The organism is Pseudomonas sp. B1-22 (assembly GCF_050474425.1).
Lineage (GTDB): Bacteria > Pseudomonadota > Gammaproteobacteria > Pseudomonadales > Pseudomonadaceae > Pseudomonas.
In genome coordinates, this window is record NZ_JBCHVH010000006.1 from 222,581 (window position 1) to 279,998 (window position 57,418).

Consider the following 57,418-nt stretch of genomic DNA (forward strand, 5'->3'; position numbering starts at 1 on the left):
ATGATCCCGGTGCTCACCGTGTTCGGCCTGCAGGTCGGCACGCTGCTCGCCGGCGCCGTGCTCACCGAAACCATCTTCTCCTGGCCGGGCATCGGCAAATGGCTGATCGACGCCATCAGCCGCCGCGACTATCCGGTGGTGCAGAACGGCATCCTGCTGGTGGCGACGCTGGTGATCCTGGTGAACTTCATCGTGGACATCCTCTACGGTCTCGCCAATCCACGCATCCGTCACCAACGCTAACCGGAGCCGACGCCATGAATGCCAACGCCAAAGCTCCCGCCAGCGACCCGAGCCTGGTCTACCCCTCCCCGCTGAAAGAATTCTGGCACGCCTTCTCGCGCAACAAGGGCGCGGTCGGCGGCCTGCTGTTCATGCTGCTCATCGTGTTCAGCGCGCTGTTCGCCCCCTGGGTCGCGCCGCATGATCCGAGCGAGCAGTTCCGCGACTTCCTGCTCACCCCGCCGGTGTGGCTGGAAGGCGGCCACGCGCAGTTCCTGCTCGGCACCGACGAGCTGGGCCGCGACCTGCTTTCGCGCCTGATGCATGGCGCTCGGCTGTCGCTGATGATCGGCCTGACCTCGGTGCTGATCTCGATGATCCCCGGCATCATCCTTGGCCTGCTCGCCGGCTTCTCGCCCAACCGCCTGGGCCCGGTAATCATGCGCCTGATGGACATCATGCTGGCCCTGCCCTCGCTGCTGCTGGCGGTGGCCATCGTCGCCGTGCTCGGCCCGGGCCTGCTCAATACCGTGATCGCCATCGCCGTCGTCTCGCTGCCGGCCTATGTGCGCCTGACCCGCGCCGCCGTGATGGGCGAACTGAACCGCGACTACGTCACCGCCTCGCGCCTGGCCGGCGCCGGCACCCTGCGCCTGATGTTCGTCACCGTGCTGCCCAACTGCATGGCGCCGCTGATCGTGCAGGCCACCCTGAGCTTCTCCTCGGCCATCCTCGACGCCGCCGCCCTGGGCTTCCTCGGCCTCGGCGTGCAGCCGCCGACTCCCGAGTGGGGCACCATGCTGGCCTCCGCGCGCGACTACATCGAGCGCGCCTGGTGGGTCGTCTCGCTGCCCGGCCTGACCATCCTGCTCAGCGTGCTGGCGATCAACCTGATGGGCGACGGCCTGCGCGATGCGCTGGATCCGAAGCTGAAGAACGCGGCGTGAGGAAGACACAAATGATGACTTTCGCACGTGCTGTGGGAGCGAGCCTGCTTGCGAACCTGCAATCCCCCGCGTCATCCGTTCGCCATAACAACAAGAACCTGATGGAGACCGCCGTATGAGCCTCCTCGACCTGCGCAATCTCTCGGTCCGCTTCGGCGACCGCAATGCCATCCCGGTAGTGGACGGCCTCGACCTCTCGGTGGACAAGGGTGAAGTCCTGGCCATCGTCGGCGAATCGGGCTCCGGCAAGTCGGTGACCATGATGGCGCTGATGGGCCTGATCGACGCCCCCGGCATCATCACCGCCGACACCATGCAATTCGACGGCACCGACATGCTGCGCCTGAAAGGCCGCGAGCGCCGCCGCATCGTCGGCAAGGACATCGCCATGGTCTTCCAGGACCCGATGACCGCGCTCAACCCCAGCTTCACCGTCGGCTACCAGATCGAGGAAGTCCTCAACCTGCACCTCGGCCTGCGCGGCAAGGCCGCCCGCCAGCGCGCCCTGGAACTGCTCGAACGGGTGGAAATCCCCGGCGCGGCCCAGCGCCTGGACGCCTACCCGCACCAGCTCTCCGGCGGCATGAGCCAGCGCGTGGCCATCGCCATGGCCATCGCCGGCGAACCCAAGCTGCTGATCGCCGACGAACCCACCACCGCGCTGGACGTCACCATCCAGGCTCAGATCATGGAGCTGCTGCTGAACCTGCAGCGCGACCAGGGCATGGCGCTGATCCTGATCACCCACGACCTCGCCGTGGTTGCCGAGACCGCCCAGCGCGTCTGCGTCATGTATGCGGGCCAGGCGGTGGAAATCGGCCAGGTGCCGGCGCTGTTCGACGCCCCCACCCATCCCTATACCGAGGCGCTGCTCAAGGCGATCCCCGAGCACAGCGCCGGCGAGGAGCGCCTGGCCACCCTGCCCGGCATCGTCCCCGGCAAGTACGACCGACCGCAGGGCTGCCTGCTGTCGCCGCGCTGCCCCTACGCGCAGGACAACTGCCGCAGCGTGCGCCCGGCGCTGGAACCCCATGAGCGCGGCGCGGTGCGCTGCTTCTATCCGCTCAACCTGAACACCGAGGTGGCCCGATGAACGCCGTCCTGACCGCCCGCGACCTCACCCGTCACTACGAGATCTCCCAGGGCATGTTCAAGCCACACGCCCTGGTCCGCGCACTCAATGGCGTGTCCTTCGACCTGCAAGCCGGCAAGACCCTCGCGGTGGTCGGCGAATCCGGCTGCGGCAAGTCCACTCTCGCCCGCGCCCTGACCCTGATCGAGGAGCCCACCGCCGGCTCCCTGCAGATCGCCGGCCACGAAGTGAAGGGCGCCGACCACGAGACGCGCAAGCAACTGCGCCGCGACGTGCAGATGGTGTTCCAGAACCCCTACGCCTCGCTCAACCCCCGGCAGAAGATCGGCGACCAGTTGGCCGAACCGCTGGTGATCAACACCAGCCTCTCCCGCGCCGAGCGCCGCGAGCGCGTGCAGGCGATGATGAAGCAGGTCGGCCTGCGCCCCGAGCACTACCAGCGCTACCCGCACATGTTCTCCGGCGGCCAGCGCCAGCGCATCGCCCTGGCCCGCGCCATGATGCTGCGGCCCAAGGTGCTGGTGGCGGACGAACCGACCTCGGCGCTGGACGTGTCGATCCAGGCCCAGGTGCTCAACCTGTTCATGGACCTGCAGCAGGAGTTCGGCACCGCCTACGTCTTCATCTCCCACAACCTCGCCGTGGTCCGTCACGTGGCCGACGACGTGCTGGTGATGTACCTCGGCCGCCCGGCGGAAATGGGCCCGGCGGACAAGCTCTACGAGCGCCCGCTGCACCCCTACACCCAGGCGCTGCTGTCGGCGACCCCGGCCATCCACCCCGATCCGTCCAAGCCGAAGATCAAGATTCAGGGCGAACTCCCCAACCCGCTCAACCCGCCCACTGGCTGCGCCTTCCACAAGCGCTGCCCATACGCGACCGAGCGCTGCAAGGCCGAGGTGCCGGAGCTGCGCCTGCTCGATGAGCGCCAGGTGGCCTGCCACCACGCGGAGCAATTCCTGAACTGAAACGCGGTGGGCCGGTCATAGGCCGGCCCACCCTTTCGGATTCAGCCGCGTCCTACCACGCATAGGGAACAGGCCTACCGCCTGCTCCAGCCTGTCCCGCTAGGGTGGCGTCCCGCCACTGCCCAGCACCGCAGTGGCCGTTATCCACAGGGCCACGCCAGTCATGCTGTTGTTCTTCCTTCTGCTCATCCTCGTTGCCGCGATCATCGCCAACGTCCAGATCCACAAGTGGAAACGCCGGCAACGGCAGGACATCCGCGCAGCCGTGGGCGCACGGAAGAAGGCGACACCGAGGAAGAAGGTCCAGCAGGAAATCGACCTTGACGAGATCGACTGGGACGGCCTCGATGAGGAGGAACCGGGCCTGCCCGCTCCCGCGCCGACGCCTGTTGTGCGCCCCAGTCCCGCGAAGGCCCCCGTCACGCCCGCCGAGACCCAACCGAAAGCGGAGCCAAAGGACACATTCCATCCGCTGGAGCGCGCCCTGCCACAGGGGCAACTGTCCGCCGCGCAGCGCAACGAAGCCATGACCCAACTGCTCAAGGCCAACCTGTACCTGCCCGCCCCGGAGCCCGGCGAGAAACACGTCGTGCTGGACATGGACGATGGCGGTTACGTGCCCGTCGCTACCCACCCGGCGGCCGCCGCCATCGCTTTGGGACATCTTGCCGAGAACCTGCAGCAGCGCAACGGCGCGCAGCTATTGCGCGAATTGCGCGGCACGGAACTGGGTCTGCTGGTGGTGGCGCGCAATCCGCAGAAGCCGTCCGTAGCGAGGCTGTGGAAAATCCAGCCGGAAGACCTTTGAGGGAAACACCCTGTAGGAGCGAGCTTGCTCGAGAACCTCCTGGCAGCGGAGCAGGGCCATTCGCGAGCAAGCTCGCTCCTACGAAAGCCCCAGTTCAAAGGTCACGGATCAGCGCAAGGCGTGCACCGAAGCCCAATAGAATTCCGCCAAAGCCCCACTGCTGCACCCGCTGCATCAGCCGATGCCGCGCCAGCCAGCGCCCCATGCGCTCGCCGCTGAGCGCATAGAAACTGTCGAAGCCAAAGCCGACCACCACCAGCACGCCGCCCAGCACTGCGAACTGCATGGCCAGCGGGCCGTTCTGCGGCTGGATGAATTGCGGTAGCAACACAGAGCAGAAGATCAGCGCCTTGGGGTTCAGCAGATTGGTCAGCACCCCACGGCGGAAGGCTCGCCCATAGCTCGCCGGGGATTTCATGCATTCGGCGCTCTCCACCCCGAGACCGACAGGCGCCCGCAACAGTTGCAGCCCGATCCACGCCAGGTACACACCGCCGACGATACGTACGGCATCGAAGGTCCAGGGCGCCGTGCGGAACAGCAGCGCCAGCCCGGTCGCCGCCAGCGCCACATGGCAGGCCCGCGCCAGCGCCAGCCCGACGGCGGTCGCCAGCGCGGCGCGACTGCCATCGCGGGCACCGGTGTGCAGCAGGAGAATCATGTCCGGCCCGGGCAGCAGGTAGACCATCGCCAGGGCCAGCAGGAACACGCCGATATCCATGAAAGCAGCTCCGCAAAGGTGATCGCGGATAAGGATTCTATGCCCGAAGGCCAAGGCAGGTGCTTGCGTATTCAGCCATGATTGGCAGACTGGTTGGCATGTTCTGCCAATTCAGACCCGCAACAGATATCACTTATGCCAAACATCAAGCTGGACGCCTACGACCACCGCATCCTCGCCGCCCTGCAGCGCGACGGCCGCCTGACCAACGTGCAGCTCGCCGAGGAAATCGGCCTCTCGCCCTCCCCCTGCCTGCGCCGGGTGCGCCTGCTGGAAGAGGCCGGGATGATCCGCGGCTACCACGCCGAGCTGGGTCGCGACGAAGTCGGGCTGGGCCTGACGGTATTCGTCGGAGTGAAGGTCGAACGCCACAGCGACAGCAGCGCGTCCGCCTTCCGCCAGGCGGTGATCGACCTGCCGGAAGTCATCTCGGTGCACCTGGTCAGCGGCGAGTCGGACTTCCTCCTGCAAGTGGTGCTGCCCGACCTGCGCGCCTACGAGCAGTTCCTCACCGGCACTCTGCTCAAGCTGCCGGGCGTCAGCGACATCCGCAGCAACTTCGCCATCCAGACCGTGAAGGAGTCGGCGCCGCTGCCGCTGCGGCACCTGCCTAAGTAGCGAAGAAACCCAGGAACTCGCGCAGGTCCGCCTGTGCCTGTTCCACCGTCGACTCGGCAAAACGCACCTCGCTGTGCGCCGGGCATTGCGCCAGGCGGCCGATGTCCAGCGGGTGCAGAACGCCCAGCAGCGGGTAACCGCCCATGGTCTGCCGGTCAGCCAGCAGGATGATCGGCTGGCCATCCGGCGGCACCTGGATCGCCCCTTCCACAACCCCCAATGACCACTGCCGACGCGGCGCGCTCATTGCCTCGCCGCGCAGGCGCACGCCCATGCGGTCGGACTGCGGGTTGATCCGCCAGGGCTGGTCGAAGAAGGCTTGTCGCTGTTGCTCTGTGAACGCATCCGGGCCGGGCAGCACACGCAGCGTCGGGACTTCGCGGTAATCCGGTTGGTAGGGCCAGGGCACGCTGGCAGCGCGGGCGAAACGTCCGCCTTCTGCGGTGCACTCCAGCATATCGCCCACTGCGAGCGGCTGGCCGTTGCCCGCGAGACCGCCGAGCTGTTCCCGCGTCTGGGTCGAGACGCTGCCCAGCACCGGCTCCGCGTGGAAGCCGCCCGCTGCGGCGAGGTAGGCTCGCTGGCCGGCGCGGGCGAAGCCCAGTTTCAGACGCTGCCCTGCCCGCGCGCGAAAGCGCGACCAGGCCGGCAGCGGTTCGCCATCGAGACTCGAGGGCAGCTCGGCGCCCGTCAGCGCCAGCCAGGTATCGGCCTGTGTTTCCAGCTCCAGGCCGCCCAGGGCGATTTCCAGCAGCGCAGCGCCGGGCGCATTGCCCAGCAGGCGATTGGCCCAGGCCGCCGCGTGTTTATCGACCGGGCCACCGGGCGATACGCCCAGCCCCTGCCAACCATGGCGCCCACCATCCTGCAGCAGGCACAGCGGGCCGCAGGCGATGACCTTCAGGCTCATGATTCGCCACCGGCGGCGCGGAAAGCCGCTTCGTCGATGGGCACGAAGCGCACGCGGTCACCGACCGCCAAGGGGCAAGGCGGTTCCTGATGCGGATCGAACAGACGTTGCGCGGTGCGCCCTATCAGATGCCAACCACCCGGCGAGGCCTGTGGATAAACCGCCGTCTGCCGTTCGGCGATGGCCAGGCTGCCGGCCGGAACACGAGTGCGCGGCGTGGCCCGGCGCGGCAGGGCGAGGCGTTCGTCCAGCTCGCCGAGGTAGGCGAAGCCGGGGGCAAAACCGATGGCGCCGACGCGGTAGTCATGACCGGCGTGCAGGTCGATCACCTCTGCGGGTGCAAGTCCGCAGAGACGAGCAATTTCCGCAAGGTCTTCGCCGGCGTACCAGACTGCAATTTCGTGCAAGCGTCCCGCAGCCACTGCGTCCGAGCCGCCCGGCCAGTCCACCAGCACAGCCTGCACGCGGTGCTGCAGTTCCGGCAGGTCGATGCGCAGCAGGTCGTAGTGAAGCAGCAACGTCGTCCAGCCCGACACGCAGTCGGTCAGCGCCGGGCCGAGCTCGGCCCGCAGGCGCCCGGCGAGGCGGGCGATGCGTAATGGCAGCGTCTCGTCGGGCTGCTCGGCCAGGGTGATCAGCAACGCCGTGGCGCCAAACGCTTCGACGCGAATCATGCCTGGTCCAGCAGCCCACGCAGACGGCGCAGCACCGCCAGGGACTCGGGATTGTCGCCATGCACGCAAAGGCTGTCGGCGCGCAGCCGCAGCGGGTTGCCGTCGATGTCCGGGAAGGGCTCGCCACGAGCGATGGCCAGGGCCTGGTCGAGGATGCGCTCCGGCTCGTGGTGCACGGCATTGGGCAGGCGACGCGGAGCGAGCTGGCCGTCGGGCAGGTAGGCGCGGTCGGCGAAAGCTTCGAACATCAGCGGCACGTCGGCGGCGTCGGCCAGTTGCAGCTCGCGGCTGTTGTCGGCCAGCGCCAGCACCATCAGTGGCAGGCTCTTGCGGTAGGCGGCGCAGGCGTCGAGCACGGCCGATAGCAGCGCGTCGTCGCGCACCAGGTCGTTGTACAGCGCGCCGTGGGGCTTCACATAGTCGACGCGGGTGCCGGCGGCACGGCAGAAGGCGTCCAGCGCGCCGAGCTGGTAGAGCACCAGCGCCTGGACTTCCTCGGGCGAACAGCTCATGTGGCGGCGGCCGAAGCCGGCGAGGTCCGGGTAGGCGGGATGGGCGCCGATGCTGACACCGTGCTCCACCGCCAGGCGCACGGTGCGCTGCATGGTCAGCGGGTCGCCGGCGTGGTAACCGCAGGCGAGGTTGGCCTGGTCGATCAGCGGCATGGCATGGGCGTCGTCCCCCATGCGCCAGGCACCGAAGCTTTCGCCCATGTCGCAATTGAGCAGAATCCGCGCAGTGCGTTCGGTCATCGGGGTCACCATCTTTCGAAAGTTCCTACAGGTTAAGGCAGACGCCGGCCTTTGGCCTTTGGAGAATACTCAGTCAGGGTCGGCAGGAGTACCATCCACACGTTAGACACGCGGAAACCTGCCTGAATGATCAAAGCAGCTATCCTGGCCACCTTCGGCCTGAGCATCGCCTATGTCCACCTGCGTGGACGGGTGCGCCACAAATTCTCGCGCCAGCTGACCGACCACTCCAGCTTCCTGGCGCCGATCAATTGCCTCATGTATCTGTTCTCGAAGGTACCGGCCCGCCCGTACCTGGCGACCGACGACTTCCCCGAAATGCGCCTGCTGACCGAGAACTGGGAAACCATCCGCAGCGAAGCCCTGCACCTGCGCGACGCCGGCAGCATCAAGCGCTCCGAGCAGCTCAACGACGTGGGTTTCAACTCCTTCTTCAAGACTGGCTGGAAGCGCTTCTACCTGAAGTGGTACGACGACAGCCATCCCTCCGCCGACGCGCTGTGCCCCAGGACCACCGAGCTGCTGCGGCGGATTCCCTCGGTGAAGGCGGCGATGTTCGCCGAGCTGCCGCCCGGCTCGCGCCTGGTGCGCCACCGCGACCCCTATGCCGGCTCGCTGCGCTATCACCTGGGGCTGATGACGCCGAACGATCCGGCCTGTTTCATCGAGGTGGACGGCGAGCGCTACCACTGGCGCGACGGCGAAGCCGTGGTGTTCGACGAGACCTATATCCACTACGCCGAGAACACCACGGAGCATGACCGGGTGATCCTCTTCTGCGACATCGAGCGTCCGTTGAAGTACCGCTGGGCCACGGCCTTCAACCGCTGGTTCAGCCGCAACGTGATGGCCGCGGCGGCCTCGCCCAATGACGCGGGCGACAGGACCGGCGCCATCAACCGCGCCTTCGCCTCGCTGTACAAGATCCGCCTGCACGGCAAGGCGCTGAAGAAGCGCAATCGCAAGCTGTATTACCTGGAGAAGTGGGGAGTCCTGGCGGCGCTGCTGGCGGTGATCGTCTGGGTCTGAGCTGCGTTCGTGATATCAAGGCCTCCGCATTGGCGGGGGCCTTTTTGTTTCCAGGCGATTGAAAAGCATCGCGGGCATGGCCCGCTCCTACAGGGGGAGTCAGGCGCAGGGCATTTGATCTTGTAGGAGCGAGCTTGCTCGCTCCTACGAAAAACAGCTGCTACCGAGATGAGCCTTATCGTAGGAGCGGACTCCGTCCGCGATTGGCTACCCTAAACGCCGGATCAATAAACGTCGCGCCGATAGCGCCCGCTCTCCAGCAGCGCCTCGACCTCGGTATCGCCCAGCATCTCGCGCAGCGTGCGGTCGACGCCTTCGGCCATGCCCTGCAGGCTGCCGCAGACGTGGATCACCGCGCCCTCGTCCAGCCACTGGACCAGCACGTCGCCGCTGGCGCGCAGGCGATCCTGCACGTAGACCTTCTCGGCCTGGTCGCGGGAGAAGGCGACGTCCAGGCGTTGCAGCTCGCCCCGCGCCAACGCGCCTTCCAGCTCTTCGCGGCAGTAGAAGTCATGGGCGATATTACGCTCGCCGAACAGCAGCCAGTTGCGCCGGCGACCTTCGGCGATGCTGGCGCGCAGCAGGCCGCGCAGGCCGGCCAGTCCGGTGCCGTTGCCGATCAGGATCAGCGGCCGGTCCTCCTCGCTGAGGTGGAAGCTGCGGTTGCGGCGCAAACGCAGCAGCAGGCTGCCGCCGTCCGGCAGGTACTCGGTCAGCCAGCCGGAGCAGATGCCCAGCGAGCCGTCGGCGTGCTGCTCCTGGCGCACGATCAGTTCCAGCGCACCATCGCTGCGCAGCGAGGCGATGGAGTATTGCCGCACCGAGAGCTTGATCAGCGCGTCGTACAGCGCCTGGCCGTGCAGGCCGACCAGGTGTTCGAGGTTGCCCGGCAGCAGGCAGCCGGCCAGGGCCACCCGCAGCGGCGTGGCGATGCCGTCGGCCTGGATGCGGGACTCGCCGTCCAACCCGAGACGCTTCAGCCAGGCGCTGACCAGGAATTCCGGCTGACGCGGGACGATTTCCACCAGGTCGCCGGCACTCCAGTCGATCTGCGAATCGCTGGGTGCGGCCAGGCGCAGCAGCCAGGTGGATTCGCCCTGGCTGCCCGGATTGAGATGTTCGCGGCCGGCCAGGGTCCAGACCTCGAAGGCCGGCGCAGTGAGGGCAGCCTGCGGTGCGGCGCCGGAGAGTTCGGCCAGGCGCTGCTGCCAGTCGTGCAGGGCGGCGGCATCGCCGTTGTCCACCTCGACGCCATCGAACAGCGTCCGCGCACCCTGCCCTTGCAGCCAGCCTTGCAGGCGGCGGGCGAAGCCGCAGAACTGGTCGTACTGGCGATCGCCCAGGGCGAGCACGGCAAAGCGCAGATCAGTCAGGCCAAGGCGTTGGCCCAGCAGCTGACGCTCGAAACCACGGGCACTGTCCGGAGCCTCGCCGTCGCCGAAGGTGCTGACCACGAACAGCGCGTTGCGGGTCTGCTCCAACTGCGCGCGGTCCAGCTTCGCCAGCGGCTCCACGCGCACCGGCAGGCCGGCGGCCTGGAGTTGCCCGGCGCTCTGCCAGGCGAGGCGCTCGGCGAAGCCGCTCTGGCTGGCGTAGCCCACCAGCCAGGCGTCGGCACCGGCGTCATTGCTCAGCTCCCCTCGTGCCGCCCGAGCCGCGCGCTTCTTGCGGCGGCGGTCTAGGTAGAGCAGCCAGCCCGTGACGAAGAACAGCGGCATCGACAGGCTCGCCAGCATCATCAGGATGCGCCCCGGCAGACCGAAATAACTGCCCACGTGCAAGGCATAGACACTGGTCAGCAGTTGCCTGCCGAACGAACTGTCGTTGTAGCGCTTGTGGGCCAGCAGCTTGCCGCTGGCCGGGTCGATGCTCATCTCGTTGAAGGCGCGCTCGTGGGCGGCATCATCAAGGAGATAGAAGACGGTGGCGGGCTGGCCCTGCACCGGCGGCAGGCGCAGGTTGTAGGTGGCCATCGCAGGGCCGCCGGTCTGCTGGATGGTGGCCCAGACGGCGCTGGCATCGACCACCGGCGGCGGACCTTCCGGCGCCGGGCCGCGCTTGCCGCCGCCACGCTGGCCGCCCTTCTGCTGGCCGGCGGGGGCGTCGTCGAGCAGCTTGAACAGGCCGGCGCGGTACCAGTCGTAGGACCAGTACAGGCCGGTCAGCGTCGCCAGCAGGTAGAACGCCAGGCACCAGGTGCCGGCCACGGCGTGCAGGTCCCAGTTGAATGCCCGGCCCTTCTTGGCCCAGTCGAAGGTCAGCCAGGCACGCCAGTTCAGCGCCTTGCGCGGCCAGCGCAGGTACAGGCCGGACAGGCACAGGTACAGCAGGATCAAGGTGCAGGCGGCAGTGACCTGCTTGCCCGCCTCGCCCGCGGCGAGGAAACGGTGCAGCTGCATGACGAAGTTGAAGAAGCCTTCGCCCCTGGGCGCCGGCAGGAACTCCCCGGAGTACGGGTCGACGTAGCGCGACTCGCCACGGCGCTGGCCCGGCTTGGGCGTGTAGAAGAGCTTGCCGGCCTGGTTGCCATCGATGCTCACCCAGACGAAGGCGACCTTCTTGCCCGGCTCGGCGCTCTCCACCCGGCGGATCAGTTCGTCCATCGGCAGCGTGCCTTCGGCACGCTTTTCCACGGTGAGGCTGGCGGGATTCATGGCGCGCAGGATTTCGTCCTGGAAGGACAGCATCGCCCCGGTCAGGCCCATCAGCGCCAACACCAGGCCGGCGCTGATACCGAACAGCCAATGCAACTGGAACCAGACTTTCTTCAACACCGTGGCCTCACGTCATGCCGCACTCTGCGCGGAACGGAATTTTATTGAGAACGGCTCGCAAATGCAGCCGTCTTTTACAACCTTTACCCAGGGCTTACACACACAAAAACCCCGGCCGAGGAGCGTCGGCCGGGGTGGTTCGCCCGCAGGCGAGCCTTAGAACCTGTTTACGATCTCGCGAGCTAGAGCAGAACAAGGCAAAAACAGGCGAGGACGCGGAGTTTACGAGCTGTAAATGAGCAGTCCTCGCCTGTTTTTAACGCAGTTATGCCGACGCGCAGCTGATCGTAAACAGGTTCTTAGAAGTGGAAGTTCGTGGACAGCAGCACGGTGCGGCCCGCCGCCTGGGTCGCATAGTGCGAGGCGTAGGCCTTGTCGAAGTACTTCTTGTCGAAGACGTTCTGCACGTTGAGCTGGAAGTCGACGTTCTTGCTCAGCTTGTAGGCGGCCATCGCGTCGTAGCGCCAGTAGTCCGGGACGTACATGGTGTTGGCCACGTCGCCGTAGACCTTGTCGACGTAGAAGGTGCCGCCGCCGATGGTGGCGTTGGGCAGGACGTCGTAGGTGGTCCACAGGCTGAAGCTGTTCTTCGGCGTGTTGGGCATTTCGTTGCCATCGTTGGACGGCACGTTGGCGGTGATGTTGCCGTTGCGGCCGGTCTTGCCGGCTTTCACCAGCTCGCTGTCGAGGTAGCTGTAGCCGGCGAAGACCTTCCACTTGTCGGTCAGCTTACCGCTGGCGGTCAGCTCCAGGCCATCGACGCGGGACTGGCCGGCGTTGTCGTAGGTCTGCGGCGCCACCAGGATCCTGGCGTTGTCCTTGTCGGTGCGGAAGATCGCGCCGGTCAGCTCCAGGCGCTCATCCAGGAAGCTCCACTTGGTGCCGATCTCGTAGTTGGTGGTTTCTTCCGGCTCCAGGTTGTTCTTCACCGAGAAGGCGTCCACCGCGTTGGAGGTGTTGCCGTTGTCCAGCATGGCGCCCGGCGGCGTCGCCGAGGTGGCGTAGGACGCGTAGATGCTGCCGTTGGGCGCCGGCTTGTAGACCACGCCGGCCTGCCAGTTCCAGAAGTTGGAGTTGTCTTCGAACTTGGTGGTAGTGGGCGTTGCGGCGTGATTCTTCGCGGTGGTCTGGAAGCTGTCGAAGCGCGCACCGAAGTTGACCTGCCACTGCTCGTTCAGGTCCAGGGTGTCGAAGCCGTAGATGGCCTGGGTGGTGCCCACGGTGTTCATCGGCTTGTAGTTGCGGGTGATGCTGCCGTTCCACGGGTCGTGCGGGTTGGGGTTTTCCAGGCTGGTGCAGTTGTAGCCGCTGGGCGCGCCGACCATCGAGGGGTTGCACTTGTTTTTGTTCAGACCGGTGTCAGTGTCGACCGTGTAACTGTCGCGCTTGCTGTCCTCGCGGGAGAACTCGAGGCCGGTTGTGAAGCTGTTCTTGAAGCCGGCCAGGTAGAACTCGCCGAACAGGTCGGTCTGGTTGGTCGCGGTGGTGGTGGTGCTGATGCGGTTGTTGTTGCGCCGCCACACGGTGCCGTTGTTGACGTTGCCCTGACTGTCGTCGGGCTGCGTCATGATGTAGTCCTGGTGGCTGGTGCCGTAGCGCGTGGTGTTGCGCAGGCTCAGGTTGTCGTTGAAGTCGTGCTCGAAGGTGATGGTGCTGGTGTCCACGCGGCTCTTGGAGAAGTCGCGGTCCTCCAGGCCATAGAAGTTGTCACGATCGACGTTCACCGGCTTGTCCGGGTTGTGCTTGCTGCGGTCGGCGCTCTTGGCGTACGGGATGCCCGAGTCCGGGGTGTCGTCGCTTTCCAGGTGGTAGTGGCTGACCGTGAGGCGGGTCGGGCCATTAAGGCCGAAGGTCACGGACGGCGCAATGCCCCAGCGGCTGGCGTCCACCGCCTGGCGGCCGGCGACGTTCTGGTCGTGGGTCATCAGGTTCAGGCGGAAGGCAGCGTTGCCGTCGAGGAACTCCTGGTTGGTGTCGAGGGTGTAGCGTCGGGTCTGGTCGGAACCATAGGTGAAGCTGCCGTCGGTGAAGTTGCCGGCCTTGGCCTGCTTGCTGATCAGGTTCAGGCTGCCACCGGCCGAGCCACGGCCACCGAAGGCCGAGTTCGGGCCCTTGCTGACTTCGATCTGTTCCAGGTTGAACACTTCACGGGACTGCGCGCCGGTGTCGCGTACGCCGTCGACATAGGTGTCGCTCTGGGCGTCGAAGCCACGGATGAACGGACGGTCGCCGGTCGGGTTGCCGCCCTCGCCCGCGCCGAAGGTGATGCCCGGCACGGTACGCAGGGCATCCTGCAGGGTCAGCGCGCCGGTGTCCTTGATCACCTGCTGCGGCACAACGGTCACCGAGCGCGGGGTATCCAGCAGCGGTGCGGTGTACTTCTTCGACGCGGACTTCTCGACGTTGTAGGTCGTCGGGTCCTGCTGCTGGGTACCGACGACGGTATCGGCGTCGAGGGACAATACGTCCTGGCTCGGCTTCTTCTCCGAGGATTCGGCGGCATGGGCCAGGTGGCTGCCGGACATGGCGGTGATGGCGACACCGACGGCGGATGCCAGCAGGCGCGGCGTGTTGCCGGCGAGATCGGACGATGGGCGCGACATTGCAAATCCCTCCCCAGGGGCTCATGAAGGCCGCGCAATCTATTGCAATTAAGAATTCATATCAATTACTAGGCATTATCATACGCATCTGATTTACAAGATTTACATTTCATGACTGACCTGTGACAGGGCGTAGCGGTTGTAGCTAGCTATTGCAAATCATTATCATTGACAGCTTCTCAGGCACCGACGGAACCGCCCCATGCTGTTGCACATTCCCGGCATCTTCACCCGCGAGGAAGTGACGCGAATCCGCGCCGCCTTGGAACAGGCTGAATGGGGCGACGGCAAGGCCACCGCCGGTTACCAGTCAGCCCGCGCCAAGCACAACCTGCAACTGCCGCAGGACCACCCGCTGGCCCGCGAGATCGGCGAGGCCATGCTGCAGCGCCTGTGGAGCAACCCGCTGTTCCAGTCCGCCGCGCTGCCGCACAAGGTCTTTCCGCCGCTGTTCAACTGCTACACCGGCGGCGGCTCCTTCGACTTCCACATCGACAACGCCGTGCGCGACGTCCAGGGTGGCCGCGAGCGCGTGCGCACCGACGTCTCCTCGACGCTGTTCTTCAGCGATCCGGAGGACTACGACGGCGGCGAACTGGTGATCCACGACACCTACGGCACCCAGCAGGTGAAGCTGCCGGCGGGCGACCTGGTGCTCTACCCCGCCACCAGCCTGCACAAGGTCAATCCGGTGACCCGTGGCGCGCGCATCGCCTCGTTCTTCTGGACCCAGAGCCTGGTGCGCGAGGACAGCCAGCGTGCCCTGCTGTTCCAGATGGACCAGTCGATCCAGGCGCTGACCCGCGACGTGCCCGAGCACCCCGCGCTGGTCGAGCTGACCGGTACCTACCACAACCTGCTGCGCCGCTGGGTGGATGTCTGACGCCCATGAGCTTCGTCCTGCGCCGCACCGAAGAAATCGCCGTTGAAGACCTCGCCGGCCAACTTGCCGATGACCCGCGCCAGGCCGCGCGGCTGATCCTCGCCGCCGCCCGCGACGGCGAACTGGAAGCCCAGGCCCTGCTCGGCCAGATCCTCCTCGACGGCCACGGCATCGAGCGCGACCCGGCGCTGGCCCTGACCTGGTTCGGCATCGCCGCCGGACGCGGCCACGCCATGGCGCGCAACATGCTCGGTCGCTGCCTGGAGCACGGCTGGGGCGGCGTCGCCGATCCCGCCTCTGCCGCCGGCCACTACGCACTCGCCGCCGAAGCGGGACTGGACTGGGCGATGTACAACCTGGCCAACCTGCTCGCCACCGGACGCGGCGTGGCGCGCGACGAGGCCCGCGCCCTGGCACTCTATCGCCGGGCAGCGGAACTGGGGCACGCCAAGTCGATGAACCTGGTCGGCCGCTTCTACGAGGAAGGCCTGGTGGTTCCCCGCGATGCCGAGGCCGCCTATCGCTGGTACCAGCGCTCCGCCGAGGCCGGCGACTTCCGCGGCCAGTTCAGCCACGCCACGGTGCTGGCCGAGGCCGGCGACCTGGACACCGCCCTGCCCTGGCTGCAGCGTGCGCTGCACGGCGGCAACCTGAATTTCCTGCGGGTCGCCCGCGAGCAACTGGCCCGCTCCCCGCTGGAGCCCCTGCGCCAGCTGGCCCTCGCCTACTGCCAGCGCGCCGCCGAACTGGGCGATGAATCTGACAGAATGCGTCTGAATTCGCTGCGTCCAGCATAGGATCATTGCAACTTGACGCATTTTTCACGCCACTCCTGATAACCTTGCCGGCTTTTTAGGCTGCGGGACTGCAGCCTTCTGTCCCGAATCGACGAGGCGTGTGTGTCTACCACTACTTCCCCTTCCGCCCGCAAAGGCGTCGACTGGGCCGGCCTGGGCTGGCTGCTCCTGTTCTTCTGGTACTTCTCCGGCATTACCCAGCTGCTGATCCTGCTCAGCGGCACCACCGGCTTCGCCGGCTTCCGTGATGCCTTCTTCCTCAGCAGCCTATGGCTCGCCCCGGTCCTGCTGCTGCCACGCTTCACCCGGGGGATTTCCGCGGTCATCGGCCTGGTGCTGTGGGGCGCTTCGCTGGTAGGCCTGAGCTACTTCGGCATCTACCGCCAGGAGTTCTCGCAGAGCGTCATCTTCGTCATGTTCGAATCGAATACCGCCGAAGCCGGCGAATACTTCAGCCAGTACTTCAGTATCTGGCTGTGCCTGGCGCTGCTGGTCTACAGCGTGGTCGCGGTGCTGCTGTGGCGGCGCATCCGTCCGGTCACCCTGCCCCTCTACGCCCGCATTCCGGTGGCCGTGCTGCTGGTGGTGATGAACCTGCTCTACCCCTTCTACAAGCAGATGGTGACCCAGGAGCGCAGCTTCGCCGAGGCGCTGGAGAAGGTGCAGCAGCGCATGGAGCCGGCCGTGCCCTGGCAGCTGGTCGTGGGCTATGCCCAGTACCGCCAGCAGCTGGACAACATGCAGAAGCTGCTGGAACAGAACGCCTCCCTGCCGCCACTGCAGAACCTCAAGGACAGCAGCGGCGAAGCGCCGCGCACCCTGGTGCTGGTGCTGGGTGAATCCACCACCCGCGAGCACATGCACCTGTACGGCTACCCGCGCGAAACCACCCCGAACCTCGACGCGCTGGCCGCCGCCGAGGGCCACAACCTGACGGTGTTCCAGAACGTGGTCTCGCCGCGTCCCTACACCATCGAGGTGATGCAGCAGATCCTCACCTTCGGCGATGAGCAGAACCCGGACAAGTTCCTCACCGATCCGTCGCTGATCAACCTGATGAAACAGGCGGGCTACAAGACCTTCTGGATCACCAACCAGCAGACGATGACCAAGCGCAACACCATGCTGACCACCTTCTCGCAGCAGACGGACGCGCAGTTCTACCTGAACAACCAGCGCAACCAGAACGCCAGCCAGTACGACGGCGTGGTGCTCGAACCCTTCGAGAAGGCCCTGCAGGACCCGGCGCAGAAGAAGTTCATCGTCATCCACCTGCTCGGCACGCACATGGACTATCGCTACCGCTATCCGGAGCAGTACGCCCACTTCAAGGACCGCCAGGGCGTGCCGTCGGCGCTGTCCGACGATCAGGTGGAAACCTACAACTTCTATGACAACGCGGTGCTGTACAACGATTTCGTGGTCTCCAGCCTGATCAAGCGCTATGCCGCGACCGACCCGAACGGCTTCCTGCTGTACCTCTCCGACCACGGCGAGGACGTCTACAGCTCGGGCAACCACGACCGCCTGGGCCGCAACGAAGGCGCCCCGACCCGGCCGATGTACACCATTCCCTTCATGGTCTGGACCTCGCCCAGCTGGCAGGCCGCGCACCCGCGCGACCTGCAGGCGGCCGCCAACCGTCCGTACAGCAGCTCGCACCTGATCCACACCCTGTCGGACCTCGCGGGCCTGAGCTACGACCGCTTCGAACCGGTCAAGAGCCTGGTCAGCGAGCAGTTCGTCGTAGCCCCGCGCTGGATCGGCGACCCCTACAAGAAGGACGGCCTGCACGAGTTCGACAAGCTGCCGCCGACCCAGGCCGCGCAGCAGGAGATCGCCAAGGACGCCAAGTCGCCGGATACCGCACAGACTCCGGCGGAGCAGCCCAACAAGGGTTGAGTCGGTCCTGTTCATGAAAACGCCCCGCACTGCGGGGCGTTTTCATTTCACGATGTGCCGGCCTTTCGTAGGAGCGGACTCCGTCCGCGATCCGGCCCTGCAGCGGGTTCATCGCGGACGAAGTCCGCTCCCACAGTCATCGAGCCCGGCGCAATGGTTCCCACGGAAACTGTCGGGTGTGGCCTCTTGTAGGAGCGAGCTTGCTCGCGAACAGATTCAGCCGGCGGCATCGGTGTTGGGCGGTTCGCGAGCAAGCTCGCTCCTACGAAATACAAACGCCAGAAACGAAAAAGCCCCGCATCGCGGGGCCTTTTCAGTCGAGCCTGAACCTTACAGGTAGAACGCCTTCAGCGGCGGGAAGCCGTTGAATTCCACCGCGCTGTAGCTGGTGGTGTAAGCACCGGTGGACAGCCAGTAGAGGCGGTCGCCGGCAGCCAGGTTCAGCGGCAGGCCGTACTTGTAGTGCTCGTACATGATGTCGGCGCTGTCGCAGGTCGGGCCGGCGATTACCACTTCTTCCAGCTCGCCCTGCTTCTCCACATGGATCGGGAACTTGATGGACTCGTCCATGGTTTCGATCAGGCCGGAGAACTTGCCCACGTCGGTGAACACCCAGCGCTCCACGGCGGTACGCGACTTGCGCGCCACCAGCACCACTTCGCTGACCAGGATGCCGGCGTTGGCGATCAGCGAACGGCCCGGCTCCAGGATGATTTCCGGCAGCTCGTCGCCGAAGTCTTCCTTGAGGAAGCGGATGATCTCTTCGGCGTAGGTTTCCAGGCTGTTGGTCTTGGCGATGTAATTGGCCGGGAAGCCACCGCCCATATTGATCATCTTCAGCTCGATGCCGTCTTCTTCCTTCAGGCGCTCGAAGATGACCTTCACCTTGGCGATGGCCGCATCCCACACGCCGATGTCGCGCTGCTGCGAGCCCACGTGGAAGGACACGCCGTAGGGCACCAGGCCCAGGTCGCGGGCCAGCACCAGCAGATCCATGGCCATGTCGGTCTGGCAGCCGAACTTGCGCGACAGCGGCCAGTCGGCGGAGGTGGAACCCTCGGTCAGGATGCGCACGTAGACCTTGGCGCCCGGCGCGGCCTTGGCGATGTTGCGCAGATCGGCCTCGGAGTCGGTGGCGAACAGGCGCACGCCCTTCTCGTAGAAATAGCGGATGTCACGGGCTTTCTTGATGGTGTTGCCGTAGCTGATGCGCTCCGGGCCCACGCCGGTCTTCATCACCTTGTCCAGCTCGTAGATCGAGGCGATATCGAAGTTCGAACCCTTGTCGCGCAGCAACTCGGTGATCTCGGTGGCCGGGTTGGCCTTCACCGCGTAGTAGATCTTGGCGAACGGGAAGCAGTCGGTCAGCTGGTCGTACGCGTTGGCGATGGTCTGCTTGTCGATGACGACGAAGGGGGTTTCCTGCTTGTCGGCAAACGCCTTCATGCGCTGGAAGGTTTCCGGGGCGAAGTAATCCTCGACCTTGATGGACATGGTTGGGACTCCAAATGGCAAAACACGCAATTGAAAAGAGGGACGGCTCTTATCTTTCGAGCCACGAACGCCTGATCAGTTTCCCCACTTTGGTTCGCCTACTTCCCAAGGCATGTCGCCGAGTATCACCTGGTGCCAGGCGACTCCTGCGACCACTCCCTGGCGTCGTTGCTCCGCCTTGCCGTAGTAGATCTACTGTCTACGGCGAAGCGCCTAGCCATGAAGTGGTCGCAGAAGCCGCTGAGCGAATGTCAGGCTGACTCTCGTCGTCAGTACTTGAGCCGGATGGATCGTTTCCAGCATGAGCGTTCGGGCGCGAACTTTAGGACCAGAGGCAGCACAGATCAATCAAAAATTGCCGCCTTTTCATAACCCTTTGTCGCGATCCGGCGTTTCGTTTCGAATACTTAACAAAACGTCATGGAATGCTGCACAGACGCGGGTTTCAAGAGAGTGACAGGGCCATCCGACCGACCTTTTCCGCCGGGATAAAGAGGTCATGGCCGGTGGGTCGATAGCCTCGGATTCGATTACCGGCTCCCCTTCCGAAGGGACCGCCGGGAGCACAGGTCATCCACCGGGTGCCCGGTGGCGCTGATCGACCGGTCATTTCCCGTTATAATCCCGCGCTTTTGGGCCGATCCGGGCCCACCATCGATTCCAGCCAGGCACGCATCCATGACCCTCCAGGCCGCCGAAGTCGCCAAACGCCGCACGTTCGCGATCATTTCCCACCCCGACGCCGGTAAGACCACCATTACCGAAAAGCTCCTGCTGATGGGCAAGGCGATCGCCGTCGCCGGTACCGTGAAGTCGCGTAAATCCGACCGCCACGCCACCTCCGACTGGATGGAGATGGAAAAGCAGCGCGGCATCTCCATCACTACCTCGGTGATGCAGTTCCCCTACCGCGAGCACATGATCAACCTGCTCGACACCCCCGGCCACGAAGACTTCTCCGAAGACACCTACCGCACCCTGACCGCGGTGGACTCGGCGCTGATGGTCCTCGACGGCGGTAAGGGTGTAGAGCCGCGCACCATCGCCCTTATGGAAGTCTGCCGCCTGCGCGACACGCCCATCGTCAGCTTCATCAACAAACTCGACCGCGACATCCGCGACCCGATCGAGCTGCTCGACGAGATCGAAGCGGTGCTGAAGATCAAGGCCGCGCCCATCACCTGGCCGATCGGCTGCTACAAGGACTTCAAGGGCGTCTACCACCTCGCCGAAGACAAGATCATCGTCTACGTGCCGGGCCACGGCCACGAGCGCATCGAGACGAAGATCATCGACAAGCTGGACTCGGACGAAGCCCGCGCGCACCTGGGCGACCTCTACGAGAACTTCCTCGAAGAGCTTGAGCTGGTGCAGGGCGCCTGCCACGAGTTCGACAAGCAGGCATTCCTCGACGGCGAGATGACCCCGGTGTTCTTCGGTACCGCACTGGGCAACTTCGGTGTCGACCAGGTGCTCGACTGCATCGTCGACTGGGCCCCGCAACCGCTGGAGCGCGGCACCCACGAGCGCACCGTGGCGCCGACCGAGGAGAAATTCTCCGGCTTCGTGTTCAAGATCCAGGCGAACATGGACCCGAAACACCGCGACCGTATCGCCTTCATGCGCATCTGCTCGGGCAAGTACGAGAAGGGCATGAAGATGCGCCACGTGCGCCTGGGCAAGGACGTGAAGATCGCCGACGCGCTGACCTTCTTCTCCAGCGAGCGTGAGCAGCTGGAAGAGGCCTACGCCGGCGACATCATCGGCCTGCACAACCACGGCACCATCCAGATCGGCGACACCTTCACCGAAGGCGAGGCGCTGGGCTTCACCGGCATCCCGCACTTCGCCCCGGAACTGTTCCGCCGCGTGCGCCTGAAGGACCCGCTCAAGTCCAAGCAGCTGCGCCAGGGCCTGCAGGAACTGGCCGAGGAAGGCGCCACCCAGGTGTTCTTCCCCGAGCGCAACAACGACATCATCCTCGGCGCCGTCGGCGTGCTGCAGTTCGACGTCGTCGCCAGCCGCCTGAAGGAGGAATACAAGGTCGAGTGCGCCTACGAGGCGATCAACGTCTGGTCGGCACGCTGGATCGAGTGCAAGGACGAGAAGAAGCTTAAGGAGTTCAAGGACAAGGCGTTCGAGAACCTCTCGGTGGACGGCGGCGGCCACCTGACCTACCTGGCCCCGACCCGCGTCAACCTGAGCCTGATGGAAGAGCGCTGGCCGGACATCACCTTCCGCGCCACCCGCGAACACCACTGAGTTCGCTGCTCAGCAAACGCCCGCCTTGCGCGGGCGTTTTCATTTGCGCCAACGTTTTTTGTAGGAGCGAGCTTGCTCGCGAACAGGACCCCGCAGGTTCGCGAGCAAGCTCGCTCCTACAGTCAGGCCTCTCCTCCTCTGCAATCCTTGGCACTGGATGCCGGGGGAGCTGGGCAATGGCATTTCATGGCAAGGATTTGCGCAATGGACGTCACTCAGTTCCAGGGCAGATCTACTTCGTCACTACAGTGACTCAACAGCGCGAACGCCTCTTCAGCCGGTGGAGCCACGCCCTTGTGGTTGCCAAGGAAATCCATTCGTTCATCCAGCACGCATCTGTCGAAATCCATGCCTGGGTACTGATGCCAGATCACCTGCACTGCCTGATCGAGCTGGACGATATAAATCTCGACGGTTGCATGCAGCAACTCAAATCACGCACAGCAATTGCACTGAACAGATCGATTGGCCGCACCGGAAAAGTCTGGCAATCCGGTTATCACGATCACGCTCTCCGCCGCGAAGAAGACCTGAAAACAGCAGCTCGTTACTTAGTCGCCAACCCTCTACGCGCCGGCCTGGTCCGATCCCTTCGAGACTATCCCTTCTGGAACGCAGTCTGGCTGTAACGTATAGCCCTGTAGGAGCGAGCTTGCTCGCGAACCCAAGCCCCGCTGCGGAATCCGTTCGCGAGCAAGCTCGCTCCTACGAAGAGCAATCCGCTATTACGGATCGAGCGCGCCTGCGCTCCAGGTGCTCGACTGCGCGCCGCCGGTCAGCTTGGCCGCGATGGCGCCCTGCGGGATCAGGCGGTCGCGATAACGGGTCGCGAGAATGCCACTCTGCGGCGAGCGCAGGACGTGCTCGCTGCTCGCATCCCCGGGCCGGGCAACGATGCGGCCGAAGCGCTCCCCCGCCTCGATCCATTCGCCCAGTTCGCGCTCGAACACCAGCACGCCAGCGGCCGGAGCGAACACGGTCTCCATGAAACCAATGGGCGTGGCGACACCTTTCCACTCGGGCAGCGGTTCAGCATCCGTCACCACCCCGCGCGCGCCGAGGAAGCGATAGATCCCATCAGCATCCTGGCGCGCCAGCGCATCGCTGACGTCGCCCTGCCCACGCAACTCGACCGTGGCCACCAGGCGCCCGTCGAGGCGCTGCTCGGCAAGCCAGGGGGCGATCACCACCTCCTCGAAGGCACCGTCGCTGTCGCCCTCCCAGATGATCGCAAGCTCCGCGCGCAGCGCCGCGGCGAGGTCCCGGCCGGCAGGCCAGAAGCATTCGTGCAGGTAGACGTACTGCAGCGCCTCGTCGTCGGTGTGCAGGTCGAGCACGATGTCCGCCGGTGCGGCCAGTTCGGCCAGGCGCTTCTGCCAGAGGGTGAGGTTGTCCAGGGTGCCCGTGGCCGCCGCCGAAGCGGGGAAACCCCGGTTGAAATTGCGCGCGCTCGCATCGTGATGACGACCGAGGATACGGCCCTGGCGGAACTGCCCGATGCCGATGGGATTGGCCTGCGGCACCACCGTCACACTGCCGTTCAGCGCGCCCTTGCGCGCCGCTTCGCGCAGGCGCGGCAGCAGCTCGTGGAGCACCAGCATCCCGGCGATTTCATCGGCATGCACACCCGCTTGCAGGTGCACCTTCGGCCCCGGCTTTCCACCATCGACGCGCCAGGCACGCACGCACAGCTCGGCGCCGGAATCCCCGGGTACGCTGAAGGAAACGTCCTCGATCATATGTCCTCTCCTCTGTCCGAATTGCCCATGGAAATCTTCTTCGGCGCCTCCTAGTATCGGAGCCACTCGCCATCCCAGAAGGACGCCCCGTGGATATGCCCCGCCAGAAAGCCCAGCGCGCCACCTCCGAGGAACGCCGCGACCATCTGGTCCGCGCCTGCCTCAAGTGCCTGGTCGCCGATGGCCACGCGGGTATTTCCGTGCGCCGCATCGCCAAGGAAGCCGGTGTAGCCGTGGGCCTGGTGAACCACCACTTCGGCAGCATCGACGCCCTGGTCGCCCAGGCCTACGAGACCCTCGCCGGCGAAGTCACCCGGGCGCTCCACGAACAGGTCGACGCCGCCGGCGATGCCCCTGCGGCGCGCATGGAAGCCTTCCTCACCGGCTCCTTCTCGCCCCAGGTCCTCGACCCCGACCTGCTCAGCCCCTGGGTGGTGTTCTGGAGCCTGATCCGCCACTCGCCGCCGGTGAACGACGCCCACGAGCGCGGCTACCAGAGCTACCTCACCCTCCTGGAAACACTCATCAGCGACCTTGCCGCCGCCGAGGGCTTCAAGGTCGCGCGCCCGCGCCTGGCCGCCATCGGCCTCTCCGCCATGCTCGACGGACTCTGGCTGGAATGGTGTCTGAACCCGGCCACCTTCAGTGCCGCCGACGGACTGGAGCTGAGCCGTTGCTGGGTGGAAGGGCTGCGCCGAGGTGCCTATTCCTGACGATCTGCTGCGCGTCGGCTGGATGTCGTTGGGCGGCGCTCTCAGATGCTCATTTACTGGCGTAAACTCCGCTCCTCGAGCCCCACCCGCCTAATCCAGCTCTAGCTCGCGAGATCGTAATGCGAGCCATAAATCCACAATCAAACAGCCGTACGCGGTCGCCGCTTGCCCAGCCAGGAGCGTTGCGTCCTGCCCTGCGCCCCGCCGCGAATCGGCGTGCTGCGCTCCAGCACGGCGAAACCGGCCTCGATGATGAAGGTCAGGCAGATGTAGATCGCCGCCACCAGCAGCAAGGGTTCATAGACGTTGAAGGTCTGCGCGCGCACCACGTTGGCCGCGCCGAGCAGGTCGACCACGGCGATGGTGGACGCCAGCGCGGTGGACTTGAGCAGCATCACGCTCTCCCCCGCCAGGGTCGGCAGCAGCAGGCGGATCGCCCGTGGCAGCCAGACGCGGTAGAGCACCAGCGTACGGTTCATGCCGAACGCCGAAGCGGCCTCCAGCTCGCCGCGCGGCACGGCCTTCAGGCCGCCACGCACCACCTCGCCGACGTAGGCGCCGACCGACAGGACCAGTGCGATGACGATGTACCAGAAGCCATCGCGCAGATAGGGCCAGAGGAAGCTGCCGCGGATCAGCGGGAACTGCGCGAACAGGCTGCCCAGGCCGTAGTAGAAGATGTAGATCTGCACCAGCAGCGGCGTGCCGCGGATCACGCTGGTGTACGCCAGCGCCAGGCGTGCGACCAGGAAGTTGCGCGACATCCGCGCCAACGCCACGCCCAGTGCGAGCGCAAAGCCCAGGACGGCGGAAATCAGCAGGATGATCAGGGTGGTGCCCAGCCCCTTGAGCAGCAGGGCACCGTAGATGAATAGCCAGTGTTCGTTCATCGCCGCGCCTCGTTCAAACCGCCGGAATCCAGCGGCGGAAGCGCCGCTCCAGGTAACCTGCGAACAGGTTGGAAAGCACGGTGAGCACGTAGTACAGCGCCGCCGCGGTGAGGTAGAAGGTCAGGTAGTGACGGGTGGAACCGGCCGCCTGCTTGGCGGTGTAGAGCAACTCGTTGGTGCCTACCACGCTGATCAGCGCGCTGTCCTTGATCAGGTTGACCCAGAGGTTGGCCATGCCGGCCAGCGCGTTAGGGGCCATGATCGGCAGGGTCACGCGGCGGAACAGGCCGAAGCCATGCATGCCGTAGGCCCGTGCCGCTTCGATCTGCCCGTAAGGGATCGCCTGGATCGCGCCACGGAAGATCTCCGAGGCATAGGCGCCCTGCACCAGGCCGAGCACGACGATGGCCACCATCATCCCGTTGAGTTTCACCTCGCCGAAGCCGGCCCAGGCGAAAAGCTGGTTCAGCCCCATGGAGCCGACGTAGAACAGCAGCAGGATCAGCAGCAGTTCCGGCACCGCCCGGCACAGCGTGGTATAGCCGCGCGCAAGCATCGCCAGCGGGCGGGGTCCGCCGATCTTGGCGCTGGCGGCAGCGAGGCCGATCAGCAAACCGACCAGGAAGGCGCCGACAGAAATCTGCAGGGTGACCAGAAGCCCCTTGAGCAACGCCGGGCCCCAGCCCATGGGGCCGAAGCCGATCAGGTCGAAGATGCTTTGCATGACCTTCTCCAAAATTGGACGCCCGCGCCCAGAACGGGCGCAGGTCTATCCACTGACGCGAGGGGTTATTGCTTGGGCGCGACGCTCATGCCGAAGTACTTGTCCGACAGCGCCTTGTAATCGTCGCTGGCCAGCAGCTTGCCGATGGCATCGTTCATCTTCGCCTTCAGCGCGGTGTCGTCCTTGCGCATGCCGGCGCCAACGCCACGGCCAAAGATCGGGTCGTACTTCACTTCGCCCTTGTTGACGATGCCGGCGGCTTGCGCGTCCGGCGACTTGATGAAGGTCGCCACGGCGATGCCGTCGGCCATCATCAGGTCGATGCGCCCGGCCACCAGGTCGGCGTTCACCGAGTCCTGGGTGTCGTAGTAGCGCACGTCGGCGATCTTCTCGTAGTACTTCTTCAGGTAGTTGGCACTGACGGTGGAGATCTGCACGCCGATGGTCTTGCCCTTCAGGCCGTCAGGGGTGATCTGCAGGTCCACGGCCTGGGGCGCGGCCACAGCCACCGGGGTGTCGTAATAGGGGCGGCTGAAGGCGATCTGCTTCTCGCGCTCCTCGGTGATCGACAGGGAGTTGAAGATCACGTCGATCTTCTTCGCCAGCAGCGCCGGGATGATGCCGTCCCAGGCCACTTCGTCGATCTCGCAGGTGGCTTTCATCTCGGCGCAGACCTTGCGGATCAGGTCCGGCTCGAAGCCGACCCAGCTGCCGTCGGGCTGCTTCTGCGAGAACGGCGGATAGGGTTCGGCGGCCAGGGCGAAACGAATCGTCTCGGCCTGCGCGCTGACCGCGCCGGCCATGAGCATCGTTGCACCCACCACCCAGTTGCACAGACGTTTCTTGTTCATCGTGATCCCTGCCTTGTTTTCGATTGTTATGGGTCACGCTCATCGATGGCGCCGTCAGCGCGGCATCGGTCAGCGATTCTGGTGCGCGTTGACGAACTGCCGGCAGCGCTCGCTGCGCGGCCGCGAGAAGACTTCCTCGGGCGTGCCTTCTTCTTCGATCAGGCCCTTGTGGAGGAACGCCACGTGGCTGGAAACGTCGCGGGCGAAGGCCATTTCGTGGGTGACCAGGATCATGGTCCGCCCCTCCTCGGCCAGCGAGCGAATCACCCGCAGCACTTCGCCGACCAGCTCCGGGTCCAGCGCCGAGGTCGGTTCGTCGAACAGCATGACCTTCGGCCGTACCGCCAGCGCGCGGGCAATGGCCACGCGCTGCTGCTGGCCGCCGGACAGGAACGCCGGGTAGGTGTGACGCTTCTCCGCCAGGCCGACGCGCTCCAGCAGCGCCTCGGCGCGCTCGCGGGCCTCGGCCTTGCTCTCGTGAAGAACGAAGGTCGGCGCCTCGATCAGGTTCTCCAGTACGGTGCGGTGCGGCCACAGGTTGAAGTTCTGGAACACCATGCCCAGCTGCGAGCGGATGCGGGTCAGCTGCTTCTGGTCGGCCACCATCGGCTCGCCGTGGCGGTTGCGGGTCAGGCCGATGGTCTCGCCATTGACGGTGACCGTGCCCTGGTTGGGAATCTCCAGCATGTTGATGCAGCGCAGCAGGGTGCTCTTGCCCGAGCCGCTGGCACCGATCAGCGAGATCACCCCGCCCTCGCGAGCCGACAGCGACACACCCTTGAGCACCTCGAAGTCGCCGAAGCGCTTGTGCAGGTCGCGGACTTCGATGACGGGTTTGGTGGCGGGCTGTGCCTGCTCCTGTAGGAGCGGACTCCGTCCGCGATCAGCCTCGGCACGCGGGACATCGCGGACAGAGTCCGCTCCTACGGCGCGATTGGCGCTCGCCGGAAGGGATTCGACGAAGCGAATGATCCGCGCACAGGCCTCGGCCATGCTCTCGTCGCTCAAACCGAACGACAGCCGCACGAAACCCTCCGCCTGCGGGCCGAAGGCCGCTGCATCCAGCACCGAAACGCCAGTGGCATGGAACAGCTGCCAGGAGAAGTCCAGCGAACTCAGTCCCGTGTCGCGCACGTCCACCATGACGAACATGCCGGCCTCGGGCTTCAGAACTTTCACACGCGGGCAGTCGCTCAACGCGGCGACCACCAGATCGCGGCGACGGCGATAGATCTCGCGCATCGACGACACCACGTCGTCGTGCCGCTCCACCGCCACCCGCGCGGCTTCCTGAACGAAGCCCGGCAGGCCGTAGAACATGTTCAGCGCCAGGTTTTCCAGATGCGCGACCAGCGTCGGATTGGCGACGACCCAGCCGGTGCGCCAGCCGGTCATGGCATGGGATTTCGACAGGCTGCCGATGCTCAGGGTGCGCTCGGCCATGCCTGGCAGGGCGGCGAAACTCTGGTGCTCGCGCTCGAAGGTCAGGCCTTCGTAGACCTCGTCGACCACTACCCACAGGTCATGGGCCTTGGCCAGTTCGGCGATGGCCAGCAGCTCTTCGCGATTGAGGACGACGCCGGTGGGGTTGTTCGGGTTGGCGAAGAAGATCGCCTTGGTGCGCGGGGTAATCGCGGCGGCCAGGTCGGCGGCCACGGGGCGGAAGCCGTTGCTGGCGCGGGTCGGCACAGCTACCAGCGCGGCGCCGGTGGACTTCAGGGTAGCTTCGTAGGTGACGTAGACCGGGTCGAAGACGATCACCTCATCGCCCGGTTCCAGCAGGCACATGGCGGCGGCGAACAGGCCGTTCTGCGCGCCGGCGACGACGATGACGTTCTCGGCCGTCATCGCCTGCCCGCATCGTCGTTCATGCAGCGCAGCGATGGCCTGGCGCAGCTCCGGGCGCCCGGCCACGTCGCTGTAGTGGGTATCGCCCGCGCGCAGCGAGGTGACGGCGGCCTCGGTAATGAAGTCCGGTGTGGCGAAGTCCGGGTCGCCAACGCTCAGGACGATCACATCCCGGCCTTCGCGCTGGGCGGCGATGGCCGCGTAATGAATGTCCCAGGCGGCAACGCCGGGCCCGACCATCCTGTCCACAAGCGACGAATAACGCATGCGAGAACCTCATCCGAATGACGGCATGTCCGACGGGTATTGGAATTTTTGTCCGTCAGAGCGTGGGGCCAACATACGCCAGGAATGAACGAGTGTTCAACAGCGATTCCCGACATTCCCATGTCGTTTTCAGAACGATCCCAACATCCTCCCACCCGGGGTCGGATAGGCTGTGCGCCCCCGTCGACAAGCCCGATTACAGTTTCACCACAAGCACTTAACGGGTTCTTAACGTATCCCCAGCTACCTTTCCTACACTCAAGTAGCGCGGCCCCCGCCCATCAGGACTCATAACATGGACATGAACTTCCTCCCCTTCTCCCGCCCCAGCATCGGTGACGAGGAGATCCGGGCGGTCAATGAGGTGCTGCGCTCGGGATGGATCACCACCGGCCCGCGGAACCAGGAACTGGAACAGCGCTTCGCCCAATCCATCGGCTGCAAGCACGCCGTGGCACTGGCCTCGGCCACCGGCGGCATGCACATTGCGCTGCTCGCGCTGGGCATCGGCCCGGGCGACGAGGTGATCACCCCGTCGCAGACCTGGGTGTCCACCGCCAACATGATCTGCCTGCTGGGCGCCACTCCGGTGTTCGTCGACGTCGACCGCGACACGCTGATGACCGACGCCGCGCGCATCGAGGCGGCGATCACCCCGCGCACCCGCGCCATCATCCCGGTGCACTATGCCGGCGCCGCCGCCGACATGGACCCGATCAACGCGTTGGCAAAACGCCACGGCATCCCGGTGATCGAAGACGCCGCCCACGCCGCCGGTACCCGCTACCGTGGCCGCCCGGTCGGCCAGACCGGCACCGCGATCTTCTCCTTCCATGCGATCAAGAACATGACCTGCGCCGAGGGCGCCATGTTCGTTACCGACGACGACGCCCTCGCCGATCGCGTGCGCATGCTCAAGTTCCACGGCCTGGGCGTGGACGCCTACGACCGCCTGACCCATGGCCGCAAGCCGCAGGCCCAGGTGATCGAGCCCGGCTTCAAGTACAACCTCTCCGACATCAACGCATCCATCGCCCTGGTCCAGCTCGACCGCCTGGAAGCGATCAACGCGCGCCGCGCCGAACTGGCGGCGGCCTACCAGGAACGCCTGGCCGGCCTGCCGGTGGAACCCCTGGCTCTGCCGGACTACCCGCAGCACCACGCCTGGCACCTGTACATCCTGCGCATCGACGCCGAACGCTGCGGCATCGACCGCGACGGTTTCATGCAGGCGCTGCAGCAACGCGGCATCGGCAGCGGCATCCACTTCATCGGCAGCCACCTGCACAGCTACTATCGCCAGCGCTACCCGGACGTAGCCCTGCCCAACACCGAATGGAACTCGGCCCGCCTATGCTCGATCCCGCTATTCCCCGACATGACCACCGGCGACCTCGACCGCGTGGTGGAAGCTATCGAAACCATCACCCGGTAACGCCATCGTGAAAGCCTATCCGATCAACCTCGTGTCCATCGTCATCCCGGTGTACAACGAAGAAGCCAGCCTGCCCGAGCTGCTGCGCCGCACCAGCGCCGCCTGCGAGAAGCTGGACCGCGACTACGAGATCATCCTGATCGACGACGGCAGCCGCGACGGCTCCGCCGACCTGCTCCTGGAAGCCGCCGAAGCTCCCGGCAGCCACGTCGTCGCGGTGATCCTCAACCGCAACTATGGCCAGCACGCGGCGATCATGGCCGGCTTCGAAGAATGCCGGGGCGACGTGATCATCACCCTCGACGCCGACCTGCAGAACCCACCGGAGGAAATCCCGCGCCTGGTCGAACAGGCCGCGCAGGGCTACGACGTGGTCGGCACCGTGCGCCAGAAGCGCCAGGACTCGGCCCTGCGCCGCTGGCCGTCGAAGCTGATCAACCTCGCCGTGCAGCGCTCCACCGGGGTTGCCATGAGCGACTACGGCTGCATGCTGCGCGCCTACCGCGCGAGCATCGTCAAGGCGATGCTCGCCTGCCGCGAGCGCAGCACCTTCATCCCGATCCTGGCCAACAGCTTCGCCCGCCACACCACCGAGATCATGGTCGCCCACGCCGAGCGCGAACACGGCGAGTCGAAGTACGACTTCATGCGCCTGATCAACCTGATGTTCGACCTGGTCACCTGCATGACCACCACCCCGTTGCGCCTGCTGTCGCTGGTGGGTGGCGCGATGGCGGTGGCCGGCTTCGGCTTCGCCCTGCTGCTGCTCTTCCTGCGCGTGATCTTCGGCGCCGCCTGGGCCGGCCACGGCACCTTCGTGCTGTTCGCCGTACTGTTCACGTTCACCGGCGTGCAGCTGGTCGGCATGGGTCTGCTCGGCGAGTACCTGGGCCGCATGTACAACGACGTGCGCGCCCGCCCACGCTTCTTCATCGAGCGCATCGTCCGCCAGCGGACCACGCTCGAAACCCGCACAACCACCCCTTCTTCCTCTTCTCTCGAGTCTCTCCAGCCATGACCCAGCAGACCATCGTCTTCGCCTATCACGACATCGGCTGCACCGGCATCGAAGCGCTGCTCGCCGCCGGCTACCAGATCGACGCTGTCTTCACCCACGCCGACGACCCGAAGGAAAACCGTTTCTACGGCTCCGTCGCCCAGCTCTGCGCGCGTCATGGCATCCCGGTACATGCGCCGGAAGACGTCAACCACCCGCTGTGGATCTCGCGCATCCGCGAACTGCAGCCGCGCTACATCTTCTCCTTCTACTACCGCAACCTGCTGGGCGAAGAGCTGCTGGAGTGCGCCTCCGAAGGCGCCTTCAACCTGCACGGCTCGCTGCTGCCGCGCTACCGTGGCCGCGCCCCGGCCAACTGGGTGCTGGTCAACGGCGAGACCGAGACCGGTGTCACCCTGCACCGCATGGTCAAGCGCGCCGACGCCGGCGCCATCCTCGCCCAGCAGCGCGTGGCCATCGATGCGGACGACACCGCCCTGATCCTCCACGGCAAGCTGCGCCAGGCCTCCCGCGAGCTGCTGGACGACGCCCTGCCCAAGCTGGCCAAGGGTGAGCTGACCGAAGTCGCGCAGGACGAGTCCCGCGCCAGCTACTTCGGCCGCCGCACCGCCGCCGACGGCGCCATCGACTGGCAGCGTCCGGCCCGCGAACTGCACAACCTGGTCCGCGCCGTCACCCAGCCCTACCCCGGCGCCTTCGCGCCCGTGGGCGATCGCAAGCTGATCGTCTGGAGCTCCCGCGTGGCCAGCGGCAACAACGGCCAGGCTCCGGGCTCGGTGCTCTCCGTCGACCCGCTGCGCATTGCCTGCGGCGAAGACTCGCTGGAAATCCTCTCCGGCCAGCAGGGCGACGCCGGCCTGTTCCTCGCCGGCCCGCAACTGGCCCGCGAGATGGGCCTGGTGGAAGGCTCGCGCCTGCACGGCGCCGCGCGCAAGGCCAAGCGCAAGACCCGCGTGCTGATCCTCGGGGTCAACGGTTTCATCGGCAACCACCTGTCCGAGCGCCTGCTGCGCGACGGCAACTACGAAGTCTACGGCCTGGACATCGGCTCCGACGCCATCGAGCGCCTGCGCAGCAACCCGGACTTCCACTTCGTCGAGGGCGACATCAGCATCCACACCGAGTGGATCGAGTACCACATCAAGAAGTGCGACGTGGTCCTGCCGCTGGTGGCCATCGCCACCCCCATCGAGTACACCCGCAACCCGCTGCGCGTGTTCGAGCTGGACTTCGAGGAAAACCTCAAGCTGGTCCGCTACTGCGTGAAGTACAACAAGCGCGTGATCTTCCCCTCGACCTCCGAGGTGTACGGCATGTGCACCGACGCCAACTTCGACGAAGACAAGTCGAACCTGGTGGTCGGCCCGATCAACAAGCAGCGCTGGATCTACTCGGTCTCCAAGCAGCTGCTCGACCGCGTCATCTGGGCCTATGGCCAGAAGGGCCTGAAGTTCAGCCTGTTCCGTCCGTTCAACTGGATGGGCCCGCGCCTGGACCGCCTGGACTCCGCACGCATCGGCAGCTCCCGCGCCATCACCCAGCTGATCCTGCACCTCGTCGAGGGCACCCCGATCCGCCTGGTGGACGGCGGCGCGCAGAAGCGCTGCTTCACCGACGTGGACGACGGCATCGAAGCCCTGGCCCGCATCATCGACAACGAAGGCGGCCGCTGCGACGGGCAGATCGTCAACATCGGCAACCCGGACAACGAAGCGAGCATCCGCCAACTGGGCGAGGAGCTGCTGTGCCAGTTCGAAGCCCACCCGCTGCGCGACCAGTTCCCGCCCTTCGCCGGCTTCCGCGAAGTGGAAAGCCGCAGCTTCTACGGCGACGGCTACCAGGACGTGTCGCACCGCAAGCCGAGCATCGAGAACGCCCGCCGCCTGCTGAACTGGGAGCCCACCGTCGAACTGTCCGAGACCATCGGCAAGACGCTGGACTTCTTCCTGCGCGAAGCCCTCGCCGAGCGCGAAGGCGGCGCAGCGCACGCCGTGCCGCTGAAAAACAAAAGCATCGCGTAATGCAGGCAGGACTGCGTATCGATGTGGATACCTACCGGGGCACCCGTGAAGGCGTGCCCCGGCTCCTGGATCTTCTCGACGAAGCCGGCATCAAGGCGACCTTCTTCTTCAGCGTCGGCCCGGACAACATGGGCCGCCACCTGTGGCGCCTGATCCGCCCGCAGTTCCTGTGGAAAATGCTGCGCTCCAACGCCGCCGGGCTGTACGGCTGGGACATCCTCCTGGCCGGCACCGCCTGGCCGGGCAAACCCATCGGCCGCGACCTCGGCCACCTGATGCGACGCGCCAGCGAAGCCGGCCATGAAATCGGCCTGCATGCCTGGGACCATCACGGCTGGCAGGCCAATGCCGGGCGCTGGAGTCCGGAGCAGCTGGTGGAGCAGATTCGCCAGGGCGTCGACACCCTCGCCGACATCATCGGCAAGCCGGTGGAATGCTCCGCCGCCGCCGGCTGGCGGGCCGACGAGCGCGTGGTAGAGGCCAAGGAGCGCTTCGGCTTCCGCTACAACAGCGATTGCCGGGGTAGCGCACTGTTCCGTCCGCTGCTCGACGATGGCCGCATTGGCGCGCCGCAGATCCCGGTGGACCTGCCGACCTACGACGAAGTGGTGGGCCCGCAGGTGTCCGCCGCCGGCTTCAACGACTTCATCCTCCAGCGCTTCCGCAAGGACGCGCTCAACGTCTACACCATCCATGCCGAGGTAGAAGGGATTCTCATGGCCGAGACTTTCCGTCAGTTGCTCGGGCGCGCCCGACAGGACGACATCCAGTTCAAACCCCTGGGCCGGCTGCTGCCGGACACCCTCTGTACCCTTCCTGTCGCCCGCCTGGTGCGTGGCGAACTGGCCGGCCGCGAAGGCTGGCTGGGGGTGCAGCAGGCATGAAGCGCCTCGCCTACCCGACGCTGCTGGCGGCATTCGTGCTCTGTATCCTGTTGCCACTGGGTTTCCACGGCCTGTGGATTCCCGACGAAACCCGCAACGCGCAGATCGCCCAGGCCATGGTGGAAAGCGGTGACTGGGTGTCGCCCCACCTGCTGGGCCTGCGCTATTTCGAGAAACCCACCGGCGGCTACTGGCTGATCGCCGCGAGCCAGGCGGTGTTCGGCGAGAACCTGTTCGGCGTGCGCTTCGCCTCCGCCCTGGTCACCGCCCTCAGTACCCTGCTGGTGCTGCTGGTAGCCCGGCGCCTGTGGAACGACCCGCGCCGCACCTGGGCCGCCGGGCTGTTGTACGCCAGCTTCGGATTGATCGCAGGCCAGGCCGGCTACGCCAACCTCGACCCGCAATTCACCTTCTGGGTGAACCTCAGCCTCGCCGCCCTCTGGTTCGCCTTCGACGCCGCCACGCCGCGCGGGCGCATCGCCGCCTGGAGCCTGCTCGGCGCGGCCTGCGCCATGGGCCTGATGACCAAGGGTTTCCTCGCCCTGCTCCTGCCGGTGATCGTCGGCCTGCCCTATGCGCTGCTCAACCGGCGCTTCATGGACCTGCTGCGCTACGGCCCGCTGGCCGTGCTGGTGGCGGCGCTGGTGTGCCTGCCCTGGGCGCTGATGATCCATGCCCGCGAGCCGGACTTCTGGAACTTCTTCTTCTGGCACGAGCACATCCGCCGCTTCGCCGGCGAGGACGCGCAGCACGGCCGGCCCATCTGGTTCTTCGTGCCGCTGCTGTTCGCCAGCGCCCTTCCCTGGGCGGTGCTGGTGATCCCCGCGCTGCGCAACGGCTTCAGCCGCCTGCGTGATCCGCGCACGGGCTTCCTGCTGCTCTGGTTCCTCATGCCGTTCCTGTTCTTCAGCCTGGCCAAGGGCAAGCTGCCGACCTACATCATGCCGTGCTTCGCGCCGCTGGCCCTGCTGATGGCCGACCGCCTGGCGGACGCCCTGCAGCAGGGGCGCCAGCGGATGCTGCGCATCAACGGCGCGCTCAACCTGCTGATCGGCCTGCTCGCCCTGATCGCGCTGGTGGTCACGCAACTGCGTCATCCGATCTACAAGGACGAAACGCCCAGCGTGCTGATGGTCGGCATCGTCTGCATCGCCTGGCTGGTCTGCGGCGCCCTGCAACTGCTGCGTCCGACCCGACTGTGGGCCGCCCCGGCGTTCGGCCTGTGGATACTGGTGGCGCTGCTGCCCGCGGCCATGCCCAACCACATGGTCAACAGCAAGATGCCCGACCAGTTCGTCCTCGAACACCTGGAAGAGCTGCGCAGCGCCGACAGCCTGCTGAGCAACGACCTGGGCGCCGCCACCGCGCTGGCCTGGCGCACCGGGCGCAGCGACGTCGATCTGCTCAATACCGTGGGCGAACTGAAGTACGGACTCGGCTATCCCGAGGGCGCCGGCCGCAGCATCCCGCTGAGCGACGCCCAGGCCTGGATCGCCCAGGCCCGCGCCAAGGGCTCGGTCGGCGTGCTGCTGCGGGTCAACGGCGCCAGCGACGAGGAAGACCTCGCGCAGATGCCGAAGGACGCCATCAGCTACCGGCAGAACTACCTCGTCGTGCTGCTGATCCCGAAGGCTGCGCCGTGATCGCCCTATTGCTGGCCAGCGTGTGCCTGCTGACCTGCCTGGGGCAGATCGCGCAGAAGCTTGCGGTGGAAAGCTGGCGGGGCCGTGAACTCGACTGGCTGACGCAGCTGCTCAGCCCCTGGCTACTGCTGGCCGTCGCCTGCCTGGGCAGTGGCCTGCTGCTCTGGCTGCTGCTGCTGCAACGCCTGGACGTGGGGCTGGCCTACCCCATGCTCAGCCTGAATTTCGTACTGGTGACCTTTGCCGCACGGGCGCTGTTCCACGAACACATCGACGCCCGCCACTGGTGTGGCGTGGCGCTGATCGTTGCCGGCGTGGCCCTGCTGGGGCTGCAGTCATGAGCGCCTGGCGCGGCGTCGGTCTCGCCCTGGGCAGCGTGCTGCTGGTCAGCAGCGCACAGCTGGGCATGCGCTGGGGCATGACGCGCCTGCCGCCGCCCCTGCAATGGCTCGACTCGCTCGGCAGCCTGGACCTCGCCGCCCTGGCGGTGCTCGCCGGCGCGGTGCTGGCCTATGCGTTGTCGATGCTCTGCTGGCTGATCGCCCTGAACCATCTGCCGCTGAGCCGCGCCTATTCGCTGCTCAGCCTGAGCTATGCCCTGGTCTACCTCGGCGCCGCCTGGCTGCCGGGCCTGGGCGAGCCGTTGAGCCTCTTGCGCACGCTGGGCGTCGGCCTGGTGATCGCCGGTGTGATCACCATCAACGCGCCGCGCCGCCGCGACGGAACAAACGTCATGAAATCCGGCGACCCTCGCCGCCACAAAATCACACAGTACGAATGACCCCTGAACCGGTCATGAGCCCTCAGCGGGAGAGCACAGCATGAAAATCAGCGTATTCGGTATCGGCTATGTGGGGCTCGTCCAGGCCGCCGTCATGGCGGAAGTCGGCCATGACGTCCTGTGCATGGACATCGACAAGGACAAGATCGCCAAGCTCAAGCGCGGGCAGATCAGCATCTTCGAGCCCGGTCTTGCCGAGCTGGTGAAGGACAACCTGGAAGCCGGTCGCCTGCACTTCACCGATGACGTTGCCGATGCCACCGCCCACGGCCGGGTACAGTTCATCGCCGTGGGCACGCCGCCCAGCGCCGATGGCTCGGCCGACCTGAGTGCCGTGTTCGCCGTGGCCGAGAGCATCGCCCGCCACCGCCACCAGCCGGTGATCATCGTCGAGAAGTCCACGGTTCCGGTGGGCACCGGCGACCGCATCAAGGCACATCTGCAGAAGGTTCTGAACGAGCTGGGGCGCACGCTGGAGTTCGATATCGTCTCCAACCCCGAGTTCCTCAAGGAAGGCTCGGCACTGGCCGACTGCCGCAAGCCCGACCGCATCGTCATCGGCTGCGAACGCCCGGAAGTGATGGAGGTGATGCGCGAGATCTACGAGCCGTTCAACCGCAATCATGACCGCATCATCAACATGAACCTGCGCAGCGCCGAGCTGACCAAGTACGCCGCCAACTGCATGCTGGCGACCAAGATCAGCTTCATCAACCAGATCGCCGAACTGGCCGAGCACATGGGCGCCGACATCGAATCGGTACGCCAGGGCATGGGCGCCGATCCGCGCATCGGCTACCACTTCATCTACCCCGGCTGCGGCTATGGCGGTTCGTGCTTCCCCAAGGACGTGCAAGCCCTGATCCAGAGCGCCAAGGAAGCGGACTGCTCCAACGACCTGCTGCGCGCCGTGGAAGCGGTGAACGCCAGGCAGAAGAACAAGCTGTTCCAGCGCATCCACCGCTACTACGACGGCCAACTGGCCGGACGCACCTTCGCGCTCTGGGGGCTGTCGTTCAAGCCCAACACCGACGACATGCGCGATGCACCCAGCCGCGCGCTGATGGAGGCGCTCTGGGAAGCCGGTGCGCAGGTACGTGCCTTCGACCCGGAGGCCATGCCCGAAGCGCAACGCCTGTACGGCCACGATGAGCGCCTGACGCTGATGGGCACTCCGGAGGCCACTCTCGGCGGCGCCGATGCGCTGGTGATCTGCACCGAGTGGCAGCAGTTCAAGGCCCCGGATTTCGACGTGCTGGCCAGCCGCCTGAAAGCCCCGGTGATCTTCGACGGCCGCAACCTGTTCGATCCGGAGCGCATGGCACGCCATGGTTTCGAATACTTCCCGATGGGCCGCGGCGACTCGCACCGCCTGCCGGTGCCGGCACCGGTGCAGCAACACGCGGAGCTTCGCCAGGCCTGAGGCGCCGCCGCTGTTGGCTTTCGTAGGAGCGGACTCCGTCCGCGATCAGCTCCGCTGCGGGGCAAATCGCGGACGGAGTCCGCTCCTACGGGTTGGCCCCCGCGCAATGGCCATGCCCGTAGGGCGTATAACGTTCGACGTTATACGCCGTTTGACCTTGGCCCCAAGGCGCTCCGGGTCCAGCCTTGTCGCCAACGCCGAAACACGGTGCATCGGCGTATAACCGCGAACGGTTATACGCCCTACCGGGCCGGCTCGCCCATCACCATCATCGGCGCCGCCTCCGAGCGCTTGAGCACGGCATAGAGCACACCGGTCACCACGCTGCCCACGGCAATCGCCAGCAGGTACAGCAGCGCATGGTTCATCGCGTTGGGGATCAGCAGCACGAACAGACCGCCGTGGGGCGCCAGCAACTTGCAGCCGAACAGCATCGACAGCGCCCCGGTCAGCCCGCCGCCGACGATGCTCGCCGGGATCACCCGCAGCGGGTCCTTGGCGGCGAAGGGAATCGCGCCCTCGGAGATGAAGCACAGCCCCAGCACCAACGCCGCCTTGCCCGCCTCGCGCTCGCTCTGGGCGAACTTGCGCCGTGCCAGCAGCGTGGCGATGCCCATGCCGATCGGCGGAACCATGCCGCCGGCCATCACCGCCGCCATCGGCGCATAGCTCTGCGAGGCTAGCAGGCCGACGGAAAACGCGTAGGCGGCCTTGTTGATCGGCCCGCCAAGGTCTACACACATCATCCCGCCCAGCAACAGCCCGAGCAGGACGGCGTTGGTGGTGCCCATGCCGGCGAGGAAGTCGGTCAGCGAGCGCATCATCGCCGCCACGGGCGAGCCCACCACGTAGATCATCACCAGCCCGGTGAACAGACTGGCAAGCAGCGGAATGATCAGGATCGGCTTAAGCGCCGCGACGCTGGCCGGCAACGGAATCCACTGCGCAATGGCGCGCGCCGAATAACCTGCCAGAAAACCCGCGACGATGCCACCGAGGAACCCCGCACCCAGGGTGCTCGCCAGCAGGCCGCCGATCATCCCGGGCGCCAGCCCCGGACGGTCGGCGATGGACCAGGCGATGTAGCCGGCCAGCATCGGCACCATCAGCTTGAACGCCGCCTCGCCGCCGATCTGCATCAGCGCGGCAGCCAGCGTGCCGGGCTGCTTGAACGCCTCGATGCCGAAGACGAAGGACAGCGCGATCAGCAGGCCGCCGGCCACCACCATCGGCAGCATGAAGGACACGCCGGTGAGCAGGTGCTTGTACACCCCATGTGCCTCCTTCTTGCCCGGCGCCGCGCCGCTGCCGGCCGTTGCAGCAGACTCCTGCGCCGCCTCCTTCAGCGCACGATCAAGGATCGCCTGAGGCTGCTTGAGCGCGACGCCCGTGCCGCAGCGGAAGATGCGCTTGCCGGCGAAGCGCTCGGTGTTCACTTCGATATCCGTCGCCAGCAGCACCACCTCGGCGGCGGCGATGTCCTCGGCGGAGAGCGGATTGCGCGCGCCGACCGAGCCCTGGGTTTCCACCTTCAACTCGTAGCCCATCTGCTGCGCCGCCTGCTGCAACGCCTCGGCGGCCATGAAGGTATGCGCCACGCCGGTGGGGCAGGCGGTGATCGCCACCAGCTTCGCGGTGCGCGAGGGTTCGGCGGCGGCCGCCGGTTGCTCGTCGCCCTGCCACACCGCCGCATCCTGCGCAGCGCGCTGGAGGAAGGTGGCGGGATCGGCCAGCGCTTCAGCCGGGCGCGCCTGCAGCAGGCGCTTGCCGATGAAGCGCGAGAGGTCCAGCGGCTGTGCGCTGACCACCAGCACCCAGTCGGCCGCCGCAATCTGCGCCTCGGAAAGCTGGCGTTCGGGGTGCTGCGGGTCGCGTTGCTCGACGCACACCGACCAGCCCAGGCGCTCGGCCGCCGCGCGCAGCAGGCGCGCGCTGAGCACACTGGTGATCTGACCGTTCGGGCAGGCAGTAATGAGGGCAAGGTTCATCGTCATAACCTCTTGTTGTTCTGGATGCGGCGCGCGTCAGGCCAGGGCCTGGACCTGCACGCCGTCTTCGATGCGGCTCAGGCGCGGCGCATCGCCGATGCCGAACTCGAACTGGGTGACCGCCAGCGCCGCCACCGCGGTGGCATGGCGCAACACGCGCTCAGCCGGCCAGCCGGCGAGCAGGCCATGGAGCATGCCGGCGAGCAGCGAGTCACCCGCCCCCACCGTGCTCGCCACCTCAACCTTGGGCGGAACCGCCCGCCAGTTGCCCAGCGGGCCGAACCAGCGCACTCCGTCCGCGCCTTGCGAAAGCACCACATGCGCAATACCCCGAGCCCGCAGCGCCTCGGCCTGTTCGGCCAGCGCCGCCGGCGTATCGAGGGCTTGTCCACAGGCTTCGGCCAGCTCGGCATCGTTGGGCTTGATCAGCCAGGGCGCCGCGTCGAGCCCGGTGCGCAGGGCCGCGCCACTGCTGTCGAACGCCACCTTCAGCCCCAGTTGCCCGAGCCGCAGGAGCAACGCGCGCAACCATTCGGGATCGACGCCACGCGGCAAGCTGCCGGCGACCACCACCAGTTCGTGCTCGCTGGCGATGCGGCCGATGCGATCGAGCAAGGCATCCTGCTCGCGGGTGCTGACGTCCGGGCCGGGACCATTGATATCGGTAATACGTCCGCCGCCTTCGGCCAGCTTGATATTGCTGCGGGTTTCCCCCGGCACGCGGACGAAGGCATCGACGAATCCACGGCGCTGGAACAGCGCATCGAACGGCGACGCATTGTCCGCCCCGAGGAAGCCGGTCACGCTCAGGGAGTGCCCGAGATCGGCCAGCACCTGGGCGACGTTCAGCCCCTTGCCCGCCGCCTGGCTGAGCACCGATTCGCTGCGGTTGACCTCGCCGACGTCGAGCCGGGGCAGACGCACCGTCAGGTCCAGCGCGGGATTGAGGGTTACGGTGAGAATGCGGGCCATCAGTTCACCTCCGGCAGGGCCTGGGCGACGCGCTCGCGCACCTCGGCAGCGGAACCCAGCGCCAGCGCGGCCTGTGCCAGTTCGCGGGCCATCGGCAGATCGAGCTCGCGCACCCGCGCCTTGACCAGCGGGATGCTGCGCGCCGAGACGCTCAGCTCGTCCACGCCCAGCCCCACCAGCAGCGGCACCGCCTGCGCATCCGCCGCCAGCTCGCCGCACACGCCCACCCACTTGCCGTGGGCATGGGCGGCGCGCACGGTCATGTCGATCAGTTGCAGCACCGCCGGATGCAGACCGTCCGCCTGCACCGACAGGGTCGGATGACCGCGGTCGATGGCCAGGGTGTACTGGGTCAGGTCGTTGGTGCCGACGCTGAAGAAGTCCACTTCACGGGCCAGCACCGGGGCGAGCAATGCCGCCGACGGTACCTCGATCATGATCCCCAGTTGCAGGTCATGTTCGCCGCCCAGTTCCTCGCAGAGCTGCCGGGTCAGGTCGCGGGCCTGCCGCCACTCCTCCACCTGCCCGACCATCGGGAACATGATGCGCAGCGGCCGCCCGGCGGCGGCCTGCAGCAGGGCACGCAGCTGGGTCTGGAAGATCTGCGGGCGTTGCAGGGTCAGGCGCACGCCGCGCACGCCGAGGTAGGGGTTCTCCTCCTTCGGGATCGGCCAGTACGGCAGCGGCTTGTCGCCGCCCACGTCGAGCGTGCGCGCCACCAGCGGGCGTCCGCCCAGGGCATCGAGCACGCGGCGGTACTCGGCTTCCTGGGTCGCCTCGTCCGGCGCCTGGGGGTTGTCCATGAACACGAATTCGGTGCGCAGCAGGCCGACGCCTTCCGCGCCTTGCTCGACCGCCGCTGCGGCGCCGGAGGTGTCGCCGAGGTTGGCGCAGACCTCCACCGCATGGCCATCGCGGGTGATCGCCGGTTCATGGCGATGCGCCTCGGCGCGTTCGGCGCGGCGACGGCGCTGGTCGCGCTGGCGCTCGGCCTCAGCCAGGCTCTCGGCGCTGGGCGAGACCCGCAGCTCGCCATGGTCGCCATCGAGCAACAGGATAGTCCCCGGCTCCAGCGCCAGCACCGCCGCGCCGGCGCCCACCAGTGCGGGTATGCCCAGTGCGCGGGCGATGATCGCGCTGTGCGAGGTCGCCCCACCGCGCGCGGTGAGAATTCCGGCCACCCGCTCGCGATCCAGCCGCGCCACGTCGGAGGGGCCGACCTCGTCCATCACCAGGATGTAGGGCTGCTCCGGCGCCGCGGCAGTCTGTGCGCCGCACAGGCGCGCCAGCACCCGCCGGCCCACGTCGCGCAGGTCGGCCGCGCGCTCGGCCAACAAGGCGTCGCGCAGTGCTTCCTGCTCGCTGGCAACGCGCTCGATCACCTGGCTCCAGGCGGATTCCGCGCTGGCGCCTTCGGCCAGGCGCGACTGCACCTCGTCGGCCAGCTCCGGGTCCTCCAGCAGCGCTTGATGAGTGACGAAGATGTCGCGGATCGCCTTGACCTGGGTGCGCTGCACCAACGCCTCGATCTCGGCGGAAATCGCTGCGCTCGCCTCCCCCAGACGCTGCCGTTCGATCTCGACGGACTCGCCGCGCTCGGCGAACTGGAAGTGGCGTTCGACCTGCAGATAAGCAGGCCCACTGGCGATACCGGGGGACGCGGCGATGGCCTGCAGGCGGCTGCCGGCTTCCGGCGCGCTGCAGGTTTCCACCTCGACGGTCTCGACGACCGGCTCCGGCGCTTCCGGCAGCGGCTCGACTTCCTCGCCCAGCCCCTGCTCCACCGCCAGGCGCACGCTTTCCAGTGCGCGCTCGGCGATGTCCGGCTCGGCGAAGAATTCCAGCACCTGCCCACGCCGCGCCCCCAGGCTGAGCAGCTTGCTCAGGCTGCGGATCGACACCGGCGCGCTGTCCGCCTCGGCGATGCGCACGCGAATCTCGCCCTCGAACTCCCGCGCCAGCAGCATCAGCACCTGCGAGGGGCGGGCGTGCAGGCCGTGGGGATTGGCCAGCGCAACACGCACGCTCGGCCAGTCCACCGGCAACTCTCCGCCCAGCGCCTCCAGCACGGATCGGCTGCTCGTGGCGCACGCCAGCTCGCTGGCGCGGCCGTCCACCAGCAGGTCGCACAGGCGCTCGAACATGGTCCGGTGCGCGTCACCCTGGCTGGCCAGGCAGAACAGCCCGCGTACCGGCAGGCCGGCATGGCTCAGCTCGCGCTGCGGCGTGACGAAGGCCAGGCCCGGCCGCGACACGCGCTCGGCGCTGTGCAGCCACCAGAGCCCGTTGCCCAGCGGCAGCGGCTCATTGCCTTGCAGCGCGGCGGCAAAGCCGGACTCGACACAACCGGCCTTTTTCAGCCGGCGCGCGCCCAGTACGGTGAGTTCGTCGAAGTCCTCGGCGACGACGCCCAGGCCGACCAGCCCGCTATCCAGCAGCAATGCCTGCGGCGCGCCGCGCAGCAAGTGCAGCAGCGCGTCGGGACTCTCGGCCAGGCGCAGCGCCTCGCCCATCTCGCCATCACCCAGGGCGCGGGTCAGCAGTTGCAGCAGGCGCAGGTGCTCGTCGGACTTGGCGGCAATGGCGATGGCCAGGTGCACCACCTGCCCGTCGCCCCAGGCGACCCCGTCGGGGAAATGCATCAGGCGCACGCCGGTGCGCTGCACCAGGTGGCGGGTGTCCGGCGTGCCATGGGGTATCGCGATGCCCTGGCCGAGGTAGGTGGAGCCCTGCGCTTCGCGGGCCTGCAAGCCGGCGAGGTAACCGGCGGCAACCAGTCCGTCGTCCTCCAGGGCCGCACCGAGCAGCGCCAGGGCGGCCTGCTTGTCGGCGGCGCGCTGGTCCATGCGAACCTGCTGCGCGTTCAGTTCGAGCATCGCGATCTCCTCGCCGGCGTTCTGGCGCGCCGGCGCTTGGGGCGGTATTCCGCTTGTATGGTGAACAGCTTAGAACCTGTGGTTTTCTCGGCCGTCGAGACGGCGTTCAGGCAATGGCCACAGACAATGCTGAATCGTTTCACCTATTGAGACTGGAACGTTACTCGATAATGCGTGATCCTTGAAGCCCCCAATTGTCGGCAATCCATCGTGCTGAAACTCAGTGATATCGCCCGCCTGGCCGGTGTTTCGGTCACCACCGCCAGCTATGTGATCAACGGCAAGGCCGTGCAGCGCCGGATCAGCGCCGCCACGGTGGAGCGCGTGCGCGCGGTGATCGAGGAGCACGGCTACCACCCGGACCAGCAGGCCGCCAGCCTGCGCCGCGGCCAGACCCGCACCCTCGGCTTCATCCTCCCGGACCTGGAGAACCCCAGCTACGCCAAGCTCGCCAAGTTGCTCGAACAGGGCGCCCGGGCCCGTGGCTATCAGCTGTTGATCGCCAGCTCCGACGACGAGCCCGACACCGAGCGCCAGGTGCTCAACCTGTTCCGCGCGCGGCGTTGCGACGCGCTGATCGTCGCCAGCTGCCTGCCGGGTAACGACGACAGCCTGGCCCGCCTCCAGGCCATCGGCGTGCCGGTGATCGCGGTGGATCGCCAGCTCGATCCGCAGCGCTTCTGCTCGGTGGTCAGCGATGACCGCGAAGCCTGCCAGCGCCTCACCGACAGCCTGCTCGAGCCCGCGCCGCGGAGCATTGCCTTGCTCGGTGCGCGCTCGGAGCTGATCATCAGTCAGGAACGCGCGGCGGGCTTCCGCAGTGCGTTGCGCGACTTCAAGGGCCAGGTCCGGGTTGAGCACGGCGAGACTTTCAGCCGCGACTGCGGTCGCCGTCTGATGGAAGAATTGCTGGCGAGCCAGGGCCGTTTGCCCGACGCGCTGATCACCACCTCTTACGTGCTGCTCGAAGGCGTGTTCGACGTGCTCCAGGCGCTGCCCGACGGCTGGCCGGCGGGACTGCGCATCGCCACCTTCGGCGATACCCAGTTGCTCGACTTCGTGCCACTAAAGGTCAACGCGATCTCCCAGCAGCACGCACTGATTGCCGAGCGAGCGCTGGACCTGGCGCTGAGTGCGATCGAACAGAACAGCTATACCCCCGGCGTTCATCCCGTCGCGCGCACGCTGAAACTGCGCACGGAGTAAGCCCATGCAACTGATCGACACCCACAACCATCTCGACTGCCCGGACTTCGCCGACGACCGTCAGGCGGTGCTGCGGCGCAGCCGCGAACGCGGGGTGATCCGTCAGGTGTTGCTGGGGGTGTTCCGCGAAAACTGGGAGGACGTCTGGGCGCTGGTCGAGCGGGAACCCGACCTGTATGCCGCCCTCGGCCTGCACCCGATCTACCTGGCGCGCCATCGCCCCGAGCATTTGAAGGCGCTGCGCGACTGGCTGGAACGCCTGGCAGGTCATCCGAAGCTCTGCGCGGTGGGCGAGATCGGCCTGGATTACTACCTGGAGGATCTCGACCGCGACGGCCAGCAGGCGATCTTCGAAGACCAGCTGTGCACCGCCATCGACTTCGAACTGCCGGTGCTGCTGCACGTGCGCCGCTCCCATGCTGCGGTGATCGCCACCCTCAAGCGCTTCAAACCCAAACGCCAGGGCATCATCCACGCCTTCGCCGGCAGCCGTGAAGAGGCCCGCGAGTACCTCAAGCTCGGTTTCCGCCTGGGCCTGGGCGGCGCGCCGACCTGGCCGCAGGCCAACCGCCTGCGCAAGGTGGTGCCGGAGATTCCGCTGGAATCCATCGTGCTGGAAACCGACTCGCCGGACATGGCGCCGGCCATGTATCCCTATGTGCGCAACAGCCCCGAGCACTTGCCGGAGATCTGCGCAGCACTGGCGGAACTCAAGGGCGTTAGCCCGGAGGAACTGGCCAGCGCCAGCACGCGCAATGCGATGGAGTTGTTCGGCTGGACCTGAGCTGCTGCTCTTGTAGGAGCGCCCCATGGGCGCGATCGCGGGCATGGCCCGCTCCTACGGGAAACTCGGGATTGAACGGGTAACAGCGAAGTTGCACGATCCGCTCTGGTGCTCTTCATAGGAGCGAGCTTGCTCGCGAACGGATTTAGCGGGTAACGCCGAGGCTGGGCGCTTCGCGAGCAAGCTCGCTCCTACAGGATCAAAAGCCGCTCGACTGAAATCCTGAATTCACCGACAACCCGGTATCCGCGAGATGGGGAAGCGTCCTTGCGCTCACGCGGATACCGGGCTGCTGATGAACCCGTTACACCCGGAACGCGCCGATCAGGCGCTTGAGCTCGACCACCTGCCCGGTCAGCTCGCGGCTGGCACGCTCGGTCTCGCTGGCGCCCTCGGCGGTGCGCTCGCCGGCCTGGTTGATCTGCACGATGTTCTGGTCGATGTCGTGGGCGACCGCCGTCTGCTGTTCGGCGGCGGCGGCGATCTGCTGGTTCTGGTCGACAATGGCGCCCACCGCCTGGAGGATGTTCTCCAGCGCCAGCTGCACCTGCTCCGACTGGCTCACGGTGCCGTCGGCGGTGTGGTGGCTGCTGCCCATCGCCTTCACCGCCGCGCCAACGCCGTTCTGCAGGCGATCGATCATCTGCTCGATTTCCTCGGTGGACTGCTGGGTGCGCTTGGCCAGCGTCCGCACTTCGTCGGCCACCACGGCGAAGCCGCGCCCCTGTTCGCCGGCCCGCGCCGCCTCGATGGCAGCGTTGAGCGCGAGCAGGTTGGTCTGTTCGGCAATGCCCTTGATCACATCCAGCACGCGGCTGATGGAAGCGCTGTCGGCCGCCAGCTGGTTGATCACCGCCACCGACTCGTCGATCTCGCCGGCCAGGCGCTGGATGCTGCCCACCTGCGACTCCACCAGGGCCCTACCACTGGCGGTTTCCTGGTTGACGTTGTGTGCGCTGCCCACCGCCACGGCAGCGCTGCGCGCTACCTCCTGGGCAGTGGCAGCCATCTGGTTCATCGCCGTGGCGACCTGCTCGATCTGATTGCGCTGGCCGGTCACCGCCTGGTTGCTCTCGGCGGACACCGACTCCACGCGCACGGTCTGCCGCTCGACCTCGGCGACGGTGCGGCCGACCTGCTCGATGAGGTCGTGAATCTTCCCCACCGTCTGGTTGAACGCCTGCCCGAGTTCGCCGAGCTCGTCCCGGCTCTGGGCACGGAAGGTGACCGTCATGTCGCCGGAGGCGACGCGCTCCATCATCTGCCCCAGGCTCTTGAGGGTGGTACGGGTGGAGACGTAGAAGCCGCTGTACAGGTAGCCGATGGCGAGGAACACCACCAGCAGGGCCGCCACCAGCAACACCATCTGCTGCTGCTTGCTGGCCAGGCGCTCCTGCAGGGTACCACCGACGAAGGCCAGTACCTGGTCGTCGAGGCGATAGGTCTTGTCCATCGCCTGGCTGACCTGGTCGTAGAAGTCGGTCCAGGGGGTGTCGAAGGTATCGGCCATCACCACCTTGTCCTCGAAGAACCTGCCCTGGCTCTTCAGGGTTTCCCGGCTGGCGTCGGCGTCGGCGGCCAGCGCGGCCTGCGCGGCGGAACTGCCCCCGAGGGCATCCTGCAGCTTCAGGCCGTACTCGGCATGGAGCTTCTCCAGTTCCTGCTGCAGGTCGTTGAAGCGGTCACTGGAGGACGAGTTGAGGAACCCCTGGCCCAGCGCGCTGGAGCCGAGGGTGCGCCCCTGGCTGAGCGTTTCGGTGATGTGAGGGGTAACGGCGGTGAGCAGCTCGGCAAGCTGGCGGACATCGCGGGCATCGTCCTGGCTCAGCCCGCCCTGGGACACCAGCAGCTTGTTGAATACGAGGACCTGATTGAGCAGGCGTGCCGCCAGCGCCGCCTTGCTCTGCAGCGAACCTTCGCTCTCGATCCCCTTGAGGGAGCTGAGCAGCTCATCGCGCTTGGCGTTGAACTCGGCCACCTGCTCGGCGCCCTGGATAACCGGCCGGAGCGCATCGATCTGCGCCCGCAGATCCTTGTTCAAGCGGGCGATGCGCCCTTCGATGCCGGCGCCCTTGCTGGAGGACTGGCCAAGAATGCCGTTGATGTGCAGCAGGTCGTTGTAGGCTTCGGCGTTGCGACGGATCTGCTGGCCATCGCCGATCAGTTGCAGGCTTTGAAGCTCGGCGCGGGTGCTGACGAACTGCCGGTAGGAGTCACGCACCAGATAGAAATTGGTGATCAGCATCGGCAGGAAAAACAGCACGCTGATCAGGCTGAACTTCATGCCGAAGCTCAGGCGGTTCATCAGCGCGATGGCCGGATAGAGCACAGTCCTCACAAAGACGTCTCCTGTTCCCGTTATTGTTATGTCGCTTGTCGGGGATGGCAGGTGCGCCCAGGACGGGCACACGCCGCACGCGCGCTCGCCGGAACGGCTTGTGATGGGCATCACAGACCGGATCGGCGCGCACAGGCTTCTGTGTACCTGATATCGGCGGGGAGTTCTGTAACTTAAGGTTAAAACGCCATCACCGGACCGACGGCAGTCGGTCCGGTTCAAGGCCTTAAAGCAGAAGGGTCCAGATCGCGAAAACGGCGTACCAGAGCACCGCCGAGCGGACCAGCAGCTGCCAGAGCGCATCCAGGCTGGCGACGCCCCTGGCGCCCAATCCGCCCTCGTTGAAATCCTCGGCCACGTAACCGGCCTGCGCCAGCAAGCGGGCGGCGGGCACGTCCCAGGCCAGCAGGTCATGCAGCAGGCTGCGGCTGACAGCAACGAAATTGCCCACCAGGGCGAAACTCAGCACCAGTGCCCGCGACGGCAGCCAATCGAACGCATGGCGCAGCTGGACGGCGCGCTCGCGCAACTCCGCCTGCCGGCCCTGCTCCGCCGCGATGGCCAGCAGACGGTAGGTCAGCGCTGCCACCGGGCCCAGCAGGGCGTACCAGAAGATCACCGCGAAGAACGCCTGATAGGCCTGCCACACCAGCGTGCCCTGCACCTGCGCCAGCAGCTCGTCGTCATTGTCGGCCTGCACGCCGAGGTCGCGCTCGGCAACGTGGTAGGCGCCCTGGGCATCCTCGCGGCGCCAGGCATCACGGAACGGGCCGATGGCCCGCAGGATGTCACCGCGCCCCAGGCTCCAGACCACCACCAGCAGGTGCACCGGCAGCGCCAGCAGGCCATAGGCGAAGGGCTCCAGCAGCGTCAGCAGCAGGGCGAGCAACAGCAGCGGCGGCAATACCGCGACGAGCAGGCCGAGCCAGGGTTTGGCCACCAGCGAGGGCACGCCACCCACGGTATCCAGCCAGCCCAGCCACAGGCTGTCGCGCTGCAACCGCGCTCGCCAGGCGGAGAGTTTCTCCACCGCCAGGACCAGCAACAGCACCAGGAAACTCATATCGACTCCTTCGTTCCGATGGCGGCGAAATAGCGCGCCCAATCAAACGCCTCGCCCGGATCGGTCTTGCGCTCGGGGGCGATATCGCAGTGCCCCTGGATGCGCGCCGGGGTGATGGCCGGATAGCAGGCCATCAGTTGCCGGGTCAGCTCCGCCAATACCTCGTACTGACGATCGCTATACGGATCGCAGTCGGTCCCTTCCAGTTCGATGCCGATGGAAAAATCGTTGCAGTTCTCGCGCCCGTCGAAGCGCGAAACGCCGGCATGCCAAGCCCTGTCGTTACACGACACGAACTGGAACAGCGAACCGTCGCGCTCGATGAGGAAGTGCGCGGAAACGGTCATGGCGGCGATGCTGGCGAAATACGGATGCTCATCGGCGTCGAGACGGTTCTGGAAGAACGCCTGAACCTTGCAGGTGCCGAACTGGCCGGGCGGCAGGCTGATGTTGTGGATCACCAGCAACGACACCACCTCGCCGTCGGGGCGGGCGTTGAAGTTCGGCGAGGGGCAATGCTGGGCGCCTTGGCACCAGCCGGTAAGGGGGTCGAGCTGCATGGGGGCTCCTTGGCAGAACCCCACTCTAAAGCAGCGGCACGGGGAAATGAACTCGTGACGAGGTCAGGCGTTCTTCAGGCGCCGCAGATTGCCGATCACCGACTCCAGGGCACGGTCGAACAGCAACGCGTCGTCCAGCAGGCGCACGGCGTTGCGACGGAACTCCAGGGCCAGGCCCATGCGCGTCTTCTCCAGCACCTTCATGCCGGTACGGTTGACGAAGATGTAGCGGCAGCTCGGACGGATCACCGCCGCCAGCTTGCAACGCAGCTTGTGCTCCTCGTCTTCCTGGATTTCCACCCAACTGCCGACCCGCAGATCGTCGACCCGGCGCAGCGCCTCGTCGCCCTCGGCGAGCGTTTCTTCGGGCTCCACCGCCCGGACTTCATCGGGACTGGCGAGCACGATTTCCGCCACCACGGCCACCATCGCCGGCTGCAGCGTGGCCGCGACGACCTCCGCCGATGCATCCAGTGGCTCGTCGAGCAGCGGCAGGTCGTCATCCAGGGCTGCCGCCTTGCGCTCCTCGGCCTGCTTGTAGCGCTGGAAGGCCTGCACGTGCAGCCCCTCCAGACGGCTGAAGAATTCCCCCGTGGAGAACGGATCGAAGGCCGCGGCGGCCAGCCCCTCGCGCAGCGACTTGAGCAGCTGTGGGACCATCTCCAGCAGGCGCAGGCGCGAATCCGGGTCTTCGTGGAGTTCCACGCTCCAGATCAGGTCATCCATGGTCGCCAGGGCGGCCTCCCACTCATGGGAAGCCGTGCCGTGCTTGAGGCAGGTCAGCAGCAGCACCTTACTCCAGGCTTCCTGCAGCAGGCGCACCACCACTTCCGGCAGCGTGCGGCCCAGCAGGCGCTCATTGAGCACCTGCTCCACGTCCTGGCGCGCCAGCTCGGCGCGGGCGCGGCCTTCCTCGGCATCGCGGGTGCGCTGTTCGAGCAGGTCGCTGCGGCGGCGTTCGTCGCCGGTGAAGGCGATGAACTCGTCGAGCAACTCGGAGAAGATCGCGGGATCGTCGACGAAGTCGTTCAGCAGGCGCATCACCACCTGCTCGATCTTCTGGTACAGGTAGTCGCGCTGGCCGTCGGTCTGCTCGCCCCAGCCCAGGGCCGCCGAGGCGATCTCGTTGAGCAGGCGGCGCGCCGGGTGGCTGCCACGGCTGAAAAAGGTCTTGTCGAGCACCGCGACCTTGAGCATCGGAATCTGCATGCGACCGATCAGGGCCTTCAGCGAGTCCGGCAGGGTGCGGTCATCGAGGATGAATTCGAAGAGCATGGAGACGAGGTTGATGACATCCTCGTCGACCTGGCCGACCACGCGGGAACGGCCGCTCTTGGAGCTGACACGGCTCAGCAGGTGGTCCAGGTGCTGGCGTACATTGATCTCATCGATGGTCTGCGCCGGCAGGTGCGACTGCAGGTGCGAGAGCAGGCGCATCAGGTCGTTGCTGGTGATCGGCAGCGCGTCGGAGGGCACTGCGCGGGCCGGTGTGGCCGCACTGCCACGCACCTGCGAGAGCAGATCCTGCAGGGCAGCGAAAGCTGCCTGGGAGTCGCTGTCCAGGTACTGCGTACCCGTCTGCTCCACCGCACCGGCCGCCGGGGCCGCCGCGCTTCCCTGGCTGGGAGCGGTCCGCTGCGGCGGACGGCGCAGCGGCACATTCTTCAGTTCCGGCAGCACGCCGAGGGCGATCAACGTCTGGTTGGCCTCGGCATACAGGTGCTCGGCCTCGGCCAGCACGTATTTGTCGAACAGCTTGAGGATGATCAGCTTGACCTTGATCTCGACGCCCAGCCCCTGGCACGGCTCGAGGAACGCCTCGCACAACAGGCGCGGCCCCAGGGGGTTGGTCTTGTCCTCGACCTTCTTGCTGACCAGCTTGTTGAAACGGGTCGTGAGGTGCCCAAGGGCGACGCCGTCCCGGCTCATCACCTTGGCGACCATGGCATCCAGCGCCACGGCCTCTTCCAGCTCATCGTTCTGAACCAGGGAAAGATTGTCGTAGGAGACCGACTCCAGCGGCGACGGCTTGCCGATCTCGTACTGGCCGAGACTGGCGAATTGCTCGAAGACCTTCTGCAGGAAGCCGCGTTCGATGCTCTTGCGCTTGAGGCGCAGGTCGCGCATGGCCTCGAAATAGGCACTCTGCTCGGCGTTGTTGGAGGCCCGATCCGCCATCTCGAACAGGGTGTCGTCGGCGTTATCGAACAACGACTGCATGGCCTGACGCAGCTGGACGGCGACCTTGTCGCGCACACTGACCAGCGCCGCCGGCAAACGCGCGGCGAACGAATTCGGCGACTGTTCGGAAGTTGCCGTCTTGTTCAGCGGCACTACATTCGCGTCCTTCTGCATCACATGTCTCCTGCCGTCAGCCCTGGCCGGGCTGGCTGGCGGTAACAACAGTCATCGAAGCGTCATCCATAACGTCAAATTCGTGGCGTCAAAAAGTAGGATATTTCGGAGTCATTATAGGGAAGGTTCTTGAACAACCAAGAGTCATTTCTCGCATTCTTGAAGAAATTCACGTCGATTCTGCTGCCGTTTGTCCGACAGACGATTGGCCAGCGCCAAACCTCAATCGATACCCGCAAAGGCCCGCCGCCCGTATAATCCCGGCACTGCGAACAGGAGCCCTCCATGCCGAACCTCACCCTCGCCGAGCTTTCCGGGGAAATCCAGGCCAACGTGCGCGCCGCTCTGGCCGAAGACGTGGGCAGCGGCGACATCACCGCCCAGTTGATTCCCGCCGAGCGCGATGCCTCCGCCCGCATCATCACCCGCGAGAACGCCACCGTGGCCGGCAGCGCCTGGGTCGACGAAGTCTTCCGCCAGGTCGATCCGCGCGTCCAGGTGAAGTGGCAGGTAAAGGATGGCGAGCAAGTCAGCGCCGACCAGACCCTGTTCACCCTCGAAGGCCCGGCCCGCGCCCTCCTCACCGGCGAGCGCAGCGCGCTGAACTTCCTCCAGCTGCTCTCCGGCACCGCCACCCGCGCCCGTCACTACGCCGACCTGGTCGAGGGCACCGGCGTGAAGCTGCTCGATACCCGCAAGACCCTGCCCGGCCTGCGCCTGGCGCAGAAGTACGCGATCACCTGCGGCGGCTGCCACAACCACCGCATCGGCCTGTACGACGCCTTTCTCATCAAGGAAAACCACATCGCCGCCTGCGGCGGCATCGCCCAGGCCATCGCCGAGGCCCACCGCATAGCCCCCGGCAAGCCAGTGGAGATCGAAGTGGAAGACCTCGCCGAGCTGCGCCAGGCCCTGGATGCCGGCGCCGACATCATCATGCTCGACGAGCTGAGCCTGGACGACATGCGCACCGCCGTCGCCCTCACCGCCGGCCGCGCCAAGCTGGAAGCCTCCGGCGGCATCACCGAAGCGACCTTGCGCACCGTCGCCGAGACGGGGGTGGACTACATCTCCATCGGCACCCTGACCAAGGATGTGAAGGCGCTGGATCTGTCGATGCGGCTGAGCCTATAGATAGCGGCCAGAAAACAAAAAGCCCCGCTCGAAAGCGGGGCTTTTTGTTGAAGCTGGTGCCGGTAAGAGGAATCGAACCCCCGACCTTCTCATTACGAATGAGCTGCTCTACCGACTGAGCTACACCGGCGGCGGGCGTAAGCTAGCACTCTGCACCTTGCGAATCAATCCATCCAAGCGCGCAATTCAACATTTGGCATACACCAAAGTGATCAAGCCAAGTAAATGCGGCACTTACTCCACTCTGGGCATAACTACGGAATTCATTTCAGGATTGCCCGACGATGCCACGGTTCTCCAGTCGTCAATGACCGATTTGCAAGTCTGCTTTGGCCGGAGGTAACAGATGAGTTGTAATGCCCATGCCGCCTCGTCTGCTCTATTGTTCAACGCAGCCGATTGGGCATATCGGAAAAGCCCGCCGGCTGTCGGGTAGCGCAAGACGGCAAGGCGCCTTTCTTCGAGAGTAGCTGCCGACATATTTCGACTTGGTTCTGCGTCCAGGCGCTCAAGAGCACTCTGGAGCGACTTAAGGAGAATCACGTCAGGAGAGACCGGGATCAATGCGCCCGATATTCGCGCAGCCACGAATTTACGCGCAGTCAGATTATCCTCTATCAACCTGTAGTCGCGAAATACAATGACAAGAACCGCAGCCAGTACCGCAGCAATCACAATTATCGAGAAGCGTGGCAACGTAGCAACGATCCTCGCAGGCAAGAACGAACTTGCCATGCCGACCAGCAATCCGACAGGCACCAGGAAAATCAAGTAAAGATGAGGTAACTCAAGCATCGAATGAATAAGAAAAACACCGATAGCGGCCAGAATGATGCCATGCGGCTCCGTCCGCACCTTCAGGGCCTGCCCAACTCCCCACCAGACAATAGCAGCAATCAATACCCCACCCACTACTACCCCATTCCATAGCAGCAGATCGAGGAAGAGGTTATGCGCATGCCCCATAACTGAGTTCAGGCCTGAGTATTTTTCAGCAAGCGCCACATGGACCGAGACAACCTGGTTCCAGCCATATCCAACCAGTGGTCTATCTGCAATTCCCTCAAGCGCCATAGACCAGAATATCGGGCGCAGACCCGCGCTCAACATCTCGCGACTCCCCGCACCAAAAAGAAAATTTTTCAGCAGCGGGGCAAGCAACAGCAGAGAAACAAACCAACTCGCCAGCAGCAGTACCGCAATTAATCTTTTCCTTGTATTGCGAGGCCACCAGAACAAAAGAGCAACAACAGCAAGGAAAGCAACCTGGAGACAACCAGTACGCGAGCCCGTCAGGATCACCCCCAACAGGAAGAAGGCGACCGCCAACACTGCACAACCACTACCGACAAAACGTCTGTTATAGGCCCACCAGACTCCGACACATCCCCACACCAGAAGTGTTGCAAGATTGTTAGGCTGCCCGACTAGTGCAATAGCTCTCACTCCGCCGATCGCAGGAGAAGGCACCAGGATCCCCAACCCCTCAAGCGCGAGCCATTGATACAAGGACAACCCAGTAGACAGTATCGAAACGAGAATAAAGCTTGCGAACAAACCATCTACAATCCGATGGGACTCTATCAATTGTCTCTGCTGCCCCAAGGACAAGGCAACTGCAAAAGCCAGAATAAAGCCCACAACCAGAAAAGACTCCTCCGGAATTAGAAGAACCCCAACTGCTGCTTGAATCAGAGGAATAACAGATAGACAAAAAACAAAGAACGCTTCGCGAGTAACAACCCAACCTCGAGACGAAGAAAAGAACAATAGAACTACTAACGGCAGCAAAACAACCACCGCCATAGTGTCATTGTAGAAGGTAGTCCACGGATCCGTGTGCGTAGGCAGCAACCAGGGGAGCGAAGCGACGACCACCCAAAGAGTTCTGCCGAGCATCGAACGGCTGGCCCCTTCCTCCCTCACTCCGTTCACGCTATACAACATCATCCCCCTAATCCAATGCGACCGAAATTAAACTCCGGACACACACGTGCGGCGAGCCATCCCATAAAGCTCCATCGCACTAGCAGCCAGAACCTGATCATAAAAAAGAAGCGACCCGAAGGTCGCCTCTTTAAGCCACAAGAATCAAAAAACTATCAAGGACGACACTCGGAAGGAACATACTTCGTATTGATGCCGTTTACCGAGCATTTCCAGGTCAACTGGCCGCTACCATTAGAATTGGGGGTAGGCTCAAGAATGATGTCACCAGTCGCCCCCGGAACAGTCGAAGTGGCGGTGATTTTACCGGTCCCATCCTCAATAACGATATCAGAGACGTACTTAGTAGCACCAGGGAAGGTATAACCGGAATTCGAAGCAGTCAGAGAGGTCAGCCCACCGAGAGAAGAACTGGTTTCAGCCACGGCCAGCTTTGCCGGGGCAGTCATTACAATGACTTCGCTGATCTTGGCGCGAGTGGTGTAATCCTGATAAGCCGGCAGGGCGATGGCGGCCAGGATGCCGATGATCGCAACTACGATCATCAGTTCGATCAAGGTAAAGCCTTTTTGAGCTTTCATAGTTCTCTCCAGTTGTTAGATACGGCCCAAGGACCTGATTCCTGACCAAGCAGATTCCATGCCAAGCTTCAATGCCCTCAGATACGGAGCCGAGAGGTAGTTTCCGACAGCCAGCAGCGAAATTACGCACGAAGTGACAAATTTTGGCAGCACCCGCTACCTAATTTGGCACCTCCCCCTAACTGCGTTATAAGATTTTGAACTCTCCATCCGGCTACTTTCCCATGAACGATCAAGTCGTCCTGTCCGGCCTTGCCCGGCAGTTGGTGCTTTCTCAACTGCTTGATGAGAACAGCGCTCGACAAGCACAACTGCAGGCGCAGCGCAACAAACTGTCGCTGGTGACCTACCTGGTGCAGAACAAGCTGGTGAAGAGCCGCCCGCTGATGGAGCTGGCCGCCGACCAGTTCGGCGTTGCCTTCTGCGACCTGGCCAGCCTGGACAAGGAGAGTTTCCCCAAGGAACTGGTCAGCGAGAAGCTCGTGCGCCAGCACCGCGTCCTGCCCCTGTGGCGCCGGGGCAACAAGCTTTTCGTCGGACTCTCGGACCCGACCAATCACCAGGCGATCACCGATATCCAGTTCAGCACCGGACTGACCACCGAAGCCATACTGGTCGAGGATGACCGGCTCGGTGATGCCATCGAAAAATTCTTCGAGAGCGCGACCGGCGGCCTGGACGAACTGGGCGACGTCGACCTGGAAGGTCTGGACATCGAAGACGGCAACGCCGAACGCAAGGAGGAGGCTATCGGCGGCGACGCCGACGACGCCCCGGTGGTGCGCTTCGTCAACAAGATGCTGCTGGATGCCATCAAGGGAGGCTCGTCCGACCTGCACTTCGAACCCTACGAAAAGGTCTACAGGGTTCGCTTCCGCACCGATGGCATGCTTCAGGAAGTGGCCAAGCCGCCGGTCCAGTTGGTCAGCCGCATCTCTGCACGCCTCAAGGTGATGGCCGGCCTGGATATCTCCGAGCGCCGCAAACCCCAGGACGGCCGCATCAAGATGCGCGTGTCCAAGACCAAGTCCATCGACTTCCGCGTCAACACCCTGCCCACGCTATGGGGCGAGAAGATCGTGATGCGTATCCTCGACTCGGCCAGCGCACAGATGGGTATCGATGCCCTGGGCTACGAGGAAGAGCAGAAACAGCTGTATCTCGCGGCACTGAAGCAGCCGCAAGGCATGATCCTGGTGACCGGCCCCACAGGCTCGGGCAAGACGGTATCCCTCTATACCGGCCTGAATATCCTCAACACGCCGGACATCAATATTTCCACCGCCGAAGACCCGGTGGAGATCAACCTGGAAGGCATCAACCAGGTGAACGTCAACCCGAAGCAGGGGCTGGACTTCGCTCAGGCATTGCGCGCTTTCCTGCGCCAGGACCCTGACGTAATCATGGTGGGGGAGATCCGCGACCTTGAGACCGCGGAAATTGCCATCAAGGCCGCGCAGACCGGGCACATGGTGATGTCTACCCTGCACACCAACAGCGCCGCGGAAACCCTGACACGCCTGCTGAACATGGGGGTTGCCTCGTTCAACCTCGCCACCTCGACTAACCTGATCATTGCCCAGCGCCTGGCACGCAAACTCTGCCCGTCCTGCAAGAAGGAACACGACGTACCGCGCGAAACCCTGCTCCACGAAGGCTTCCCGGAGGAGCGGGTCGGCTCGTTCAAGCTGTATGCACCGGTCGGCTGTGAAAACTGCAAGAACGGTTATAAGGGGCGTGTGGGTATTTATGAAGTGGTTAAAATCACGCCTGCGCTACAGCGGATTATCATGGAAGAAGGAAATTCCATTCAGATCGCCGAACAAGCCCGCAAAGAAGGCTTCAACGATCTGCGCACCTCGGGATTGCTGAAGGCCATGCAGGGCATTACCAGCCTCGAGGAAATCAACCGCGTGACCA

At 65.5% G+C, this 57,418-nt stretch carries 46 protein-coding genes, 1 tRNA gene and 1 pseudogene (2 of these 48 cut by a window edge); 25 read left to right on the top strand and 23 right to left on the bottom strand.

The annotated features are described in order from the left end of the window. The 5 genes from ACQ5BL_RS23030 to ACQ5BL_RS23050 form a co-directional block, all read left to right on the top strand. Positions 1–243: the final stretch of an ABC transporter permease subunit gene (locus ACQ5BL_RS23030; RefSeq protein ID WP_207883564.1), read on the top strand. Its footprint begins 768 nt before the window's first position; only the last 243 of its 1,011 coding nucleotides appear in the window; its start codon lies beyond the left edge, outside the window; the stop codon is at positions 241–243. Positions 244–257: 14 nt separating this feature from the next. Beyond that, the gene (locus ACQ5BL_RS23035) at positions 258–1,169 is read left to right on the top strand and encodes an ABC transporter permease subunit (RefSeq protein ID WP_243805366.1); all 912 of its coding nucleotides are present in this window, start codon (positions 258–260) and stop codon (positions 1,167–1,169) included. Positions 1,170–1,284: 115 nt separating this feature from the next. After that, positions 1,285–2,262 carry an ABC transporter ATP-binding protein gene (locus ACQ5BL_RS23040; RefSeq protein WP_243805365.1) on the top strand — a complete coding sequence of 326 codons (978 nt, stop codon included), beginning with the start codon at positions 1,285–1,287 and terminating at the stop codon, positions 2,260–2,262. Further along, positions 2,259–3,230, top strand: coding sequence for a peptide ABC transporter ATP-binding protein (locus ACQ5BL_RS23045; RefSeq protein ID WP_243805364.1), 972 nt, complete (start codon positions 2,259–2,261; stop codon positions 3,228–3,230). The genes ACQ5BL_RS23040 and ACQ5BL_RS23045 overlap by 4 nt, the downstream gene beginning before the upstream one ends. Positions 3,231–3,393: 163 nt before the next feature. Further along, the gene (locus ACQ5BL_RS23050) at positions 3,394–4,038 is read left to right on the top strand and encodes a hypothetical protein (RefSeq protein ID WP_279577221.1); all 645 of its coding nucleotides are present in this window, start codon (positions 3,394–3,396) and stop codon (positions 4,036–4,038) included. Positions 4,039–4,132: 94 nt separating this feature from the next. Here the strand turns inward: ACQ5BL_RS23050 and ACQ5BL_RS23055 are convergent, their stop codons facing one another. Continuing rightward, entirely contained in the window at positions 4,133–4,759 is a 627-nt protein-coding gene (locus ACQ5BL_RS23055) for a LysE family translocator (RefSeq protein ID WP_243805363.1), read from the bottom strand. 144 nt (positions 4,760–4,903) lie between these two features. Here ACQ5BL_RS23055 and ACQ5BL_RS23060 point away from each other — a divergent pair, with 144 nt between their 5' ends. Then, positions 4,904–5,377, top strand: coding sequence for an Lrp/AsnC family transcriptional regulator (locus tag ACQ5BL_RS23060; protein ID WP_243805599.1), 474 nt, complete (start codon positions 4,904–4,906; stop codon positions 5,375–5,377). On the opposite strand, the gene ACQ5BL_RS23065 is transcribed toward ACQ5BL_RS23060, so the two are convergent. The 3 genes from ACQ5BL_RS23065 to ACQ5BL_RS23075 are packed head-to-tail and all read right to left on the bottom strand — an operon-like array spanning position 5,370 to position 7,713. Beyond that, on the bottom strand, positions 5,370–6,287 hold the full coding sequence (locus ACQ5BL_RS23065; protein ID WP_279577219.1) for a biotin-dependent carboxyltransferase family protein: 918 nt from the start codon (positions 6,285–6,287) through the stop codon (positions 5,370–5,372). The genes ACQ5BL_RS23060 and ACQ5BL_RS23065 overlap by 8 nt on opposite strands. Beyond that, the gene (gene pxpB, locus ACQ5BL_RS23070) at positions 6,284–6,961 is read right to left on the bottom strand and encodes a 5-oxoprolinase subunit PxpB (protein ID WP_243805362.1); all 678 of its coding nucleotides are present in this window, start codon (positions 6,959–6,961) and stop codon (positions 6,284–6,286) included. The genes ACQ5BL_RS23065 and pxpB overlap by 4 nt, the downstream gene beginning before the upstream one ends. After that, positions 6,958–7,713 (bottom strand): 5-oxoprolinase subunit PxpA, encoded by a 756-nt coding sequence (locus tag ACQ5BL_RS23075; RefSeq protein ID WP_243805361.1) that lies wholly within the window; start codon positions 7,711–7,713, stop codon positions 6,958–6,960. Before ACQ5BL_RS23075 ends, pxpB begins: the two co-directional genes overlap by 4 nt. Before the next feature lie 129 nt (positions 7,714–7,842). On the opposite strand from ACQ5BL_RS23075, the gene lpxO reads away from it, so the two are divergent. Then, positions 7,843–8,742 (top strand): lipid A hydroxylase LpxO, encoded by a 900-nt coding sequence (gene lpxO / locus ACQ5BL_RS23080; protein ID WP_207884146.1) that lies wholly within the window; start codon positions 7,843–7,845, stop codon positions 8,740–8,742. 224 nt (positions 8,743–8,966) lie between these two features. On the opposite strand, the gene ACQ5BL_RS23085 is transcribed toward lpxO, so the two are convergent. Both ACQ5BL_RS23085 and ACQ5BL_RS23090 read right to left on the bottom strand, forming a co-directional pair. Continuing rightward, positions 8,967–11,513 carry a PepSY domain-containing protein gene (locus ACQ5BL_RS23085; RefSeq protein ID WP_243805596.1) on the bottom strand — a complete coding sequence of 849 codons (2,547 nt, stop codon included), beginning with the start codon at positions 11,511–11,513 and terminating at the stop codon, positions 8,967–8,969. A 302-nt stretch (positions 11,514–11,815) separates the two neighbouring features. Beyond that, a complete protein-coding gene (locus ACQ5BL_RS23090; RefSeq protein WP_243805360.1) occupies positions 11,816–14,119 on the bottom strand; it encodes a TonB-dependent receptor in 2,304 nt (767 codons plus the stop codon). 202 nt (positions 14,120–14,321) lie between these two features. Here ACQ5BL_RS23090 and ACQ5BL_RS23095 point away from each other — a divergent pair, with 202 nt between their 5' ends. The 3 genes from ACQ5BL_RS23095 to ACQ5BL_RS23105 all read left to right on the top strand — a co-directional run bounded on the left by ACQ5BL_RS23095 (position 14,322) and on the right by ACQ5BL_RS23105 (position 17,701). Further along, positions 14,322–15,002 carry a Fe2+-dependent dioxygenase gene (locus ACQ5BL_RS23095; protein ID WP_243805359.1) on the top strand — a complete coding sequence of 227 codons (681 nt, stop codon included), beginning with the start codon at positions 14,322–14,324 and terminating at the stop codon, positions 15,000–15,002. 5 nt (positions 15,003–15,007) lie between these two features. After that, the gene (locus tag ACQ5BL_RS23100; protein WP_243805358.1) at positions 15,008–15,799 is read left to right on the top strand and encodes a tetratricopeptide repeat protein; all 792 of its coding nucleotides are present in this window, start codon (positions 15,008–15,010) and stop codon (positions 15,797–15,799) included. A 102-nt stretch (positions 15,800–15,901) separates the two neighbouring features. Continuing rightward, positions 15,902–17,701: a phosphoethanolamine transferase CptA gene (locus ACQ5BL_RS23105; RefSeq protein WP_243805357.1), complete on the top strand. Its 1,800-nt coding sequence runs from the start codon at positions 15,902–15,904 to the stop codon at positions 17,699–17,701. Positions 17,702–18,031: 330 nt separating this feature from the next. Here the strand turns inward: ACQ5BL_RS23105 and ACQ5BL_RS23110 are convergent, their stop codons facing one another. Then, a complete protein-coding gene (locus tag ACQ5BL_RS23110; RefSeq protein ID WP_152220567.1) occupies positions 18,032–19,195 on the bottom strand; it encodes a type III PLP-dependent enzyme in 1,164 nt (387 codons plus the stop codon). Positions 19,196–19,873: 678 nt separating this feature from the next. Between ACQ5BL_RS23110 and ACQ5BL_RS23115 the strand changes: the two genes are divergently transcribed. Continuing rightward, positions 19,874–21,457: a peptide chain release factor 3 gene (locus ACQ5BL_RS23115; RefSeq protein WP_243805356.1), complete on the top strand. Its 1,584-nt coding sequence runs from the start codon at positions 19,874–19,876 to the stop codon at positions 21,455–21,457. Positions 21,458–21,633: 176 nt separating this feature from the next. After that, positions 21,634–22,086 (top strand): REP-associated tyrosine transposase, encoded by a 453-nt coding sequence (locus ACQ5BL_RS23120; RefSeq protein WP_243805355.1) that lies wholly within the window; start codon positions 21,634–21,636, stop codon positions 22,084–22,086. A 96-nt stretch (positions 22,087–22,182) separates the two neighbouring features. On the opposite strand, the gene ACQ5BL_RS23125 is transcribed toward ACQ5BL_RS23120, so the two are convergent. Next, positions 22,183–23,196: a succinylglutamate desuccinylase/aspartoacylase domain-containing protein gene (locus ACQ5BL_RS23125; protein ID WP_243805354.1), complete on the bottom strand. Its 1,014-nt coding sequence runs from the start codon at positions 23,194–23,196 to the stop codon at positions 22,183–22,185. A gap of 89 nt (positions 23,197–23,285) precedes the next feature. Here ACQ5BL_RS23125 and ACQ5BL_RS23130 point away from each other — a divergent pair, with 89 nt between their 5' ends. Continuing rightward, positions 23,286–23,909: a TetR/AcrR family transcriptional regulator gene (locus ACQ5BL_RS23130; RefSeq protein ID WP_243805353.1), complete on the top strand. Its 624-nt coding sequence runs from the start codon at positions 23,286–23,288 to the stop codon at positions 23,907–23,909. A 140-nt stretch (positions 23,910–24,049) separates the two neighbouring features. Here ACQ5BL_RS23130 and ACQ5BL_RS23135 read toward each other — a convergent pair whose 3' ends face one another. From ACQ5BL_RS23135 to ACQ5BL_RS23150, 4 genes are all read right to left on the bottom strand, one after another. Further along, complete coding sequence (locus tag ACQ5BL_RS23135) at positions 24,050–24,799, bottom strand: ABC transporter permease (RefSeq protein ID WP_243805352.1); 750 nt, start codon at positions 24,797–24,799, stop codon at positions 24,050–24,052. Between the two features lie 13 nt (positions 24,800–24,812). Beyond that, positions 24,813–25,523 (bottom strand): ABC transporter permease, encoded by a 711-nt coding sequence (locus tag ACQ5BL_RS23140; protein WP_207883526.1) that lies wholly within the window; start codon positions 25,521–25,523, stop codon positions 24,813–24,815. 65 nt (positions 25,524–25,588) lie between these two features. Next, on the bottom strand, positions 25,589–26,374 hold the full coding sequence (locus ACQ5BL_RS23145; RefSeq protein WP_207883524.1) for a transporter substrate-binding domain-containing protein: 786 nt from the start codon (positions 26,372–26,374) through the stop codon (positions 25,589–25,591). A 69-nt stretch (positions 26,375–26,443) separates the two neighbouring features. Then, positions 26,444–28,489, bottom strand: coding sequence for an aminotransferase class I/II-fold pyridoxal phosphate-dependent enzyme (locus tag ACQ5BL_RS23150; protein ID WP_279577218.1), 2,046 nt, complete (start codon positions 28,487–28,489; stop codon positions 26,444–26,446). A gap of 295 nt (positions 28,490–28,784) precedes the next feature. Here ACQ5BL_RS23150 and arnB point away from each other — a divergent pair, with 295 nt between their 5' ends. Genes arnB through ACQ5BL_RS23190 form a run of 8 tightly spaced genes read left to right on the top strand, consistent with a single transcriptional unit; the run spans position 28,785 to position 37,694 of the window. Beyond that, a complete protein-coding gene (arnB, locus tag ACQ5BL_RS23155; protein ID WP_243805351.1) occupies positions 28,785–29,924 on the top strand; it encodes a UDP-4-amino-4-deoxy-L-arabinose aminotransferase in 1,140 nt (379 codons plus the stop codon). Positions 29,925–29,931: 7 nt separating this feature from the next. Continuing rightward, a complete protein-coding gene (arnC, locus tag ACQ5BL_RS23160; protein WP_243805350.1) occupies positions 29,932–30,942 on the top strand; it encodes an undecaprenyl-phosphate 4-deoxy-4-formamido-L-arabinose transferase in 1,011 nt (336 codons plus the stop codon). Further along, positions 30,939–32,963 carry a bifunctional UDP-4-amino-4-deoxy-L-arabinose formyltransferase/UDP-glucuronic acid oxidase ArnA gene (arnA, locus tag ACQ5BL_RS23165; RefSeq protein WP_243805349.1) on the top strand — a complete coding sequence of 675 codons (2,025 nt, stop codon included), beginning with the start codon at positions 30,939–30,941 and terminating at the stop codon, positions 32,961–32,963. Before arnC ends, arnA begins: the two co-directional genes overlap by 4 nt. After that, positions 32,963–33,847, top strand: coding sequence for a 4-deoxy-4-formamido-L-arabinose-phosphoundecaprenol deformylase (arnD, locus tag ACQ5BL_RS23170; protein WP_243805348.1), 885 nt, complete (start codon positions 32,963–32,965; stop codon positions 33,845–33,847). The genes arnA and arnD overlap by 1 nt, the downstream gene beginning before the upstream one ends. Then, complete coding sequence (gene arnT / locus ACQ5BL_RS23175) at positions 33,844–35,490, top strand: lipid IV(A) 4-amino-4-deoxy-L-arabinosyltransferase (protein ID WP_430293279.1); 1,647 nt, start codon at positions 33,844–33,846, stop codon at positions 35,488–35,490. The genes arnD and arnT overlap by 4 nt, the downstream gene beginning before the upstream one ends. Then, a complete protein-coding gene (gene arnE / locus ACQ5BL_RS23180; protein ID WP_430293280.1) occupies positions 35,487–35,831 on the top strand; it encodes a 4-amino-4-deoxy-L-arabinose-phosphoundecaprenol flippase subunit ArnE in 345 nt (114 codons plus the stop codon). The genes arnT and arnE overlap by 4 nt, the downstream gene beginning before the upstream one ends. Further along, on the top strand, positions 35,828–36,271 hold the full coding sequence (gene arnF / locus ACQ5BL_RS23185) for a 4-amino-4-deoxy-L-arabinose-phosphoundecaprenol flippase subunit ArnF (protein ID WP_207883507.1): 444 nt from the start codon (positions 35,828–35,830) through the stop codon (positions 36,269–36,271). Before arnE ends, arnF begins: the two co-directional genes overlap by 4 nt. A 40-nt stretch (positions 36,272–36,311) precedes the next feature. Next, entirely contained in the window at positions 36,312–37,694 is a 1,383-nt protein-coding gene (locus ACQ5BL_RS23190) for a UDP-glucose dehydrogenase family protein (RefSeq protein ID WP_430293281.1), read from the top strand. Positions 37,695–37,936: 242 nt separating this feature from the next. Here ACQ5BL_RS23190 and ACQ5BL_RS23195 read toward each other — a convergent pair whose 3' ends face one another. From ACQ5BL_RS23195 to ptsP, 3 genes are read right to left on the bottom strand one after another with little or no spacing between them, the layout of a single operon-like run. Beyond that, entirely contained in the window at positions 37,937–39,682 is a 1,746-nt protein-coding gene (locus ACQ5BL_RS23195) for a PTS fructose-like transporter subunit IIB (protein ID WP_430293282.1), read from the bottom strand. A 36-nt stretch (positions 39,683–39,718) separates the two neighbouring features. Beyond that, positions 39,719–40,654 (bottom strand): 1-phosphofructokinase, encoded by a 936-nt coding sequence (pfkB, locus tag ACQ5BL_RS23200; protein WP_430293283.1) that lies wholly within the window; start codon positions 40,652–40,654, stop codon positions 39,719–39,721. Beyond that, the gene (gene ptsP / locus ACQ5BL_RS23205; RefSeq protein ID WP_430293284.1) at positions 40,654–43,530 is read right to left on the bottom strand and encodes a phosphoenolpyruvate--protein phosphotransferase; all 2,877 of its coding nucleotides are present in this window, start codon (positions 43,528–43,530) and stop codon (positions 40,654–40,656) included. The genes pfkB and ptsP overlap by 1 nt, the downstream gene beginning before the upstream one ends. A 213-nt stretch (positions 43,531–43,743) precedes the next feature. Here ptsP and cra point away from each other — a divergent pair, with 213 nt between their 5' ends. Next, positions 43,744–44,736, top strand: a complete 993-nt coding sequence (gene cra / locus ACQ5BL_RS23210) for a catabolite repressor/activator (RefSeq protein WP_207884137.1) — start codon at positions 43,744–43,746, stop codon at positions 44,734–44,736. 4 nt (positions 44,737–44,740) lie between these two features. Further along, on the top strand, positions 44,741–45,520 hold the full coding sequence (locus ACQ5BL_RS23215) for a TatD family hydrolase (RefSeq protein ID WP_430293285.1): 780 nt from the start codon (positions 44,741–44,743) through the stop codon (positions 45,518–45,520). Between the two features lie 304 nt (positions 45,521–45,824). On the opposite strand, the gene ACQ5BL_RS23220 is transcribed toward ACQ5BL_RS23215, so the two are convergent. From ACQ5BL_RS23220 to ACQ5BL_RS23240, 5 genes and pseudogenes are all read right to left on the bottom strand, one after another. Then, positions 45,825–46,538: a methyl-accepting chemotaxis protein gene (locus ACQ5BL_RS23220; protein ID WP_430293305.1), complete on the bottom strand. Its 714-nt coding sequence runs from the start codon at positions 46,536–46,538 to the stop codon at positions 45,825–45,827. A 144-nt stretch (positions 46,539–46,682) separates the two neighbouring features. After that, positions 46,683–48,161 (bottom strand): annotated as a pseudogene (locus ACQ5BL_RS23225) (HAMP domain-containing protein); the annotation flags it as partial. Then, positions 48,085–48,921 carry a regulatory signaling modulator protein AmpE gene (ampE, locus tag ACQ5BL_RS23230; protein WP_430293286.1) on the bottom strand — a complete coding sequence of 279 codons (837 nt, stop codon included), beginning with the start codon at positions 48,919–48,921 and terminating at the stop codon, positions 48,085–48,087. The gene ampE and the pseudogene ACQ5BL_RS23225, both read right to left, overlap by 77 nt. Then, positions 48,918–49,481, bottom strand: a complete 564-nt coding sequence (gene ampD, locus ACQ5BL_RS23235) for a 1,6-anhydro-N-acetylmuramyl-L-alanine amidase AmpD (RefSeq protein ID WP_207883492.1) — start codon at positions 49,479–49,481, stop codon at positions 48,918–48,920. Before ampD ends, ampE begins: the two co-directional genes overlap by 4 nt. Before the next feature lie 63 nt (positions 49,482–49,544). Then, positions 49,545–51,836, bottom strand: coding sequence for a DUF1631 domain-containing protein (locus ACQ5BL_RS23240; protein WP_430293287.1), 2,292 nt, complete (start codon positions 51,834–51,836; stop codon positions 49,545–49,547). 285 nt (positions 51,837–52,121) lie between these two features. On the opposite strand from ACQ5BL_RS23240, the gene nadC reads away from it, so the two are divergent. Next, positions 52,122–52,970, top strand: a complete 849-nt coding sequence (nadC, locus tag ACQ5BL_RS23245) for a carboxylating nicotinate-nucleotide diphosphorylase (protein WP_430293288.1) — start codon at positions 52,122–52,124, stop codon at positions 52,968–52,970. Between the two features lie 54 nt (positions 52,971–53,024). Here the strand turns inward: nadC and ACQ5BL_RS23250 are convergent. The 3 genes from ACQ5BL_RS23250 to ACQ5BL_RS23260 form a co-directional block, all read right to left on the bottom strand. Continuing rightward, a tRNA-Thr gene (locus ACQ5BL_RS23250) sits at positions 53,025–53,100 on the bottom strand. A 104-nt stretch (positions 53,101–53,204) separates the two neighbouring features. Beyond that, the gene (locus ACQ5BL_RS23255; protein WP_430293289.1) at positions 53,205–54,920 is read right to left on the bottom strand and encodes a Wzy polymerase domain-containing protein; all 1,716 of its coding nucleotides are present in this window, start codon (positions 54,918–54,920) and stop codon (positions 53,205–53,207) included. A 152-nt stretch (positions 54,921–55,072) separates the two neighbouring features. Next, on the bottom strand, positions 55,073–55,498 hold the full coding sequence (locus ACQ5BL_RS23260) for a pilin (protein ID WP_430293290.1): 426 nt from the start codon (positions 55,496–55,498) through the stop codon (positions 55,073–55,075). 224 nt (positions 55,499–55,722) lie between these two features. Between ACQ5BL_RS23260 and pilB the strand changes: the two genes are divergently transcribed. Next, positions 55,723–57,418 carry the 5' portion of a type IV-A pilus assembly ATPase PilB gene (gene pilB, locus ACQ5BL_RS23265; RefSeq protein WP_430293291.1) on the top strand. The gene runs 8 nt beyond the window's last position, so only the first 1,696 of its 1,704 coding nucleotides appear in the window; the start codon lies at positions 55,723–55,725; the stop codon falls past the right edge of the window.

Bases quoted from the DNA above. Each gene is read 5' to 3' on its own strand.
- ACQ5BL_RS23215 (WP_430293285.1), top strand. From the start codon at position 44,741: ATGCAACTGATCGACACCCACAACCATCTCGACTGCCCGGACTTCGCC.
- ACQ5BL_RS23095 (WP_243805359.1), top strand. From the start codon at position 14,322: ATGCTGTTGCACATTCCCGGCATCTTCACCCGCGAGGAAGTGACGCGA.
- ACQ5BL_RS23260 (WP_430293290.1), bottom strand. From the start codon at position 55,498: ATGAAAGCTCAAAAAGGCTTTACCTTGATCGAACTGATGATCGTAGTT.
- ACQ5BL_RS23240 (WP_430293287.1), bottom strand. From the start codon at position 51,836: ATGCAGAAGGACGCGAATGTAGTGCCGCTGAACAAGACGGCAACTTCC.
- arnB (WP_243805351.1), top strand. From the start codon at position 28,785: ATGGACATGAACTTCCTCCCCTTCTCCCGCCCCAGCATCGGTGACGAG.
- ACQ5BL_RS23055 (WP_243805363.1), bottom strand. From the start codon at position 4,759: ATGGATATCGGCGTGTTCCTGCTGGCCCTGGCGATGGTCTACCTGCTG.
- ACQ5BL_RS23050 (WP_279577221.1), top strand. From the start codon at position 3,394: ATGCTGTTGTTCTTCCTTCTGCTCATCCTCGTTGCCGCGATCATCGCC.
- ACQ5BL_RS23115 (WP_243805356.1), top strand. From the start codon at position 19,874: ATGACCCTCCAGGCCGCCGAAGTCGCCAAACGCCGCACGTTCGCGATC.
- ACQ5BL_RS23090 (WP_243805360.1), bottom strand. From the start codon at position 14,119: ATGTCGCGCCCATCGTCCGATCTCGCCGGCAACACGCCGCGCCTGCTG.
- ACQ5BL_RS23110 (WP_152220567.1), bottom strand. From the start codon at position 19,195: ATGTCCATCAAGGTCGAGGATTACTTCGCCCCGGAAACCTTCCAGCGC.
- pfkB (WP_430293283.1), bottom strand. From the start codon at position 40,654: ATGGCCCGCATTCTCACCGTAACCCTCAATCCCGCGCTGGACCTGACG.
- ACQ5BL_RS23100 (WP_243805358.1), top strand. From the start codon at position 15,008: ATGAGCTTCGTCCTGCGCCGCACCGAAGAAATCGCCGTTGAAGACCTC.
- ACQ5BL_RS23120 (WP_243805355.1), top strand. From the start codon at position 21,634: ATGGCATTTCATGGCAAGGATTTGCGCAATGGACGTCACTCAGTTCCA.
- ACQ5BL_RS23135 (WP_243805352.1), bottom strand. From the start codon at position 24,799: ATGAACGAACACTGGCTATTCATCTACGGTGCCCTGCTGCTCAAGGGG.
- ACQ5BL_RS23045 (WP_243805364.1), top strand. From the start codon at position 2,259: ATGAACGCCGTCCTGACCGCCCGCGACCTCACCCGTCACTACGAGATC.
- ACQ5BL_RS23145 (WP_207883524.1), bottom strand. From the start codon at position 26,374: ATGAACAAGAAACGTCTGTGCAACTGGGTGGTGGGTGCAACGATGCTC.
- ACQ5BL_RS23195 (WP_430293282.1), bottom strand. From the start codon at position 39,682: ATGAACCTTGCCCTCATTACTGCCTGCCCGAACGGTCAGATCACCAGT.
- ACQ5BL_RS23140 (WP_207883526.1), bottom strand. From the start codon at position 25,523: ATGCAAAGCATCTTCGACCTGATCGGCTTCGGCCCCATGGGCTGGGGC.
- ACQ5BL_RS23125 (WP_243805354.1), bottom strand. From the start codon at position 23,196: ATGATCGAGGACGTTTCCTTCAGCGTACCCGGGGATTCCGGCGCCGAG.
- arnF (WP_207883507.1), top strand. From the start codon at position 35,828: ATGAGCGCCTGGCGCGGCGTCGGTCTCGCCCTGGGCAGCGTGCTGCTG.
- arnT (WP_430293279.1), top strand. From the start codon at position 33,844: ATGAAGCGCCTCGCCTACCCGACGCTGCTGGCGGCATTCGTGCTCTGT.
- ACQ5BL_RS23065 (WP_279577219.1), bottom strand. From the start codon at position 6,287: ATGAGCCTGAAGGTCATCGCCTGCGGCCCGCTGTGCCTGCTGCAGGAT.
- ACQ5BL_RS23255 (WP_430293289.1), bottom strand. From the start codon at position 54,920: ATGATGTTGTATAGCGTGAACGGAGTGAGGGAGGAAGGGGCCAGCCGT.
- ACQ5BL_RS23075 (WP_243805361.1), bottom strand. From the start codon at position 7,713: ATGACCGAACGCACTGCGCGGATTCTGCTCAATTGCGACATGGGCGAA.
- ACQ5BL_RS23190 (WP_430293281.1), top strand. From the start codon at position 36,312: ATGAAAATCAGCGTATTCGGTATCGGCTATGTGGGGCTCGTCCAGGCC.
- arnA (WP_243805349.1), top strand. From the start codon at position 30,939: ATGACCCAGCAGACCATCGTCTTCGCCTATCACGACATCGGCTGCACC.
- ACQ5BL_RS23035 (WP_243805366.1), top strand. From the start codon at position 258: ATGAATGCCAACGCCAAAGCTCCCGCCAGCGACCCGAGCCTGGTCTAC.
- ptsP (WP_430293284.1), bottom strand. From the start codon at position 43,530: ATGCTCGAACTGAACGCGCAGCAGGTTCGCATGGACCAGCGCGCCGCC.
- ACQ5BL_RS23040 (WP_243805365.1), top strand. From the start codon at position 1,285: ATGAGCCTCCTCGACCTGCGCAATCTCTCGGTCCGCTTCGGCGACCGC.
- ampE (WP_430293286.1), bottom strand. From the start codon at position 48,921: ATGAGTTTCCTGGTGCTGTTGCTGGTCCTGGCGGTGGAGAAACTCTCC.
- ampD (WP_207883492.1), bottom strand. From the start codon at position 49,481: ATGCAGCTCGACCCCCTTACCGGCTGGTGCCAAGGCGCCCAGCATTGC.
- ACQ5BL_RS23220 (WP_430293305.1), bottom strand. From the start codon at position 46,538: ATGAACCAGATGGCTGCCACTGCCCAGGAGGTAGCGCGCAGCGCTGCC.
- nadC (WP_430293288.1), top strand. From the start codon at position 52,122: ATGCCGAACCTCACCCTCGCCGAGCTTTCCGGGGAAATCCAGGCCAAC.
- arnD (WP_243805348.1), top strand. From the start codon at position 32,963: ATGCAGGCAGGACTGCGTATCGATGTGGATACCTACCGGGGCACCCGT.
- ACQ5BL_RS23150 (WP_279577218.1), bottom strand. From the start codon at position 28,489: ATGCGTTATTCGTCGCTTGTGGACAGGATGGTCGGGCCCGGCGTTGCC.
- pxpB (WP_243805362.1), bottom strand. From the start codon at position 6,961: ATGATTCGCGTCGAAGCGTTTGGCGCCACGGCGTTGCTGATCACCCTG.